Annotated in this window: 53 protein-coding genes, 1 tRNA gene and 1 other RNA gene (1 of these 55 cut by a window edge); 24 read left to right on the top strand and 31 right to left on the bottom strand. The window is 76.3% G+C overall.

Annotation, left to right across the window (positions count from 1 at the left end):
* The 5 genes from AC3WUG_RS10915 to AC3WUG_RS10895 form a co-directional block, all read right to left on the bottom strand.
* Positions 1-562: the beginning of a hemolysin family protein gene (locus tag AC3WUG_RS10915; protein ID WP_492327679.1), read on the bottom strand. It extends 842 nt beyond the left edge of the window; only the first 562 of its 1,404 coding nucleotides appear in the window; it begins with the start codon at positions 560-562; the stop codon falls past the left edge of the window.
* Positions 563-725: 163 nt separating this feature from the next.
* Positions 726-1,709: a glycosyltransferase family 2 protein gene (locus AC3WUG_RS10910; protein WP_492327678.1), complete on the bottom strand. Its 984-nt coding sequence runs from the start codon at positions 1,707-1,709 to the stop codon at positions 726-728.
* Between the two features lie 81 nt (positions 1,710-1,790).
* The gene (locus tag AC3WUG_RS10905; protein ID WP_492327677.1) at positions 1,791-4,400 is read right to left on the bottom strand and encodes a SpoIIE family protein phosphatase; all 2,610 of its coding nucleotides are present in this window, start codon (positions 4,398-4,400) and stop codon (positions 1,791-1,793) included.
* An 85-nt stretch (positions 4,401-4,485) separates the two neighbouring features.
* Complete coding sequence (locus tag AC3WUG_RS10900; RefSeq protein WP_492327676.1) at positions 4,486-5,823, bottom strand: oligosaccharide MFS transporter; 1,338 nt, start codon at positions 5,821-5,823, stop codon at positions 4,486-4,488.
* Complete coding sequence (locus AC3WUG_RS10895) at positions 5,820-6,893, bottom strand: glycoside hydrolase family 43 protein (RefSeq protein ID WP_492327675.1); 1,074 nt, start codon at positions 6,891-6,893, stop codon at positions 5,820-5,822. Before AC3WUG_RS10895 ends, AC3WUG_RS10900 begins: the two co-directional genes overlap by 4 nt.
* A gap of 142 nt (positions 6,894-7,035) precedes the next feature.
* Here AC3WUG_RS10895 and AC3WUG_RS10890 point away from each other — a divergent pair, with 142 nt between their 5' ends.
* Positions 7,036-8,238 carry an AI-2E family transporter gene (locus AC3WUG_RS10890; RefSeq protein ID WP_492327674.1) on the top strand — a complete coding sequence of 401 codons (1,203 nt, stop codon included), beginning with the start codon at positions 7,036-7,038 and terminating at the stop codon, positions 8,236-8,238.
* A gap of 52 nt (positions 8,239-8,290) precedes the next feature.
* A complete protein-coding gene (locus AC3WUG_RS10885) occupies positions 8,291-8,476 on the top strand; it encodes a hypothetical protein (RefSeq protein ID WP_492327673.1) in 186 nt (61 codons plus the stop codon).
* Positions 8,477-8,480: 4 nt separating this feature from the next.
* On the opposite strand, the gene AC3WUG_RS10880 is transcribed toward AC3WUG_RS10885, so the two are convergent.
* Both AC3WUG_RS10880 and AC3WUG_RS10875 read right to left on the bottom strand, forming a co-directional pair.
* Positions 8,481-11,597 carry a bifunctional [glutamine synthetase] adenylyltransferase/[glutamine synthetase]-adenylyl-L-tyrosine phosphorylase gene (locus tag AC3WUG_RS10880; RefSeq protein ID WP_492327672.1) on the bottom strand — a complete coding sequence of 1,039 codons (3,117 nt, stop codon included), beginning with the start codon at positions 11,595-11,597 and terminating at the stop codon, positions 8,481-8,483.
* Between the two features lie 155 nt (positions 11,598-11,752).
* On the bottom strand, positions 11,753-13,090 hold the full coding sequence (locus AC3WUG_RS10875) for a glutamine synthetase family protein (RefSeq protein ID WP_166940874.1): 1,338 nt from the start codon (positions 13,088-13,090) through the stop codon (positions 11,753-11,755).
* Between the two features lie 95 nt (positions 13,091-13,185).
* Here AC3WUG_RS10875 and AC3WUG_RS10870 point away from each other — a divergent pair, with 95 nt between their 5' ends.
* The 4 genes from AC3WUG_RS10870 (at position 13,186) to AC3WUG_RS10855 (ending at position 17,844) form a co-directional block, all read left to right on the top strand.
* On the top strand, positions 13,186-14,922 hold the full coding sequence (locus AC3WUG_RS10870) for an NAD+ synthase (RefSeq protein ID WP_492327671.1): 1,737 nt from the start codon (positions 13,186-13,188) through the stop codon (positions 14,920-14,922).
* On the top strand, positions 14,922-15,779 hold the full coding sequence (gene panB, locus AC3WUG_RS10865) for a 3-methyl-2-oxobutanoate hydroxymethyltransferase (RefSeq protein ID WP_492327670.1): 858 nt from the start codon (positions 14,922-14,924) through the stop codon (positions 15,777-15,779). The genes AC3WUG_RS10870 and panB overlap by 1 nt, the downstream gene beginning before the upstream one ends.
* A 53-nt stretch (positions 15,780-15,832) precedes the next feature.
* Positions 15,833-16,894, top strand: coding sequence for an endonuclease/exonuclease/phosphatase family protein (locus tag AC3WUG_RS10860; RefSeq protein WP_492327669.1), 1,062 nt, complete (start codon positions 15,833-15,835; stop codon positions 16,892-16,894).
* A gap of 170 nt (positions 16,895-17,064) precedes the next feature.
* Positions 17,065-17,844 (top strand): M15 family metallopeptidase, encoded by a 780-nt coding sequence (locus AC3WUG_RS10855; RefSeq protein ID WP_492327668.1) that lies wholly within the window; start codon positions 17,065-17,067, stop codon positions 17,842-17,844.
* Positions 17,845-17,889: 45 nt separating this feature from the next.
* Here the strand turns inward: AC3WUG_RS10855 and AC3WUG_RS10850 are convergent, their stop codons facing one another.
* Positions 17,890-18,099: an SPOR domain-containing protein gene (locus tag AC3WUG_RS10850; protein ID WP_492327667.1), complete on the bottom strand. Its 210-nt coding sequence runs from the start codon at positions 18,097-18,099 to the stop codon at positions 17,890-17,892.
* Between the two features lie 33 nt (positions 18,100-18,132).
* On the opposite strand from AC3WUG_RS10850, the gene map reads away from it, so the two are divergent.
* The 4 genes from map to AC3WUG_RS10830 all read left to right on the top strand — a co-directional run bounded on the left by map (position 18,133) and on the right by AC3WUG_RS10830 (position 20,533).
* Entirely contained in the window at positions 18,133-19,005 is an 873-nt protein-coding gene (gene map / locus AC3WUG_RS10845; RefSeq protein ID WP_492327666.1) for a type I methionyl aminopeptidase, read from the top strand.
* The gene (gene ppgK, locus AC3WUG_RS10840) at positions 19,002-19,799 is read left to right on the top strand and encodes a polyphosphate--glucose phosphotransferase (RefSeq protein ID WP_492327665.1); all 798 of its coding nucleotides are present in this window, start codon (positions 19,002-19,004) and stop codon (positions 19,797-19,799) included. Before map ends, ppgK begins: the two co-directional genes overlap by 4 nt.
* A 31-nt stretch (positions 19,800-19,830) precedes the next feature.
* Positions 19,831-20,256 (top strand): VOC family protein, encoded by a 426-nt coding sequence (locus AC3WUG_RS10835; protein WP_492327664.1) that lies wholly within the window; start codon positions 19,831-19,833, stop codon positions 20,254-20,256.
* A gap of 103 nt (positions 20,257-20,359) precedes the next feature.
* Entirely contained in the window at positions 20,360-20,533 is a 174-nt protein-coding gene (locus AC3WUG_RS10830; protein ID WP_492327663.1) for a CsbD family protein, read from the top strand.
* 68 nt (positions 20,534-20,601) lie between these two features.
* Here AC3WUG_RS10830 and AC3WUG_RS10825 read toward each other — a convergent pair whose 3' ends face one another.
* Both AC3WUG_RS10825 and AC3WUG_RS10820 read right to left on the bottom strand, forming a co-directional pair.
* Complete coding sequence (locus AC3WUG_RS10825) at positions 20,602-20,922, bottom strand: hypothetical protein (protein WP_492327662.1); 321 nt, start codon at positions 20,920-20,922, stop codon at positions 20,602-20,604.
* A gap of 113 nt (positions 20,923-21,035) precedes the next feature.
* Entirely contained in the window at positions 21,036-21,572 is a 537-nt protein-coding gene (locus tag AC3WUG_RS10820; RefSeq protein WP_492327661.1) for a GNAT family N-acetyltransferase, read from the bottom strand.
* Between the two features lie 79 nt (positions 21,573-21,651).
* On the opposite strand from AC3WUG_RS10820, the gene AC3WUG_RS10815 reads away from it, so the two are divergent.
* Entirely contained in the window at positions 21,652-21,930 is a 279-nt protein-coding gene (locus tag AC3WUG_RS10815) for a hypothetical protein (protein WP_492327660.1), read from the top strand.
* A 45-nt stretch (positions 21,931-21,975) separates the two neighbouring features.
* On the opposite strand, the gene AC3WUG_RS10810 is transcribed toward AC3WUG_RS10815, so the two are convergent.
* Positions 21,976-22,203, bottom strand: coding sequence for a hypothetical protein (locus AC3WUG_RS10810; RefSeq protein ID WP_492327659.1), 228 nt, complete (start codon positions 22,201-22,203; stop codon positions 21,976-21,978).
* Between the two features lie 295 nt (positions 22,204-22,498).
* On the opposite strand from AC3WUG_RS10810, the gene AC3WUG_RS10805 reads away from it, so the two are divergent.
* Positions 22,499-23,008: a CAP domain-containing protein gene (locus AC3WUG_RS10805; RefSeq protein WP_492327658.1), complete on the top strand. Its 510-nt coding sequence runs from the start codon at positions 22,499-22,501 to the stop codon at positions 23,006-23,008.
* A gap of 66 nt (positions 23,009-23,074) precedes the next feature.
* On the opposite strand, the gene rnpB is transcribed toward AC3WUG_RS10805, so the two are convergent.
* Both rnpB and AC3WUG_RS10795 read right to left on the bottom strand, forming a co-directional pair.
* An RNA gene (gene rnpB / locus AC3WUG_RS10800) (RNase P RNA component class A) lies at positions 23,075-23,461 on the bottom strand.
* An 18-nt stretch (positions 23,462-23,479) separates the two neighbouring features.
* A complete protein-coding gene (locus AC3WUG_RS10795; RefSeq protein ID WP_492327657.1) occupies positions 23,480-24,361 on the bottom strand; it encodes a hypothetical protein in 882 nt (293 codons plus the stop codon).
* A 127-nt stretch (positions 24,362-24,488) separates the two neighbouring features.
* Between AC3WUG_RS10795 and AC3WUG_RS10790 the strand changes: the two genes are divergently transcribed.
* The gene (locus AC3WUG_RS10790) at positions 24,489-25,274 is read left to right on the top strand and encodes a YaaA family protein (RefSeq protein WP_492327656.1); all 786 of its coding nucleotides are present in this window, start codon (positions 24,489-24,491) and stop codon (positions 25,272-25,274) included.
* A 169-nt stretch (positions 25,275-25,443) separates the two neighbouring features.
* A complete protein-coding gene (locus AC3WUG_RS10785; protein WP_492327655.1) occupies positions 25,444-27,396 on the top strand; it encodes a threonine/serine exporter family protein in 1,953 nt (650 codons plus the stop codon).
* Positions 27,397-27,417: 21 nt separating this feature from the next.
* Here AC3WUG_RS10785 and AC3WUG_RS10780 read toward each other — a convergent pair whose 3' ends face one another.
* The 4 genes from AC3WUG_RS10780 to AC3WUG_RS10765 are packed head-to-tail and all read right to left on the bottom strand — an operon-like array spanning position 27,418 to position 31,264.
* The gene (locus AC3WUG_RS10780) at positions 27,418-28,188 is read right to left on the bottom strand and encodes a histidine phosphatase family protein (RefSeq protein WP_492327654.1); all 771 of its coding nucleotides are present in this window, start codon (positions 28,186-28,188) and stop codon (positions 27,418-27,420) included.
* Positions 28,188-28,928 (bottom strand): zinc ribbon domain-containing protein, encoded by a 741-nt coding sequence (locus tag AC3WUG_RS10775; RefSeq protein ID WP_492327653.1) that lies wholly within the window; start codon positions 28,926-28,928, stop codon positions 28,188-28,190. The genes AC3WUG_RS10780 and AC3WUG_RS10775 overlap by 1 nt, the downstream gene beginning before the upstream one ends.
* The gene (locus AC3WUG_RS10770) at positions 28,925-30,166 is read right to left on the bottom strand and encodes a Nif3-like dinuclear metal center hexameric protein (RefSeq protein ID WP_492327652.1); all 1,242 of its coding nucleotides are present in this window, start codon (positions 30,164-30,166) and stop codon (positions 28,925-28,927) included. The genes AC3WUG_RS10775 and AC3WUG_RS10770 overlap by 4 nt, the downstream gene beginning before the upstream one ends.
* Before the next feature lie 48 nt (positions 30,167-30,214).
* On the bottom strand, positions 30,215-31,264 hold the full coding sequence (locus AC3WUG_RS10765; RefSeq protein ID WP_492327651.1) for a zinc-dependent alcohol dehydrogenase family protein: 1,050 nt from the start codon (positions 31,262-31,264) through the stop codon (positions 30,215-30,217).
* Positions 31,265-31,326: 62 nt separating this feature from the next.
* Between AC3WUG_RS10765 and AC3WUG_RS10760 the strand changes: the two genes are divergently transcribed.
* Both AC3WUG_RS10760 and AC3WUG_RS10755 read left to right on the top strand, forming a co-directional pair.
* Positions 31,327-33,075 (top strand): HNH endonuclease signature motif containing protein, encoded by a 1,749-nt coding sequence (locus tag AC3WUG_RS10760; protein WP_492327650.1) that lies wholly within the window; start codon positions 31,327-31,329, stop codon positions 33,073-33,075.
* Positions 33,076-33,192: 117 nt separating this feature from the next.
* A complete protein-coding gene (locus tag AC3WUG_RS10755; RefSeq protein ID WP_492327649.1) occupies positions 33,193-33,906 on the top strand; it encodes an SOS response-associated peptidase in 714 nt (237 codons plus the stop codon).
* A 146-nt stretch (positions 33,907-34,052) separates the two neighbouring features.
* On the opposite strand, the gene AC3WUG_RS10750 is transcribed toward AC3WUG_RS10755, so the two are convergent.
* A complete protein-coding gene (locus AC3WUG_RS10750; RefSeq protein WP_492327648.1) occupies positions 34,053-34,901 on the bottom strand; it encodes a siderophore-interacting protein in 849 nt (282 codons plus the stop codon).
* Between the two features lie 162 nt (positions 34,902-35,063).
* Between AC3WUG_RS10750 and AC3WUG_RS10745 the strand changes: the two genes are divergently transcribed.
* The gene (locus tag AC3WUG_RS10745) at positions 35,064-35,741 is read left to right on the top strand and encodes a hypothetical protein (protein ID WP_492327647.1); all 678 of its coding nucleotides are present in this window, start codon (positions 35,064-35,066) and stop codon (positions 35,739-35,741) included.
* Positions 35,742-35,750: 9 nt separating this feature from the next.
* Here AC3WUG_RS10745 and AC3WUG_RS10740 read toward each other — a convergent pair whose 3' ends face one another.
* The 4 genes from AC3WUG_RS10740 to AC3WUG_RS10725 form a co-directional block, all read right to left on the bottom strand.
* Complete coding sequence (locus AC3WUG_RS10740; protein ID WP_492327646.1) at positions 35,751-36,296, bottom strand: NUDIX domain-containing protein; 546 nt, start codon at positions 36,294-36,296, stop codon at positions 35,751-35,753.
* A 64-nt stretch (positions 36,297-36,360) separates the two neighbouring features.
* Positions 36,361-37,470 (bottom strand): hypothetical protein, encoded by a 1,110-nt coding sequence (locus tag AC3WUG_RS10735; protein ID WP_492327645.1) that lies wholly within the window; start codon positions 37,468-37,470, stop codon positions 36,361-36,363.
* A gap of 139 nt (positions 37,471-37,609) precedes the next feature.
* Positions 37,610-38,272, bottom strand: a complete 663-nt coding sequence (locus tag AC3WUG_RS10730) for a response regulator (protein WP_492327644.1) — start codon at positions 38,270-38,272, stop codon at positions 37,610-37,612.
* Positions 38,269-39,420 carry a sensor histidine kinase gene (locus AC3WUG_RS10725; RefSeq protein WP_492327643.1) on the bottom strand — a complete coding sequence of 384 codons (1,152 nt, stop codon included), beginning with the start codon at positions 39,418-39,420 and terminating at the stop codon, positions 38,269-38,271. The genes AC3WUG_RS10730 and AC3WUG_RS10725 overlap by 4 nt, the downstream gene beginning before the upstream one ends.
* Before the next feature lie 206 nt (positions 39,421-39,626).
* Between AC3WUG_RS10725 and AC3WUG_RS10720 the strand changes: the two genes are divergently transcribed.
* Positions 39,627-40,124, top strand: a complete 498-nt coding sequence (locus AC3WUG_RS10720) for a DUF1269 domain-containing protein (RefSeq protein WP_492327642.1) — start codon at positions 39,627-39,629, stop codon at positions 40,122-40,124.
* Between the two features lie 57 nt (positions 40,125-40,181).
* Complete coding sequence (locus tag AC3WUG_RS10715) at positions 40,182-40,619, top strand: DUF7144 family membrane protein (RefSeq protein ID WP_492327641.1); 438 nt, start codon at positions 40,182-40,184, stop codon at positions 40,617-40,619.
* Positions 40,620-40,646: 27 nt separating this feature from the next.
* Here the strand turns inward: AC3WUG_RS10715 and AC3WUG_RS10710 are convergent, their stop codons facing one another.
* Positions 40,647-43,280: a winged helix-turn-helix domain-containing protein gene (locus AC3WUG_RS10710; protein ID WP_492327640.1), complete on the bottom strand. Its 2,634-nt coding sequence runs from the start codon at positions 43,278-43,280 to the stop codon at positions 40,647-40,649.
* Between the two features lie 266 nt (positions 43,281-43,546).
* Between AC3WUG_RS10710 and AC3WUG_RS10705 the strand changes: the two genes are divergently transcribed.
* Positions 43,547-44,851, top strand: coding sequence for a DUF1254 domain-containing protein (locus tag AC3WUG_RS10705; protein WP_492327639.1), 1,305 nt, complete (start codon positions 43,547-43,549; stop codon positions 44,849-44,851).
* A gap of 9 nt (positions 44,852-44,860) precedes the next feature.
* On the opposite strand, the gene AC3WUG_RS10700 is transcribed toward AC3WUG_RS10705, so the two are convergent.
* The 3 genes from AC3WUG_RS10700 to AC3WUG_RS10690 all read right to left on the bottom strand — a co-directional run bounded on the left by AC3WUG_RS10700 (position 44,861) and on the right by AC3WUG_RS10690 (position 48,419).
* Positions 44,861-45,067: a DUF8691 family protein gene (locus AC3WUG_RS10700; RefSeq protein ID WP_492327638.1), complete on the bottom strand. Its 207-nt coding sequence runs from the start codon at positions 45,065-45,067 to the stop codon at positions 44,861-44,863.
* Between the two features lie 111 nt (positions 45,068-45,178).
* Positions 45,179-45,757 carry a hypothetical protein gene (locus AC3WUG_RS10695; RefSeq protein ID WP_492327637.1) on the bottom strand — a complete coding sequence of 193 codons (579 nt, stop codon included), beginning with the start codon at positions 45,755-45,757 and terminating at the stop codon, positions 45,179-45,181.
* Positions 45,758-45,899: 142 nt separating this feature from the next.
* Entirely contained in the window at positions 45,900-48,419 is a 2,520-nt protein-coding gene (locus AC3WUG_RS10690; RefSeq protein WP_492327636.1) for a hypothetical protein, read from the bottom strand.
* A gap of 512 nt (positions 48,420-48,931) precedes the next feature.
* Between AC3WUG_RS10690 and AC3WUG_RS10685 the strand changes: the two genes are divergently transcribed.
* Both AC3WUG_RS10685 and AC3WUG_RS10680 read left to right on the top strand, forming a co-directional pair.
* Entirely contained in the window at positions 48,932-49,324 is a 393-nt protein-coding gene (locus tag AC3WUG_RS10685; RefSeq protein WP_492327635.1) for a hypothetical protein, read from the top strand.
* Positions 49,325-49,370: 46 nt separating this feature from the next.
* Positions 49,371-49,724 carry a DUF6221 family protein gene (locus AC3WUG_RS10680; RefSeq protein WP_492327634.1) on the top strand — a complete coding sequence of 118 codons (354 nt, stop codon included), beginning with the start codon at positions 49,371-49,373 and terminating at the stop codon, positions 49,722-49,724.
* Positions 49,725-49,903: 179 nt separating this feature from the next.
* Here the strand turns inward: AC3WUG_RS10680 and AC3WUG_RS10675 are convergent, their stop codons facing one another.
* Positions 49,904-50,341, bottom strand: a complete 438-nt coding sequence (locus tag AC3WUG_RS10675; protein WP_492327633.1) for an RNA-binding protein — start codon at positions 50,339-50,341, stop codon at positions 49,904-49,906.
* Positions 50,338-50,523 (bottom strand): lipopolysaccharide assembly protein LapA domain-containing protein, encoded by a 186-nt coding sequence (locus tag AC3WUG_RS10670; protein ID WP_492327632.1) that lies wholly within the window; start codon positions 50,521-50,523, stop codon positions 50,338-50,340. Before AC3WUG_RS10670 ends, AC3WUG_RS10675 begins: the two co-directional genes overlap by 4 nt.
* Positions 50,524-50,885: 362 nt before the next feature.
* On the opposite strand from AC3WUG_RS10670, the gene AC3WUG_RS10665 reads away from it, so the two are divergent.
* On the top strand, positions 50,886-51,158 hold the full coding sequence (locus AC3WUG_RS10665; RefSeq protein WP_492327631.1) for a DUF1905 domain-containing protein: 273 nt from the start codon (positions 50,886-50,888) through the stop codon (positions 51,156-51,158).
* A gap of 113 nt (positions 51,159-51,271) precedes the next feature.
* Here the strand turns inward: AC3WUG_RS10665 and AC3WUG_RS10660 are convergent.
* From AC3WUG_RS10660 to AC3WUG_RS10650, 3 genes are all read right to left on the bottom strand, one after another.
* A tRNA-Val gene (locus AC3WUG_RS10660) sits at positions 51,272-51,345 on the bottom strand.
* Positions 51,346-51,395: 50 nt separating this feature from the next.
* A complete protein-coding gene (locus tag AC3WUG_RS10655) occupies positions 51,396-51,860 on the bottom strand; it encodes a redoxin domain-containing protein (RefSeq protein ID WP_492327630.1) in 465 nt (154 codons plus the stop codon).
* A gap of 10 nt (positions 51,861-51,870) precedes the next feature.
* Positions 51,871-52,290, bottom strand: a complete 420-nt coding sequence (locus tag AC3WUG_RS10650; protein WP_147796321.1) for a DUF3052 domain-containing protein — start codon at positions 52,288-52,290, stop codon at positions 51,871-51,873.
* Between the two features lie 475 nt (positions 52,291-52,765).
* Between AC3WUG_RS10650 and aceE the strand changes: the two genes are divergently transcribed.
* Positions 52,766-55,516, top strand: a complete 2,751-nt coding sequence (aceE, locus tag AC3WUG_RS10645; RefSeq protein WP_492327629.1) for a pyruvate dehydrogenase (acetyl-transferring), homodimeric type — start codon at positions 52,766-52,768, stop codon at positions 55,514-55,516.
* The last annotated feature ends 60 nt before the right edge of the window (positions 55,517-55,576 follow it).

The raw sequence follows: 55,576 nt of genomic DNA, 5'->3' as shown, positions 1-55,576 counted from the left end.
GGTCGCGCGCGGTCGCGGAGTGCTCCACGTCGTGCACGGGCTCGATGCGCAGCAGCCGCAGCAGGGCGTTCGACGCGGAGTCGAACACCCGGATCAGCCAGCCGAACACGGTGAGGTACGCGGTGGTCGACCCGGCCAGCCGCACCGCGACGGGCTCGGGGCGGGCGATCGCCAGGTTCTTCGGGAACAGCTCGCCGAACAGCATCTGCACCAACGTCGACAGCAGCAGCGCGAACACGGTGCCCACGGCCACGCCGACCGCCGTGGGCACGCCGACGCCGCCCAGGGCCTCGCCCAGCGCGTCGCCGATCAGCGGCTCCGCCACGTACCCGACCAGGAGGCCGGTCACGGTGATGCCGAGCTGGGCGCCCGACAGCATGAAGGAGGTGCGCCGGGTCACCGACAGCGCGCGGCGCGCGCCGGCGTCGCCGTCGGCGGCCCGGGCGTTCAGCCGCGACCGGTCGACGGCCATGTACGCGAACTCCTGCGCGACGAAGTACCCGGTCGCGGCGGTGATCGCCAGCACGACCAGCACGCCCAGGAGCAGGGACAGCACCCACATCAGATCTCACCCCCCGTCGCCGTCTCGCACGGGCGCAGGGGGTCGGTACTACTGTCGCCGTCCATCTCTCTCCAGGTCGGGGGCACGATCGACAGCCTCAACGCGCCGGGTGCCGCCCGGGTTCCCACCGTCCGCGAGGAATGTTCCCGTGGCGCGACCGGCGTCAGACCCAGTACCCCGACGACGCCGAGTAGGCCCCCTGGTACTGCCCGCGCCGGAGCCGGATGGCGTTCCGCTTGACGTCGTACGCCAGCAGCCGCCACTGCGGCACGGTCCAGCGCCGGGCCACCGAGGCGAGCGCCCGCGCGCGGTCGACGAGCGGCAGCGGCGCCGCGAGCGGCTCGGCCATCATCCGGTAGGCCAGGTACCACTGCGGGAACGCCACCGGCCGCCGGAACGCCGGGTCGTAGCTGCGCACCTGCACGATCGGGTCCGCGCCGACCGCCTTGCTGTTCTGGTTGTCGTGCCGCCGGCACCGGAACAGCGGCTCCGGCACCACGACCCACTCGGCCCGCAGCGCCGACCGGATGCCGAGCACGATGTCCCCGCCGAAGAACCGCGGGTGCCCGCCCATCGCCCGCAGCGCGTCGGTGCGGAGCACGCCGCCCCAGGCGATCGCCTGCCAGGACTGGCGGCGGAGCAGCTGGTCGACCCGCTCGGCGGGGGCCAGGCCGAGGTACTGCAGGTCCTCGTCGTCCATGGAGCCGACGACGTCGCCCGCGGCGTCCACGAGCGTCACCCGCGGGAACGCGATCTCGGCCTCGGGGTGGGCGAGAAGCGCCTCCCGGCAGCGCACCAGGTGCTGCGGCTCCACCACGTCGTCGGCGGCGTTCCAGAGGAACAGCGGGGCGCGGGCCAGGTCGAGGACCCGGTTGAAGTTCCACGGCACGCCCCGGTTCTGCTCCGAGCGCACGTACCGGAACCGCGGGTCGGCCTCGGCGAAGGCGCGGGCGATCTTGCCGGTCTCGTCGGTCGAGCCGTTGTCCGAGACGATCACCTCGATGTCGCGCAGGTCCTGGTCGCGCAGGGCGGTCAGGGCCTCCTCGAGGTAGAGGTCGCCGTTGTAGACCGGGACGCCGACGCTCACGAGGGGCGCGGGGCGGTCGTCGGCCGGCCGCGGGGGCGCGGCGTCGTCGGGCAGCTGCACGGGCGGGCCTCCTCTGACGCACCCGGGCCGACGGCGCTGCCTGCCCGATATGTGACGATTGTCCGGGATGCTACGCCGGATTCACCCGTTCGCGCGCCCGTCCGGGCGAACCGGGTCGCCCCCGTCCTCGTCCTGCAGGCCCAGGTGCACGACCAGCAGCGCGATGTCGTCGTCCGGCGCGTCCCCGGCGGCGCCGCGCGCGAGCACCGCGTCCGCGAGGAACCCGGCGTCGATGGTCGCGGACCCGGTCGCGCGGGCCTGCGCCTCGGGCGCCAGCTCGGCGACGAGCTCGGCCAGGGCGTCGATCCCCTCCTGCAGGTGCGCCCCGCGCCGCTCGACCAGCCCGTCGGTGTAGAGCAGCACCGTCGAGCCGCGCGGCAGCTCGACCTCCGAGTCCGTGCGGGGGCTGCCCGGCGAGACCCCCAGCACCAGCTCCGGCCGGGGCGCGCGCAGCTCGCGCACGGTGCCGTCCGGCGTGACCAGCAGCGGCGGCAGGTGGCCCGCGTTGGTCCACCGGAACCGGGTCGTCCCGGCGGCGCGCTCCTCCGCGGTCTGCTCCAGGCGACCGACGACCGCGGTCGCCATCGCGTCCACCCGCAGCGTGTCGAGCGCCGCGTCGAGGGCGCGCAGCACCGCCGCGGGGCTGTCGCCGGTGGTCGCCGCGATGCCACGGAGCAGGGTGCGGACCTGGCTCATCACGGCCGCCGCGTGCCGGTCGTGGCCCATGACGTCGCCGATGACGACCACCGTCGAGCCGGACGGCTGCAGGAACGCGTCGTACCAGTCGCCGCCGACCTGGGCGGCCCGGGCCGCCGGGACGTACCGGACGGCGACCTCCAGGTCGTCGGGCTGGGCCGGCGCGGACAGCAGCGCGCGCTGCAGGGTCTCGGCCATCCGGCGCTGACCCTCGTACAGCCGCGCGTTGTCGAGCGCGAGCCCGGCCCGGTCGGCCACCTGCACCAGCAGCGCGAGGTCGTCGTCGGTGAGGTCGGGGTGCCCGTCGTCGAGGAACAGCGAGATCGCACCGACCGTCCGCCCCCGGGCGCGCATCGGCACCGCGTACCCCGTGCGCGGCGCGAGCGCGGCGAAGACCTCCCGCGCCTCGCCCGTGAGCAGCGGCAGCACCGCCCCGGTCGCGTCGGGGATGGCCACGGGCTCCCCCGACCGCAGCGCGCGGTGCAGGAACGAGCTCGGCGACAGCGAGCCGAGCCGGAGCTGCGCGTAGCGCGCGACCGCCCGCCGGCGCGCGGGGTCCGCGTGGTAGCCGGCGATGTCCCGCAGGTGCCGGTCCTCGTCCCACAGCGTCACGAGCGCCCAGGAGCCGAAGTGCCGCACCACGTGCCGCGCGAGCCGGCCGACCGCGTACTCGGTGTCCAGCGTGGCGCTCAGGTCCTCGCTGACGGTCGCGAGCAGCGCCAGCCGGCCGGTCGCCGCGTCGGCCGCCGCGAGCGCCGCGGCGCGCTGCTCCTCGAGCCGGCGGCGCGCGGTGATGTCGTGGAAGTACACCGACAGCCCGTCGGGCCCCGGGTGGGCCCGGACCTCGTACCAGCCGTCGAGCGGCGGCGGGTAGTAGGCCTCGAACGACCGCGCCGTCCCCGACTCGGCCGCGCCGCGGTAGTGCTCCTCGAACGCCGAGCCGACCGACAGCGGGAACAGGTCCCAGATCACCCCGCCGAGGAGCTCGCCGCGGGTGCGGCCGAGCACGCGCTCCGCCTCGGCGTTGACGTAGGAGAACCGCCACGCGTCGTCCAGCAGGAAGAACGCGGTCTGCATCGTCTCGAGGACCCGCGCGATCCGCGTGTCGGCCTCGCGCTCGGTGGTCGTGTCGTACGCCGCGCCGAGCACCCGGACCGCGGTCCCGTCCGGGCCGGGCAGCGCCATGCCCTTCGCCTTGACCCACCGGACGGCGCCGGACGGGTGCACCACGCGGTACTCGGCCGTGTACTGCGCGACGCGGTCGATCGCGTCCTGCAGCGCCGCCGCGACGCGCGCGCGGTCGTCGGGGTGCACGCAGGCCTCGAACGCCTCGATGGTGCCGCCGAACGCACCCGGCTCCATGCCGAAGACCGCGTGCAGCCCCTCGTCCCACGCGAGCGTGCCCGTGGCCAGGTCCCAGTCGAAGCTGCCCACCTCGCCCGCGGTCACCGCGAGGTGCCAGCGGACCCGGTCGGCCTCGTACTCGACGGCCAGCGCCGACAGCTCCAGCTCCGCGACGGCCGAGGCGGCCAGGTCCGTGAGCACCAGGACGTCGTCCGTCGACCACGCGCGCACCTGGGCGTCGTACACGCAGAGCGCGCCGACGACGTGGCCGTCCTTGCCGACCAGCGGGACGCCCAGGTACGCGCGCACCCGGCCGTCGGCGACGGCGTCCAGGTCGCGCAGCCGGTGGTCCGCGCGCGCGTCCCCGACCACGAGCGGCTCACCGAGCGAGGCGGTCACCGCGCACACCTGGTCCTGGAGCGGGCTCCGCAGGCCGGTCGCGCCGACCACCGGGCCGGCGTCCGCGGCGGCGCCGGCCCCGGCGGTCGGGACGTCGGCGAGCAGCGAGACCTGGGACGACGGGGCGGCGAGCAGCCGGGAGGCGAGCTGGGCGAGCCGCTCCAGCGCGGGGTTGCCGACCGAGGCCAGCAGCCGCTGCACCGCGGCCCGCGACGACGGCGCCGCCGGGCTCCCCTCGGGATGGTCGGGCACGGGTCCCTCCATCTGTCGCGGCCTGCGTGCAGCATAGGCGAGCGAGGCGGTCCCGCAGCCAGGTCCGGCCGCGGGACCGCCCGGCTCAGGAGGACGCGAGGACGTGCGTCGGCGCGCCGCCGTCCGCCCGGTCCGCCGGCTCCCCCGGCGCCACCCGGTCCCGGTCGTCGGCCATGAGGAACCGCGCCACGAGGGTGACCGCCAGGATCACGCCCGCCATGATCAGGTACGAGTGCGCGAACCCGATCGCCGCGTACGAGGCGCCGAACACCGACGCGAAGATCGCGATGCCGATCTGCTTGGCGAAGTTGAACCCGAGCATGTAGGCCGTCGCGGAGATCCGGACGTCGAACATCCGGGTGATGTACTTCATCACCGACACGAGCAGGAACGGCATCTCGATCGCGGCCAGCAGGCGCCAGGCGATCAGCAGCCACTCGTGCGTGAAGAACGCGGAGCCGAGGACGCGCACGAGCAGGATCGCCGCGAACACCATGAGGCCCTTGCGGGCGCCGATCTTGTTCACGATGAACGGCGCGGCGACCATGAACGCGGCCTCGGCGAAGATCTGCACCGCCACGACCCGGGAGAACAGCACCTCGGGGTCGCCGCTGACGACGAAGGTGGCGAAGTAGTTCGGGAACTGCTGGTCGAACACGTCGTACAGCGCGGCGGTGCCGAACATCAGCACGACGAAGCCGAGGAAGTTCCGGTCGCGGAGCAGCGCGAGCACGGTCTCCTTCGAGACCTTCGTGCCGCCCGACTCGGCGTCCGCCTCGGCGCCGGCGGCCGCGGCTGCCCCGTCGCCCTGCGGCACCCGCGCGACGAACAGCAGCGTGCCCAGCACGATCGCCGACACCGAGCCGGCCCACCAGATGCTGTCCGGGTTCGCGGCCCAGATGAACCCGCCGACCAGCGCCGCGGTGCCGCCGGCGAGCGAGCCGAACAGCCGGGCGTGGCCGTACTCGTAGCCGTTGGCGCGGCTGGCCCGCTCGCTGAACGCCTCCACGACGCCGACGCCCGAGTTCAGGCACAGGCTGAGGAACACGCCGCCGACGACGGCCGCGAGGTACTCGTTCACGCCGATCAGCGGCTGGAACACGAACACGAAGAACGGGCCCATGAACGCCGCGCACAGCACGACGAACGCGAACAGGTACTTCTTGAAGCCGAGCCGGTCCTGCAGGAACCCGTACACCGGCTGGAGCGCCAGCGCGGTGATCGCGGAGACGGTGCTGACGACGCCGATCGCCCCGGTGCCCATGCCCTCGCGGGCGAGCCACAGCGGCAGGAACGTGAACGCGAGCTGCCAGATGGCGAAGTAGAAGAAGAACAGCCCGCCGTAGTTCCAGAACACGCCCCTCTTGAGCGACTCCAGGGCGCTCGGGCGCTGCTCGGCGGCGGGGGTGGTGCTCGTGGTCACTGCGGGTCTCCGGCGGGGCTGAGGACCTCGGTCGAGGTCGGGGTGGGGCGGGTGTCGGGCACGGGCGTGCCCCACACCGGGTTGCCGTCGGCGTCGAACGGCAGGACCTGGGCACGGGCGTGCCGGTTGGGGTCCCGGAGCGGGTCGCCGACGATCTCGGTGTAGGTCCGGGCGTGGTAGACGAGCACCGGGGTGCCGTCGGGCAGCTCGGTGAACGAGTTGTGGCCCGGCCCGTACTGGCCCGCGGCGGGGTCCGAGACGAACACCGGGGTCTCGCTCTTGGTCCAGGACGCCGGGTCCAGCAGGTCGCTGCCCAGGTCCGCGGTGAGCACGCCCATCGCGTAGTCGATGCCGGTCGCGGCGCCCGAGTAGGTGAGGAAGACGCGGCCGCCGCGGACCAGGACCGAGGGGCCCTCGTTGACCCAGAACCCCTTGACCTCCCAGTCGAACTCCGGGCGGGACAGCTCGACCGCCGGCCCGGCCAGCGTCCAGGGGTTCGCCATCGGGGCGATGTACAGGTTGGAGTGGCCGCGCACGTCGAACGCCTGCTGGGCCCAGACCAGGTACTGGGTGCCGTCGATCACCGCGCTGGTCGCGTCGAGGGCGAACGACTCCCACCCGGTGTCGACCTGGCCCCGCTCGACCCACTCCCCCTCGAACGGGTCGGCGGCGGTGTTCTCCAGCACGTAGACCCGGTGGTTGAACGTCTCGGCGGTCCCGGGCACGTCGACCGTCCCGTGCTCGTCCGGGGCCGCGGCGTAGTAGACGTACCAGGCGTCGCCGACGCGGTGGATCTCCGGCGCCCAGATCAGGTGCGACTGCGGGCCGGCGGCGTGCCGCTCCCAGATCGTCACCTCCTCGGCGGCCTGCAGGTCCTCCAGGCGCTCCGCGCGCCGGAGCACGATCCGGTCGTACAGCGGGTGCGACCCCGTGAAGTAGTACTGCCCTCCGTGCCGCAGCACGCAGGGGTCCGCCCGCTGCAGCACGATCGGGTTCACGCCCACGCCGGCGTCCGTCACTGTCGTCTCCTCGTCGAGAGCGCCGGGCTCGTCCCCGGCGGACTTCTCCATCGTTGTATGTTAACGCTCACACAGGCTACGCCCCGCTGTCCAGCCGACCGCCGGGACGCTGGTCCCGGGCGCGTCCCGGACCGGGGCACCGGCCGCCGGTAGCCTGTCCGGCGCACCGTCCGCCGACCACCCGGAGCCCCGCATGCCCGCGCCCGACGACCTCGCCCCGCGCCCGGCGCCCGCCGGCGGCGCCCGGTTCAGCCCGGGTGCCCGCGACTCGCGGATCCCGCCGCGGTGGCTGCCCCGCGCGCTCGCGATGGCCGTGGCCGCGACGTTCGCCGGCATCCTGATCTGGCGTGCCGCGTCGATGCTGGGCAACGTCATCACGATCATCGTGATCTCCTGGTTCGTCGCCCTGGCGATGGAGCCGATGATCCTCTGGCTCGGCCGGCGCGGCGTGAAGCGCCCGCTCGCCACGGGCCTCACGATGATCGGCGCGCTGGTGCTCGGCATCGCGGTGCTCGGCCTGCTGGGCGGGCTGTTCGTCAACCAGCTGGTCGACCTCGTCCAGTCGATCCCCGGCTACTACGCGGACCTGCGGTCGATGGCCGCCGACCGGTTCGACATCGAGCTGCCCCGCACCGACGAGCTGCTCAGCAACGCCGGCGACTACGTCGGCAGCATCGCGCCCGGCGTCATCGGCGTCGGCACCTCCATCGCCGGCGGGCTGTTCACCGCCACCGCCGTGCTGCTGGTCGTCTACTACATGGCCAGCGCCGGCCCGAAGTTCCGCGCCGCCGTGTGCCGCTACCTCGCCCCGCACCGGCAGCGCGAGGTGCTGCGGCTCTGGGAGGTGTCCCAGGACAAGGTCGCCGGGTTCATCAACTCCCGGCTCGTGCTCGCGGCCATCTCCACGGTCGCGACCTGGGCGTTCCTCGCGCTGATCCAGATCCCGTACGCGCTGCCGCTCGCCGTGTTCACCGGCCTGGTGTCGCAGTTCATCCCGACCGTCGGCACCTACATCGGCGGCGCCCTGCCGGTGCTGGTGGCGCTCACCGTGTCGCCCCTGCGGGCCCTGGCGGTGCTGGCGTTCATCATCGGGTACCAGCAGATCGAGAACCTGGTGCTCACGCCGAAGGTGTCCCAGCGGTCGCTGGCGCTGAACCCGGCCGTCGCGTTCCTGTCGGTGATCGCCGCCGGCGCCGTGTTCGGCGCCCTGGGCGCGTTCCTGGCGCTGCCGGTCGTGGCGACCATCCAGGCCGTGCTGTCGACGTACCTGCGCCGGCACGAGCTCGTCGACCCGTCGCTGCTCCAGGAGGAGAACGTCGGCCGGCGCAAGGACGGGGACGACCCCGGCGAGGGCGAGCTCCGGCCCCCGGTCGCGGCCCCGGCCGACCCGGCCTAGCGTCGGGCGCACCGGCGCCACCAGGGCGCCGGCCCCGACCCGAGGAGGACGCGTGACCGACTCGACCGACGACTGGATCCCCGACACCCCCGGCGAGGACCCCGACGCGCCGGACGCCGAGCCCGAGCGGGACCTCGGCGGCGTGGACCGCGGCGACGACGTCGCCCAGGACCTCGAGGAGAACCTCGAGGACGGCGCGATGACGGCGAGCCCGGACCCCCTCGACCCCCCGGACTGACCCCTCAGGCGTAGAAGACGTCCTCGACCGCCTGGCGGGAGCGGCGCGCCGCGCGCAGCCACGCGTCCTCCAGGTCCTGGCCCGAGCCGGACGGGTACCCCAGCACCGCGGCGAGCCCGGTCAGGACCTGGCGGTCGTGCGGCAGGACGTCCGCCGTGCCGCCGGTCCGGCCGGTCCACAGCACCAGCGCGTCCCGGAGCCGCGACGCCAGGTCCCACGCCTCGGCCAGCACCGCCGCGTCGTCCTCGGACAGCAGCCCGGCCTCCCGGGCGGCGGCCAGCGCGTCCAGGGTGGACGTCGTGCGCAGGCCCGGCACCGCGTGCGCGTGCCGGAGCTGCAGCAGCTGGGCGGTCCACTCGACGTCGGCGATCCCGCCGCGGCCGAGCTTGAGGTGCCGCGTGGGGTCGACGCCGCGCGGCAGCCGCTCGGACTCCACCCGGGCCTTGATCCGCCGGACCTCGCGCACGCCGGCGGCGTCCAGCCCGCCCGCGGGGTACCGCAGCGGGTCCGCCAGCGCGACGAACCGCTCCCCCAGCGCCGCGTCGCCCGCCACGGGCCGGGCCCGGAGCAGCGCCTGGCTCTCCCAGACCAGCGACCAGCGGGCGTAGTACTCGGCGTACGCGTCGAACGAGCGCACCAGCGGGCCGTTGCGGCCCTCCGGGCGCAGGTCGGCGTCCACCTCGAGGGCGGGTTCCGGGCCGACCGCGCCGAGCAGCGCGCGCAGCCGGGTCGCGACGCCGGTGGCGAACTCCTGCGCCAGCACCCCGTCTCCCCCCGGCACCGGGTCGTGCACGAACAGCACGTCGGCGTCCGAGGTGTAGCCCATCTCCCGGCCGCCCAGCCGGCCCATCGCGACCACCAGCAGCGCCGTCGGGTCGGCGTCGAGCCCGCGCGCCGCGCGCTCCTCCCACGCCGCCACCCGCAGCGCGCCGGCCAGCAGCACGTCGGCGGTCGCGGTCAGGCTGCGGGACGCCCGGGTGCCGGTGACGACGCCCAGCACGTCGGCGACCGCCGTGCGGGCCAGCTCGCGCCGCCGCAGGGCGCGCAGGGCGGTCGCGGCGGGCACGGGCTCGGTCGCCCGGGTGAGGATCGCGTCCGCCTCGGCGGCGAGCCGGTCCTGGCTGCGCGGCTCCAGCTCGGCGTCGTCGTCCAGCCACGCGACCGACTCGGGCGACCGGGCCAGCGCGTCCGCGACGTACCGGGACGTCGACAGCGCGCGCGCCAGCCGCTCGGCGGCCGTGCCGGAGTCGCGGAGCATCTTGAGGTACCAGTGCGTCCCGCCGAGCGTCTCGGACAGCCGGCGGAACGCGAGCAGCCCGCCGTCGGGATCCGGCCCGTCCGCGAACCAGCCGATCATCACCGGCAGCAGCTGCCGCTGGATCGCCGACCGCCGGGTCACGCCCTCGGTCAGCGCCGCGATGTGCCGGACGGCGCCGGCCGGGTCGCGGTAGCCGACCGCCGCGAGCCGCTCCCGGGCCGCCTCGGGCGCGAGGCTGACCTCCTCGGTGGACAGCTGCGCGGTCGCCGGCAGCAGCGGCCGGTAGAACAGCGCCTCGTGCAGGTCGCGGACCTCGCGCCGCACCTGGCGCCAGCGCTCCAGCAGCCCCTCGGCGCCCTCGGCGCGCATCCCGAGCGACCGGGCGAGCCGGCGCAGGTCGGCCTCGGCGGTCGGCATCAGGTGGGTGCGCCGCAGCCGGTGCAGCTGGATGCGGTGCTCGATCGCCCGCAGGAACCGGTAGCAGACCGCGAGCTGCCCGGCGTGCTCCCGCCCCACGTACCCCGCGGCCGACAGCGCGGCCAGCGCGGTGAGGGTGTTGCCGCTGCGGATCTCCGGGTCGGCCCGGCCGTGCACGAGCTGCAGCAGCTGGACGGTGAACTCCACGTCGCGCAGCCCGCCGACGCCGAGCTTGATCTGCCGGTCCGCCTCCGCGGCGGGCACGTTCCGCTCGACCCGGCGGCGCATCGCCTGCGAGTCGGCGACGAAGTTCTCCCGCCGGACCGCCTGCCAGACCATCGGGTTGGTCGCCTCGACGTACGCCCGGCCGAGCTCCGGGTCGCCGGCGAGCGGCCGGGCCTTGAGCAGCGCCTGGAACTCCCAGGTCTTCGCCCAGCGCTCGTAGTACGACCGGTGCGAGTCGAGCGTGCGGACCAGCGGGCCGTCCTTGCCCTCCGGGCGCAGCGCGGCGTCGACCGGCCACAGCGCGGGCTCGCCGGACGGCGCGGCGCACGCCCGGGCCAGCGCGGTCGCGAGCCGGGTCCCGGCGGCCAGCGCCTCGGCCTCGTCGGCGCCCTCGACCGGCTCGGCGACGTAGACCACGTCCACGTCGCTCACGTAGTTGAGCTCGCGGCCGCCGGTCTTGCCCATGCCGATGACGGCGAGCCGCACCGAGGCGCCGTGGTCGTCGAGCTCGGCGCGGGCCAGGGCCAGCGAGGCCTCCAGCGCGGCGGCGGCCAGGTCGGCGAGGGCGGCGGCGACGCCCGGCAGCCGGGTCAGCGGCTCCCCGGACGTGAGGTCGGTGGCGGCGATCCGCAGCAGCCGGCGCCGGTACGCGCGGCGCATCGCGTCGACGCCGTCCGGCCCGGCCAGGCTCGCCACGGGGACCGCCGCGGCGGGGTCCGCGCCGACCGCCGCGAGCAGCTCGGCCCGCACCTCGCCGACCGGGACGCCCGTGCCCGGGGCGTCGTCCAGCACCACGTCCAGGTGCTCGGGGTGGGCGCTCAGGTCGTCGCCCAGGGCGACGGACGCGCCGACGACCGCGAGCAGCCGGTCCCGCGCCGGGCCGTCCTCCGCGAGCGCGGCGGCGAGCCGGTCGCGGCGCGCGGCGTCGGGCTCCACGGCGCCCGCGATCTTCGCGAGCGACAGCAGGGCCTGGTCGGGGTCGGCGGACTCGGCGAGCGCGGGGACGAGCGCCTCGGACGCGAGCCGCGCGGTGCCCGGGAGCCCGTCCGGCCCGGTCGCGGGGCGCGGCGGGCCGTCGTCCGGGGCGGCGTCCTCGCCGCCCACGAGCCGCAGCAGCGCGGCGTCGGCCAGCAGCCGCTCCGCGCGCGCGACGTCCGCGAACCCCGCGCGGGTCAGCCGACCCGCGAGCGTGCTGCCCCGACCGACCGACGTGCTGCTCACGCGCCCACGCTACCGACCCCGGCGCCCCCGCCGCCCCACGCGCTCCCCACCCCCGCCCTCCAGGACGCCGAGCATGCAGAAGATGCGGGGTTCCCGGCCCGGGAACCCCGCATCTTCTGCGATCTCGACGCGACGGCGACGGTGTCGGCGACGGGTCAGAGCATCGGGAGGAAGCGGCGCAGCTCGTAGGGCGTGACCTGCGAGCGGTACTCCTCCCACTCGCGCTTCTTGTTCTTCAGCACGAAGTCGAACACGTGCTCGCCCAGCGTCTCCGCGACGAGCTCGGACCGCTCCATGACCGCGATGGCGTTCTCCAGCGTGGCCGGCAGCGGCTCGATGCCCAGCGCGCGGCGCTCGGCGTCGGTCAGCTCCCACACGTCGTCGTCGGCGCCCTCGGGCAGCTCGTAGCCCTCCTCGACGCCCTTGAGGCCCGCGGCCAGCAGCACCGCGAACGCCAGGTACGGGTTGGTGGCCGAGTCGACCGCGCGGTACTCGATGCGCGCCGAGTTGGACTTGCCGGGCTTGTACATCGGCACCCGGACGAGCGCGGACCGGTTGTTGTGGCCCCAGCAGATGTACGACGGCGCCTCGGAGCCGCCCCACAGCCGCTTGTAGGAGTTGGTGAACTGGTTCGTCACCGCGGTGATCTCGGCGGCGTGCCTGAGCAGGCCGGCGATGAACGAGCGCGCGGTCTTCGACAGCTCCAGGTGGCCGCCCGGCTCGTGGAAGGCGTTCCGGTCGCCCTCGAACAGCGACAGGTGCGTGTGCATCCCGGAGCCCGGCTGGTCGGCCAGCGGCTTCGGCATGAAGGACGCGAACACGCCCTGCTCCAGCGCGACCTCCTTCACCACGGTGCGGAACGTCATGATGTTGTCCGCGGTGGTCAGGGCGTCGGCGTACCGGAGGTCGATCTCGTTCTGGCCCGGGCCGGCCTCGTGGTGGGAGAACTCCACCGAGATGCCCATGGACTCGAGCATGGTGATCGCGGCGCGCCGGAAGTCGTGCGCGGTGCCGCGCGGCACGTGGTCGAAGTAGCCGCCCTGGTCGACGGGGACCAGCGGCTGCGTCGGGTCGGCCGGGGCGTCGAACAGGTAGAACTCGACCTCGGGGTGCGTGTAGAAGGTGAAGCCCTTCTCGCTCGCCCGGGCCAGCGCGCGCTTGAGCACGTTGCGGCTGTCCGCCAGCGACGGCTCGCCCTCGGGGGTGAGGATGTCGCAGAACATCCGCGCGGTCCCGTGCCGCTCCCCGCGCCAGGGCAGCACCTGGAACGTCGTCGGGTCGGGCTTGGCGATCATGTCCGCCTCGTACACCCGGGTCAGGCCCTCGATCGAGGAGCCGTCGAACCCGATGCCCTCCGAGAAGGCCGCCTCGAGCTCCGCCGGCGCGACGGCGACGGACTTCAGCGTCCCCAGCACGTCGGTGAACCAGAGCCGGATGAAACGGATGTCGCGCTCCTCCACGGTGCGGAGGACGAACTCCTGCTGCCTGTCCATGGGGGACATCCTGCCTGATCCGTGTGTCGGCGAGGTGACGCACGCGCCGGGCCTCGTCGCGCCGGGGCCCTCCCGGCCGGAATAGGCTCACCGGTATGCCTGACCAGACCGGACTCCGCGTCGCCCTCGCCCAGATCGACACCTGCGTGGGCGACCTCGCCGGCAACGCCGACGCCGTCCTCACCTGGGCCCGGAAGGCCGCCGAGGCCGGCGCGCACGTGGTGGCGTTCCCCGAGATGACGATCACCGGCTACCCGATCGAGGACCTGGCGCTGCGCGCCTCGTTCCGCCGCGGCGCCGAGCGGGCCCTCGCCGACCTGGCCCGGGCCCTCGACGACGCCGGCCTGGGTGACCTCACCGTGGTCGTCGGGACCGTCGGCGAGCGGACGTCGCGCGAGCACGCCGACGCCCCGGCGCGGCCCACCAACCAGGCCGTGGTGCTGCGCGGCGGGACCGTGCACCAGCGGTACGACAAGCACCACCTGCCCAACTACGGCGTGTTCGACGAGTTCCGCATCTTCACCCCGGGCGGCGAGCCCACCGTCGTCGACGTCGCGGGGCGCCGGGTCGGGCTGCTCATCTGCGAGGACATCTGGCAGGACGGCCCGGTCGCCGAGCTCTCCGACGACGACATCGACCTGCTGCTCGTCATCAACGGCTCGCCGTTCGAGGAGGGCAAGGGCCACATCCGCACCGACCTGGCCGCGCGCCGGGCCGCCGAGGTCGCCGCGCCGCTCGCCTACGTGAACATGGTCGGCGGCCAGGACGACCTGGTGTTCGACGGCGGCTCGTTCGTCATCGGGCCGGACGGGACGCTGCTCGCGTCGGCGCCGCAGTTCGTCGAGCACCTGCTGGTCTGGGACCTGCCGTCCCGCGGGGCGGCCCTCGAGCGCGGCACGACCGCCCAGCCGCTCGACCCGGACGAGGAGATCTACCGCGCGCTCGTCACCGGCCTGGCCGGCTACGTCCGCAAGAACGGCTTCCGGTCCGTCGTCCTCGGCATGTCCGGCGGCATCGACTCCGCGCTGGTGGCCGCGATCGCGGCGGACGCGATCGGCGGCGACAAGGTGGTGGGCGTGTCGATGCCGTCCCGCTGGTCGTCCGACCACTCGAAGGACGACGCGGCCGACCTCGCGAAGCGGGTCGGCGCCGACTACCGGGTGCAGGCCATCAAGCCGATGGTCGACGCGTTCGAGGGCGAGATGGCGCTCGACGGCGTCGCCGCGGAGAACCTGCAGGCGCGCGTGCGCGGCGTGATCCTCATGGCGCTGTCCAACGCCGAGGGCCACCTGGTGCTCGCGACCGGCAACAAGACCGAGCTCGCGGTCGGCTACTCGACCATCTACGGCGACGCCGTCGGCGGGTACGCCCCGCTCAAGGACGTCGACAAGTCGCGGGTGTGGGCGCTGGCGCGCTGGCGGAACGACCACGCCCTCGACGCCGGCCAGATCCGGCCGATCCCGGAGAACTCGATCACCAAGCCCCCGTCGGCGGAGCTCCGCCCGGGCCAGGTCGACCAGGACTCCCTGCCGCCCTACGACCTGCTCGACCAGGTGCTGGACGCGTACGTCGAGCACGCCGAGGGCCGCGCCGAGCTGCTGGCCCGCGGCTTCGACCCGGAGATCGTCGACCGGGTGCTGCAGCTCGTCGACCGCGCCGAGTGGAAGCGGCGGCAGTACCCGCTGGGTCCCAAGGTCACGGCGCTGGCGTTCGGCCGGGACCGTAGGCTGCCGATCACCACGCGCTGGCGCGAGCCCGTGGACACCGCCGCCTCGGCGGGGACCACCGCGCGTGCGACCGGCACGACCACCGACACCGTGGAGCAGCACTGATGTCCGAGCAGCCGACCCCGGCAGCCACCCCCGGCACCCCCGCCCCGACCGCGGCCCCGCGGCGCGTCCGGGTGCACCACCTCGCCGAGGCGAAGGCCCGCGGCGAGAAGCTGACGATGCTCACCGCGTACGACTTCGCGACGGCGCGCATCTTCGACGAGGCGGGCATCGACCTGCTGCTCGTCGGCGACTCCATCGGCAACACCATGCTCGGCCACGCCTCGCCGATCCCGGTCACGGTCGACGAGATGATCCCGCCGACCCGCGCCGTCGTGCGCGCCGCCCGCCGGGCGCTGGTCGTCGCCGACCTGCCGTTCGGCTCCTACGAGACCGGCCCGGCGCAGGCCCTCGCCACCGCGGTGCGGTACCTCAAGGAGGCCGGCGCGCACGCCGTGAAGTTCGAGGGCGGCATGCGGGTGGCCCCGCAGATCCGCGCGCTCACCGACGCCGGCATCCCGGTCGTCGGCCACCTCGGCTTCACCCCGCAGTCCGAGAACACCCTCGGCGGGCACCGGGTGCAGGGCCGCGGCGACGAGGCGGCCGAGCGGCTCGCCGAGGACGCCCTCGCCGTGCAGGAGGCGGGCGCGGTCGCGGTCGTCCTCGAGATGGTGCCGGCGCCGGTCGCCGCGCGGGTCACCGAGATCCTGCGCATCCCGACGATCGGCATCGGTGCCGGCGCCGAGTGCGACGGCCAGGTGCTGGTCTGGACCGACATGGCCGGCATGGGCGCGTGGTCGCCGCGGTTCGCCAAGGCGTTCGCGCCGGTCGGCCAGCTGCTCGGCGAGGCCGCCCGCGCGTACGCCGCCGAGGTGCGCGGCGGGCAGTGGCCCGACGCCGAGCACTCGTTCCTCAGCTGACCGCGTCGCCGACGGCCGGCGGCGGCCGCACGCGGGGGTCCCGGGTCCGGGCGGTGCTCGCCGTCGGCGTCCTGGTGCTCGCCGCGGCGGCCGTCGTCGTCCTGGTCGCCCCCGACCGCCTGGGTCTGGCGGACCGGACGCCGGTCGCCCAGCTCGTCGCGCTGCGCGGGCTCGTCGCGTGCCTGCTGGTCGGCGGGGGCCTGCTGCTGGTGGGTGCCGTCGAGGCCTGGCGCCGCGTCGCCGGCCGCGCGGGGCTGCGCCGGCCCGGCCGGCGGCTGCCGCTGGCCCTGGCCGCCGTCCTGGCGCTGGGCGCCGCCGCGCAGGCCGCGGTGCTCGTCGGTCGCGGCGTGGACGGCTCGGGCCCGGGCCCCGCCGCCCAGGACGAGCTCGTGGTGCTCTCGTTCAACACCTTCGGCGTCGTCCGCCCCGACGACCTCACCGCGCTCGTCCAGCAGCAGGACGCCGACCTCGTGGTCCTCGCCGAGACCTCCGGGTCGACCGCCCGCGCCGTGGCCCGCGCGCTGACCGCCGCCGGCCGCCCGACCACCGCCCTCGCCGCCGACTCCGAGAGCAGCCGCGTCGACGGCGTGGCCCTCCTGGTCCGGGACGCGCTCGGCGGGTACGCGCAGTCGTCGGCGGGCCTGCCCGCCACCGAGCTGGGCACCTTCGCCGCCGTGCGCGCCGGCGACGCGCCCGCCGCGGACGCCGGGGTCGAGGCGGACGGGCGCCCGGCGACGGCACCCGCGCCCGACGTCGTGGTCGCGGCCCACACCCGCGCGCCCTCCGCGGAGTCGTCGATGCCCGACTGGCGGGCGCACGCGGCGGGGATCGCGGAGGTCTGCCGGAGCACGCCCGGCGCGATCGTCGCCGGCGACCTGAACGCCACCCTCGACCACCCCGGCCTGGACGACCTGGGCCCGTGCGTCGACGCGGCGGCCGAGACCGGTGCGGCCGGCCTGGGGACGTGGCCGGCGGACGTCCCGCGCGTGCTCGCGGCGCCCATCGACCACGTGCTGGTCGACGGGCGCGCGTGGCGGGTGACGGCGTTCGGCGTGCTGGACCGCGTCGGCGCGAGCGACCACCGCCCGGTGGTCGCGCACCTCGCGCGCCGCTGACCTGGCCGCCCGGGCACCGCCGGGCCGCGCCGCGCCACCCCACGCGGTCCCGCTCCGGCCACACGGTCCCGCTCCGGCCCACACGGTCCCGCTCCGCCGACGCCGCCGCGCGCCCTCCGGCGTCGCGCGTGCTGCACCCCGTCGGCCTCCCGGACCCCTACCCTCGTGGCATGCGCCGCGACCCCGCCGTCCAGCAGCCGGCCGCGGCGCGCTCCACGTCCCCGTCGGCGTCCGCCGCCCCACGGTCGTCGGCACCCCGGTCGGCGACGCCCCGCGGGCCGCGCCCGCCCGCACGGCGGTCCCGGCTGCGCCTGACCCGGCGCGGCGTGGTGGTGCTCGGCGTCGGCGCGGCGCTCGTGCTGGCCCTCGTCGTGACGCTGGTCGTCGCCGTCGTCCGGCTCCTGGGCGGACCGGCGTCCGCCGCCGGACCGGACCCGGTGCCGGTCGCCGTGGTCGACGCCTCGTGCGTCCCCGACGCCACGACCTCGCAGAACTGCTGGCCCGCGTTCGACGACGGCGCCGACCCGCAGCTCGAGATCTCGCCGTGGGTCACCGGCCGGCTCCGCGGCGGGGACGTCCGGTTCCTGCTCGAGCATGTGGCGGCGCGGTTCGACGCCGAGGTCGAACCGGTCGACCCCGCCAGCTCGTGGGGCTGGGGCTACCGCACGGTGCGCGGCGAGGAGGACGAGGCCGGCGACGGGCTGTCCAACCACGCCTCCGGCACCTCGATCGACCTCAACGCGACCGAGCACCCGCTCGGCGCGCGGGACACGTTCGACGACGACCAGGTCGCGGCGATCCGCGCGATCCTCGCCGAGGTGCACCCCGCGGTCGCGTGGGGCGGCGACTTCGACGGGCGCCGCGACGAGATGCACTTCGAGATCGTCGGCTCCCCCGAGGTCGTCGCCGAGGTGGCCGCCCGCCTGCGCGGCGAGGCGCCGGCGGGCTGACCGCGGCGGCGGACCGGCCAGGCCCGGCCAGGTCCCCGGCGGACCTCAGCGGTCCCGGCGGTCCTCCTCGTCCCACGCCTCGGTGCGGGAGCGGGCCTTCTCCAGCGCGTGCTGCGCCGCCTCGCGCGTCGGGTACGGGCCCAGCAGGTGCGACCAGGTCGACTGCTTGCCCTGCTCGACCTGCCCGGTCTCGGTGTTGTAGTAGAACTCGTCGGCCACGGGTCCGTCCTCCTCGTCCTGGGCCGTCCGGCTCACCCGGCACGACCGCTTCTTCGTAGACTGCCAGGCATGACGTCCGTGCACGCGCCGAGGCCGGCGCTGGTCCCGGGCACCGTGAGCCCCCGGCGACCGGTCCCCGCCTCGATCCCCCGCCCCGAGTACGTCGACCGGCCCGCGCCGACCCCGTACACCGGCAGCGACGTCGTCGCCCCCGAGGTCGTCGAGCGGATCCGCGTGTCCGCGCGGATCGCGGCGCAGGCGCTGCAGGAGGTCGGCCGGCACGTCGCCCCCGGCGTCACGACGGACGAGCTCGACCGCATCGGCCACGAGTTCCTGCTCGACCACCACGCGTACCCGTCGACGCTCGGCTACCGGGGCTTCCCGAAGTCGGTCTGCACCTCGGTGAACGAGGTCGTCTGCCACGGCATCCCCGACTCGACGGTGCTCGAGGACGGCGACATCGTCAACCTCGACATCACCGCCTACGTCGACGGCGTGCACGGCGACAACAACGCCACGTTCCTGTGCGGCGACGTCGACGAGGAGTCCCGGCTGCTCGTCGAGCGGACCGAGGAGGCGCTGGCGCGCGCCATCAAGGCGGTGCGGCCCGGCCGCGAGGTCAACGTCATCGGGCGCGTGATCGAGAAGTACGCCGCCCGGTTCGGGTACGGCGTGGTGCGGGACTACACCGGCCACGGCGTCGGCGAGGCGTTCCACACCGGGCTGGTCATCCCGCACTACGACGCGGCCCCGCTGTACGACCGGGTCATCGAGCCCGGGATGGTGTTCACGATCGAGCCGATGCTCAACCTGGGCACCGCCGACTGGACGACGTGGGACGACGGGTGGACCGTGGTCACCGCGGACCTGCGCCGCAGCGCGCAGTTCGAGCACACCCTGCTGGTCACCGACACCGGAGCGGAGATCCTCACACTCCCATGAGCAACCACCACGGCAAGAACGCGACGACGGCGTTCGGCATCGACATCGGCGGGTCCGGCATCAAGGGCGCGCCGGTCGACCTGGCGACGGGCGAGTTCGCGGCCGAGCGCGTCCGCATCCCCACCCCCCAGCCGGCCACCCCCGCCGCGGTCGCGGAGACGGTCGTCGAGCTGGTCAAGCGGTTCGACCTGCCCGAGGACGCCGCCATCGGCGTGACGTTCCCCGCGGTCGTCCAGCACGGCGTCGCGCGGTCCGCCGCGAACGTCGACGGCTCGTGGATCGGCACCAACATCGAGCACGTCCTGGGCGACGCGCTCGGCCGGCCGGTGCTCGCGGTCAACGACGCCGACGCCGCCGGGTACGCCGAGACCCTGTACGGCGCCGCGCGGTCGACCTCCGGCGTCACCTTCATCTGCACGCTCGGCACCGGCATCGGCACCGCGATCGTCGCCGACGGCGTCCTGGTGCCGAACCTCGAGCTCGGGCACCTGGAGATCGACGGCCACGACGCCGAGTCGCGCGCCGCCGACTCGGCGCGCGAGCGCGAGGACCTCGACTTCCCGCAGTGGGCCGAGCGGCTCCAGCGGTACTTCGGCGTCATCGAGGACCTGTTCTGGCCGGACCTCATCGTCGTCGGCGGCGGCGTGTCGAAGCACCACGAGAAGTTCCTCCCGCTGCTGCACCTGCGCGCGCCGATCGTGCCCGCGCAGCTGCGGAACGCGGCCGGCATCGTCGGCGCCGCGGCGCTGGCCGCTCGGGCCGGCACCCCCGTCGCGGGGGTCAAGGGCGACTGACGACGGGGCCCGGGGGACCTACCGTCACGCCATGGGACTCGCCGTGGCGCAGCTGTGCGTCGACTCGCACGACCCCACGTCGCTCGCCCGCTGGTGGGCCGACGTGCTGGGCTGGCGCGTCGTCGAGGAGGACGACGACGAGGTCGACCTGGAGCCACCGCCCGGCGTCGCCGCGTCGCCCTGGCTGTTCCTGCGGGTGCCCGACGCCAAGCGCGTGAAGAACCGGCTGCACGTCGACGTGCGCCCGCCGGACGGCTCCGACCAGGCCACCGAGCTCGAGCGGCTGCTCGCCCTCGGCGCGGTGCAGGTGGACGTGGGGCAGGGCCCCGACGCGACCTGGCACGTGCTCGCCGACCCCGAGGGCAACGAGTTCTGCCTGCTCCGGTCGACCCCGTCCGAGCTCGCGGCGCTGCTCGCGGCGGAGGCGGGCGGGACCGCGGAGGTCCCCGCACCCTGACCTGGGGGTTCGCCCTCCGCCGATCGGGTCGTTCCGGATGCGGCGGTGCGCGGCCGGGCTTAGCGTCGGGAGCACGACGTACCGGTCCGAAGAAGGAGGACGTATGGGACTCGACGACAAGATCGCCAACGCCGCTGAGAAGGCTGCCGGCAAGGCCAAGGAGGCCACCGGGCGCGCCTCGGACGACGAGCGCCTCGAGGCCGAGGGTCGCGCCGACCAGTCGAAGGCGGACCTCAAGGGCGCCGGCGAGAAGGTCAAGGACGCGTTCAAGCACTGAGCCGCCGGCTCGCGCGCCCCGTCCCGGCCACCGGGGCGGGGCGCGCTGCTGCGCGGGGGCCGGGCCGGCTAGGCGGGCGGCGGTGTGGGCCGGACGGTCGCACGGAACCGCGCGCCGCCGCCGCGGGTGGTGACCGGCTCCCACTCCCCCGAGCGTGCGAGCCCGACGACGTCCAGGTGCACCTGCGCGATGTCGGCCAGCGGCAGGGGGAAGTCCGGCGACGTGGTCCGGCTCTCCGCGAGGGGCACGCCGCCGTCGTCCAGCAGCGTGAGCGTCCAGGTGAGCGCGTCCGTCCCCGCGGGCACGGGCGAGTGCACGTCGACGTACCGCGCGAGCGCGGCCTCCGGGCCGCTGAGCGCGGCGATCCGGGGCAGGCGTCGACGTGTCATCCAGGCCCCCTGCGTCGTGCGCGGGGCCGTCGTCCCCGGCCCCGTGGCCAGCCTGGGGCCTCAACCTGCTTTTGACCAGGACCTCCGTCCCTGGTGCCGCCGCCGTCCGGGTGTCAGAAGCGCCGCTCCAGCAGCACGACGTCGCGCCACTCCCCGGCGAGCGGACCGTGCGTCATCCGGGCGATCCGCTCCCGCCGGCCCACCACCCGGAACCCCGCCGCGGCGTGCAGGGCCAGGCTGCCGGCGTTCTCCGGGAACACGGTCGACTGGACCGTCCACACCCCGCCGGCCTCGGCCGACGCGAGCAGGGCGTCCATGAGCGCACGCCCGACCCCGCGGCCGCGGGCGGCGGCACCGACGTACAGCGACGCCTCGACGACGCCGGCGTACACCGCCCGCCGGGACACCGGGGAGGCGGCGACCCAGCCGAGGACGGGGGCGTCGGGGCCGGGGGGTGCGTCGGGGGCGGCGTCCAGCGCGACGAAGCGGTGCCCCGGCAGGTGGGACGCGTCGAAGTCCGCCCACGCCGGGGCGGCGCTCTCGAACGTCGCGTGCCCGGTCGCGATCCCCTCGGCGAACACCGCCAGCACCCCCTCGGCGTGCGCGGCGGTCATCGGGCGGACGGTCACGGCGGGCTGCACGCCGGCCATTCTCGCCCCGCGCGGGCGGTGGGTGACATCACCCACGACCACCCGCGCGTCGGCGAGGGCGACGGCGCACACTGCCGTGGTGAACCTCGCGCAGACGGTCCCGGGCGGCCTGTCCCGGCTGCGCGCCGCCGTCCCCCTGCTGAACGCGCGGCCGGTGCCGCCCGGCGTGCACCACGACGTCGACCGCCCGATCCCCGTCACCGTGACCCTCCGGTGGGAGTCCGGCACCGAGCCGCTCGACACCGTGGCCGTCGAGTGGACCGCGACGCTGGTACGGGTGCGCATCGTCGACCTGCGGGTGATGACCGGGGCGGTCTGGGTCCCGGCCGCGGACGTGCGCCGGCGGGCGTGCGGGTAGCCGGGTCGGGACCGACGGGCCGGCCCCGACCGGGCGGCGAGCGCCTCAGGCCAGGCGCTCGACCCTGACCGCGGCGTGGTGCTCGCGCGGTGAGCCCGGGCGGGCGCCCCACGACACGACGCCCTGCGCGACGGCGCCGACCTCGGACGGCACCGCGCCCATGTAGTGCGCCCTCGGGTCGTGGGTGAGCCGCTCCGCGAGCTCGGTGAGGCTGCGGCTGTCGGCGGCCTCGTCGGCCGCGAGCCGGGTCATCCTGAAGCGTGCGTCGGTCATGACGGGCCCCCTCGCCGGTCTGGTCCTCCCAGGGTACGAGCGGGGTCGCGCACGCGCGGCGGCCGGGAGCGCGAACGGCGCATACCGGGCCAATCGCGACATAGGCCATGTTGTGTCAGGCATCATGCACGGACTTTCACGGTCGCCTCGGACCGGGCGGCCACCTGCGCCGACGGCTTCCGCGCGGGGGTCGGCGCCGCGCCCCGGCGCGACTCCCCGGGCCGTCCGTGCCTACGGTCGAGGCGATCGGAAGCACCCGGATCGACGCACCCACGAGGAGTCCAGGAGGAGTCCCATGACCCAGCGCCTGTGGATCACCAGCACCGTCACGGCCGGCCTGCTGCTCGGCGGCACCGCGCCCGCGCTGGCCGCCGACGCACCCGCCACCGCCGGCACCACGACGACGCCCACCGCGGCGGTCGTGCCGCTCGCGGCCGCGGACGTCGCGGCGGCCGAGCAGGCGATCCTCGACCGCACGAACGCGCTGCGGGCGAGCGAGGGCAGGCCGTCGCTCGTGCGCAACGCCCAGATCGACGCCGTCGCGGCGGCCTGGGCCGAGCACATGGCGACGACCGGCCAGCTCCAGCACAACCCGGACTTCTTCGGGCAGATCCCGCCGGGCTGGCGCACCGCCGGGGAGAACATCGCGATGAACTCGTACGACCCGGTCGCGCTGGTGACGCAGTGGGAGAGCTCGCCGCCGCACCGCGCCAACCTGGTGAACCCGGCGTTCGACCAGATCGGCATCGGCGTGGTCGAGCGGGGCGGGCTGTACTACGGGGTCCAGGTGTTCGGCGGGTACTGATCCCGCTCTCGCGCTGACCCGAGCACGCGACGGAGCCCCGGCCGGACCGGCCGGGGCTCTCTCGTGCGGATGAGCTGGCCGGTACGCCGGGTTCTGTCCCCGCGCGCGGTTACCCCCGCGCGGGTGGCGACCATCCATCTACGACGCACGTTGCCGTACGCCTCCAGCGGCCTACCCGGGAGCTCGGACGAGCAGCCCTCGAACGCTCCCTGTCTGGCCTTGCTCCGGGTGGGGTTTACCGAGCCGTGCCGGTCGCCCGGCACGCTGGTGGTCTCTTACACCACCGTTTCACCCTTACCACCGTCCGGCCCGAGGGCCGTGCGGTGGCGGTCTGCTTTCTGTGGCACTGTCCCGCGGGTCACCCCGGGTGGGCGTTACCCACCACCCTGCCCTGTGGAGCCCGGACGTTCCTCGGCGAGCCCGGGGGCTCGACGCGGTCGCCTGGCCAGCTCATCCGCGCCGGCCAGCCTACTACGCCCCCGCGCGCCGCCCGCGCTCCCCCGCCTCGCCGACCGGCTCCGTCAACCGGTAGTGCAGCCGCAGCACCGGGAGGACGCCGAGGCGCAGGTCGTGGTCGGTGCGCAGCACCCCCTCGTCGTCGAGGAGGACGTGGAACCGCTCGTGCACCGGGACGCGCCGCGCCCAGCACCCGCCGGGCCGGTCGACGACGAGGTACGCGCCGGGGTCGCCCCAGCCGCCGGCGCCCGACGTCAGCACGAGGCCGCCGCGCGCCGTGGCCGTCGGCCGGAGGAGCACGACCAAGCGCCCGCGCGGCAGCGGGAACGTGACGCGGACGGCGGGCTCGCCGGAGCCGGGCAGCCGCACGACGCCGTACAGGCCGCTGAACACGATCCGGCCGGTCGCTCGCAGTCGGCGGAGCCAAAGCGCGCCGACCTGGGCGCCGTCCCGGACCAGGGGCGTGACCGCGCTCGACATGCCGTGCGCGAGGTCGAGCGACCGCGTGGGCAGGGCGAGCTGGTCCAGCCGCCGGGCGAACAGCGCCGCGACCGCCCAGCCGAACGGCCACGCCCACGGCGCCCACCCGACCCAGGCGTCCAGCCGCCAGGCCGAGGTGCGCTCGTAGAACCGGCGCACCGGGGCGGCGAGCGCGTCGGCGGCGAAGTCCGCGCGGTCGAGGTCCGCCATCGACCCGAGCAGGCCGCTCGCGCCCGCGCCCCCGATCGCGCCCACCGCCGCGCCCAGCCGCGCCGCCTCGTCCGGCAGCCACGCGTCGCCGACCCGGTCGACGTCCCCGACCGGTCCCTGGAGCCACGGCGTCGCCGCCAGGTCGACCCGCCGCCCGGTCGCCCGCACCCAGAGCCGCGTCGCCCCGTCCATCCCCCGCGTCAGCACCCGGCGATGGTCGCACCCCGCCGGCCACCCGCGCGGGAGATCCGGGCCGGGACCCCGGCGGCCACGTGGCGCACCGCACGCCCGTCCCACCCCTGCTCGGCGCCCTGCGCCGCCTACAGTTCAGCGCGTGCTCATCCTGCTCCCCCCGTCCGAGGGCAAGACCGCGCCGGTCCGCGGCGTCGCCCTCGACCTGACCGCCCTGTCCGCCCCGGCTCTGACGCCGACCCGCGAGCGGGTGCTGGACGCCCTCGTCACGGCGAGCGCCCGCCCGGACGCCGTCGAGGTGCTGGGCGTGGGTGCGGGCATCGCCGACGAGGTGGCCCGCAACGTCGACCTGCGGCACGCGCCCGCCGCCGAGGCGCGCGCCGTCTACACGGGCGTGCTCTACGGGGCGGCGGGGCTCGACCGGCTGACGACGGCCCAGCGCCGCCGGGCGACGGAGAGCGTGCGCGTCGTGTCCGGGCTGTGGGGCCTGGTCGCGCCCGAGGACCGCATCCCGGCGTACCGGCTGTCGATGGGCGTCGACCTGCCGGGCGTCGGGCCGCTGGCGGCCGCGTGGCGGGAGCCGCTGCGCGCCGAGCTCGACCCCCGGGCCGAGGCCGGCGAGCTGGTCGTCGACTGCCGGTCGGCGACGTACCTCGCCGCCTGGAAGCCGCCGCGCGCCACCCACGGGTCGTGGGTGCAGGTGCGGGTGCTCCGCGAGGTCGACGGGAAGCGCTCCGTGGTCTCGCACCACGCGAAGCACACCCGCGGCGTGCTGACCCGGCACCTCGTCACCCGGCGGGGCGCGGCGCCCACGACGCCGGAGCACCTCGCCCGGGCGGCGCGCGAGCTGGTGGGCAGCGAGCTGCTCGCGGTCGAGCTGGACGCCCCCGCGGGCCGCGCGGCCACGCTGTCGCTCGTCGTCGCCTGAACCCGGCGGGCCCGCGGTGCGGCCCGCGCACCCCTGCACCGGCCCTTCACCCCGCACCCACCCGCCGCCCACCGCCGCGCCACGCCCCGGGCGACCGCTCGGGCTAGCGTGGTGCGAGTCCGGGCGGCCGCCCGACGACAGCGACCAGCAGGACGGGGACGGCAGCAGCATGCGACGCACGGCCACCGCGCGGGTCGCGGCGCTGCTGCTGGTGCTCGCCCTGGCGCTGGTCGGGGTCGTCGCGGCCGCGGGCGGACCGGCGGGCGCGACGACCTCCGACAACGGGTCGTCCGCCGGGCGCGGCGGGTCGACGGTCCCGGGGACGACCACCGGCGACGTCCAGGACGCCGGCACCGGGACCGACGCCGGCGACGCCGCCGTCCCCGCACCGTCGCCCACCGTGTCGCCCGCGCAGCCCGCCCCCACCTCGACCCCGGTGCCGACCCCGACGCCGACCCGGCAGGTCCCCGTCCCCGTGCCGACGACGGAGCCGCAGCCGACGTCCACGCCGACACCGACGCCCGAGCCCACGTCGACGGGCACCCCCTCCCCGACCCCCACCCCGACGCCGACGGAGGCGGGGACCGGCGGCCCGCGACAGTTCAGCCGCCCGCCGGCCGTCACCACGTCCTCGACGCCGTGGGCCCAGCTGCTCACCGCCCTGGTGGTCGTGGTCGCCGGCGCGGTCGCGGTCGTCGCGATCTCCGCCCGGCGCGCCCGGCTGACCGCCGAGGCCGCCGCCGGCGGCGAGCCCGGCGCGACGCCCCTGCCGTCGAGCGCGGCAGCCGCGGACGGGGCCGACGACACGGTCGGGCTGCGCCCACCCCCGACGCCCGCCGAGGTGCTCCGCCTCATGGTCGTCGCGGGCGAGGCGATGGTCGACGCCGGCCACACGGTGTCCTCGGTCGCCGACACCCTCGACGAGCTCGCGGCCGTGCACGGGCTCCCGGGCACGGAGACCGTCGTGCTGCCGACGGCGCTGCTCGTCTCCGTCCCCGACGGCGACGGCGTCGCGACCGCGGCCGTGTCGACCGGGCGGCGGCCGCTGATGCTGCACCAGGTCGACGAGCTCACCGACGTGCTCCGCGACGCCTCCGCGCCGGACGCCGACGTCGCCGGTCTGACCGCCCGCATCACGCTGCTGCGGACCACGCCGCCGCCGTTCGGCATGCTCGCGCGGCTCGGCGGCTACCTGCTGCTGTCCGTCGGCCTCGCGGCGCTGCTCGGCGGCTCCTGGGTGGACCTGCTGGTCGCCGCCGGGCTCGGGCTGGCGGTCGGCGCGGTGCAGCTGGTCGTCGGCCGGATGCCGAGCGGGGTCGAGGTGCTGGTCACCGTGGCGTCCGCGTTCGTCGTGGCGGCGGCCGTGCTGCTGGCCGCGCGCGTGGTCCCGGACCTCGGCGTACTGCCGTCGCTGATCGCGCCGCTGGTGCTGTTCCTGCCCGGCGGCCTGCTGACCACGGGCGTCATCGAGCTCGCGACCGGGCAGATGCTGTCCGGCGCCGGGCGGATCGCCGCGGGCGCGATGCAGCTCGTGATGCTGGCGGGCGGCATCGTCGCGGCCGCCGCGCTGGTCGGCGTCCCCGCCGTCGACCTGGCGTCCGGCGGGCACCCGCTCGGGCCCCTGGCGCCGTGGCTCGGGGTCGCGGTGTTCGGCGTCGGGACGGTGGTCTACCGGTGCGGCCGGCCGCGGACGATCGGCTGGGTGATCCTCGTGCTCGCCGTCGCGTACGGGGCGCAGGTGCTCGGCGACGCCCTGCTCGGCGGGGCGCTGTCGGCGTTCGTCGGCGCGCTGGCGATGACGCCGGTGGCGCTGGCCGTGGCCCGGTTCCCGTCCGGCCCGTCGCCGCTCGTGTCGTTCCTGCCCGCGTTCTGGCTGCTGGTCCCCGGGGCGCTCGGCCTGGTCGGGGTGACCAGCCTGCTCGACGGCGACAGCAACGGGGTGTCCACGCTGGTCACGACCGGCGGGACGATGGTCGCGATCGCGCTCGGCGTGCTCGTGGGGCTGTCGGCCGCGCGGGGCCTGCCGGGGCGGCAGGCGCGGTGGTCGCTGGGCGGCGTGCCGGGTCTGATGCCGGCGGCCCGGCCCTGGCCGCGGCGCGGCCGCACGGACCCGCCGGTCTGAGACCGGGGCGCGTCGCGCGGGTCAGCCGCGCGCCGGCCAGCCCTCGCTCGGCGCCCCGGCGACCGCGACCTCGTCGCGCTTGTCCGCGAACAGCCGCACGATGCTCACCGACGCCGGCGCCACCCGCAGCTGGCTCCACGACCCGGGCTGCGCGCCCATCGTCCGGCCCAGCGCGGCCCGGATCGACACGGCGTGCGACACGACGACCACGGTGCGGTCGGTCCCCGCGGCGAGCAGCCCGTCGAGCGCCGCGCCGATCCGCTCCCCCACGTCGGCGATCGACTCGCCGCCCTCGGGTCGCAGGTCGGCGCGGGTGTGCCAGGGCTCGAGCTGCCCGGGCCAGCGCTGCTCGATCTCCTCGGCGGTGAGCCCCTGCCAGGCGCCGAAGTCGGCCTCCTGGAACGCGGCGTCCACGCGCGGGGTGAGCCCGAGGCGCGCGCCGATGATCGCCGCGGTCTCCTGCGTCCGGACCATCGGCGACGCGATCAGCTCGGTCGGGTACGGGACGTCGCCCCACAGGTCGTCGCCCACCCGGCGGACCAGCTCGCCCGCGGCGGCGGCCTGCTCCCGGCCGCGCTCCGTGAGCGACGGGCCGGGCTCGGAGGAGCCCGAGTAGCCGCGCGAGACCGTCATCTCGGTCTCGCCGTGCCGCACCAGGATGACGGTCACCGGCTGGGCGTCGTCGAACCGGACCGCCGCGCCCGACGGCCGGCCGCGGCGCGCGGGCGGCGCCGGGGTCCCGGCGTCCGGCTCCAGCGGCTGCGCGCTGCCCTGCGGGCCGTCGGCGGCCATCAGTACGCGTCCTCGCCGCGGACCAGGATCCGGCCGGAGTCCTCGCAGTAGACGATCTCGTCCTCGGGCGTCGCCTTGATCTTGGCGAGCTCGGTGGCCGGGACAGGGAGGCCGCTGCCCTCGGACCGCCCGTGCCGCAGCGCCGCGACGGCCACGCCGCCGAGCCGCCCACGCAGCCGCTCGTAGAGCTGGATCAGCGGCTCGGCCAGCGGGGCGGCCAGCGCGTCGCGCTGGGTCCGCACCTCGCCGGCCTGCTTCTCGATGATCGCCAGCTCGGCGTCCCGCTCGGCGACGACGGCCGCGCGGTCGTTGAGCAGCGCCGCGTGCGCGGTGGTGAGCTCCCCGAGGGTGCCCTCGTGCGCCTCCAGCCGCTCCATCGCCTCGAGCTCGACCTCCTCGAGGTCGCCCTGCCGGCGGGCCAGCGAGACGAGCTCGCTCTGCAGCGCCTGCAGGTCCTTCGCGGAGCCCTGGCCGGAGTCGAGCCGCGTCTGGTCGCGCGCGGCGCGGTCCCGGACCTGCTGCACGTCGGACTCGGCCTTGCTGACCTCGCGCTGGATGTCGCCGACCGCGGTGCGGGAGGCGGCGATGGCGGTGTCCAGGTCCTTCAGCTGCGCGTCCAGCTCCGCGATCCGCTTGTGCTGCGGGAGCGCGGTGCGCTTGTGGGCCAGCTGGTCGAGCCTGGTGTCGAGCCCCTGGAGGTCGAGCAGCCGCTTCTGGTCCTGCGGGGAGGCCTTGGTCACGGGTGGTGTCCTTCCGACGGTGCGGTGGTGCTGGAGGGCGCCGGGACGCGGCCGGTCCACGGGTCGGTGCGCAGGGTGCTCACGCGGGTCTCCACCGTAGTGCCGCGCGCGGCCAGGTCGGCGCGCAGGTCGCGCTCCGCGCCCCGCAGCCAGGGCCACTCGGAGGCGAAGTGCGCGGCGTCGACCAGGTACGGCGGGCTGGCGGCCGCCCCGCGGGCCTCGAACTCCGCACGCTCGCGCAGCTCGGACGCGGGGTGGTGCCGCAGGTCGGCGGTGAGGTACGCGTCGGCGCCGGAGGACCGGACGTCGTCGAACAGCGAGTCGCCCGACCCCCCGACGACGGCCACCGTCCGCACGGTCGCGTCCGGCGGGCCGGCGTACCGGATGCCCTGCGCCGTCGCGGGCAGCGCGGCGGCGACCCGCTCGGCGAACGCGTGCAGGCTCAGCGGCTCCGCCAGGTGCCCGACGCGGCCGGTGCCGGTCGGGCCGTCCCAGGTCGCCAGCTCCAGGACGTCGAACGCCGGCTCCTCGTAGGGGTGGGCGGCACGCGTCGCGGCGACGACCGCCGCGCGGAGCCGGCGCGGCGCGACCATCTCGACGCGGGCCTCGACGACGCGGGCGGCCTCGCCGGCACGACCGATCGCCGGGGTGGCCGCGTCGGACGGCGTGAACGTGCCCTCGCCGGTGCTGGTCCAGGCGCAGCGGCTGTACTCGCCGATCGCGCCGGCGCCGGCCGCGGCCAGGGCGTCGACCAGGCGCTCCGCGTCGCCCGCCGGGACGAACACGACGTGCTTGTCCAGCGGCTCGGCGGGCGCGGGGACCAGGGGGCGCAGGTCCTCGAGCCCGACCAGCCGGGCGAGCTCGTCCGCGACCCCGCCCGCCGCCGCGTCCGCGTTGGTGTGCGCGGTGTACAGGGCGACGCCGCCGCGGATCAGCCGGTGCAGCAGCGCGCCCTTGGCGCTGGTCGCGGCGACCGAGTGGATCCCGCGGAGCAGCAGCGGGTGGTGCACGACCACCAGGTCCGCGCCCCAGTCCAGCGCCTCGTCGACGACGGCGGCCAACGGGTCGACGGCGAACAGAACCCGGCGGACCGGCTGGGCCGGGTCGCCCGTCACCAGGCCGACGCGGTCCCACGACTCGGCGGTGCGCGGCGGGTAGCGGCGCTCCAGCACGCCGACGACGTCGGCGAGGGTGGCGTGCGCGGACGAGGGGGTGGGCGGCGGGGTGGGCTGGCTCACGCGGTCGAACCTACCCGGGCCGGTCACCCCGGCGCCGCCCCGCGCGCGTCAGGGCAGCAGCATCGACTTGATCGCGCGGCGCTCGTCCATCGCGGCGTACGCCTCGGCGACCTCGTCGAGCGGGAGCACCAGGTCGAACACCTTGCCCGGCTGGATCGCGCCCGACCACACCTCGGCGGCGAGCTCCTCGATGTACGCGCGCACCGGCGCGATCCCGCCGCGGACGCCGACGTTGCTGCCGAACATCTGCTGCACCGGCAGCTCGGGCCCGCCCGCGGGGACGCCGACGAAGCCGACCTGCCCGCCCGGCCGCGCGGTGTCGAGCGCCTGCTGCATCGACTCCTTGGTGCCGACGCACTCCAGCACCTGGTCTGGGCCGATCCCGCCCAGGAGGTCGCGCACCGCCGCGGCGCCCTCGTCGCCGCGCTCGGCCACGACATCGGTCGCGCCGAACTCGCGCGCCAGCGCCTGGCGGGACGCGTGCCGGGACATGGCGATCACGCGCTCGGCGCCGAGCCGCTTCGCCGCGAGCACCGCGCAGAGGCCGACCGCGCCGTCGCCGACGACGGCCACCGTCGAGCCCGGTCCGACGCCCGCCGACAGCGCGGCGTGGTGCCCGGTGCCCATGACGTCGGTCAGCGTGAGGACGTGCGGCAGCAGGTCGGCGTCGGGGGTGTCGGGCATCGCGACGAGGGTGCCGTCGGCCAGCGGGACCCGGACGTACTCCCCCTGCCCGGCGTCGGTGAACACGCCCTCGGCGTCGTCGCCGCCCCAGCCGCTGCTGTGCACGCAGGACGTGTGCACGCCGTTGCGGCAGTGCACGCAGGTGCCGTCCGAGACGGTGAACGGCGCGACGACGAACTGCCCCGGCCGCAGCGTCCGGACGTCCGACCCGACCTCCTCCACCACGCCGACGAACTCGTGCCCGATCCGGCGCGGCTGCCTCGTCGGCCGCACGCCGCGGTAGGGCCACAGGTCGGAGCCGCACACGCACGACGCGACGACCCGCACGAGGGCGTCGGTGGGGCGCTGGACCGTGGGGTCCGGGACCTGCTCGAGGCGGACGTCGTGGGGGCCGTGGATGAGGGTCGCTCGCACGGGGGCAGCCTACGACGGGGGCGTTCGGCGGGCGTGTCAGTGGTGGTCGGTAGCGTTGTTCCATGGCACCTGACCTGCAGGAACACCCCGACGGCGACCCGGTCGCCGCCGCGGTGCTGCCGGTCTACGCACCCGACGGGACGTGCCTGACCGACTTCGCCCCGGACCCCGTCGTCGCCGCCGGCGGGGCACCGCGCACGGGCGAGCAGCGGCAGATCGAGGCGATCGCGGCGTGCCCGCCCGGGCCCGAGCTCGACGCCTGGCTGCGAGGGCTGGACCTGCGGGTGCTGTCCTCGATGGTGCTGGTCGAGGTGATCGCCGCGCAGGACCGGGTCGAGAGTCACCAGCACGCCCGCAAGCTGGCCATGGTCGCCGAGCTCGCCTCCCGGGACGAGATGAGCCCGGAATGGTCCCCGCTGGCCGGTGCGCCCCCGACGCAGGCGTGCGTGGCCGGCGACGAGCTGGCGATGCGGCTGGGCTGGCCGCGGGTCACCGCGACGAAGACCGTGCACCGCGCGCTGGTGCTCGACGGGATGCTCGGCGCGACCCGCGAGGCCCTGGAGGTCGGTCACCTCGATCCCGCGAAGGCCCAGGTCCTGACGTCGGGGTTGGCGGACCTGTCCTTCCAGGTCGCCCACGCCGTGGAGGACGCGGTGCTGCCCGAGGCCGACCAGTGCTCCGTCGCCGAACTGCGGCAGCGGGTGGCGCGGGAGATCCGCCTGGTCGACCCCGAGGGCGCCGCCGCCCGCCGCGAACGCGCCCGGTGCACCCGCAAGGTCTCCCACCCCCGCCCCCAGCCGGACGGCATGGCCTCGATGTGGCTGGTCCTGGACGCCGCGGACGCGCTGCGGGTCGACGGGGTCCTGACCCATGCCGCCAAGACCGCCAAGGCCCTCGGCGACGACCGGACCCTGGACCAGCTACGCGCCGACGGACTGCGGGACCTGGTCGTCGGGGACGTGCCGGAGTCCGACGGGCCGGCGTTCGAGGTCCACCTGGCCCCGGGGCTGCCGGTCCCTTCGGAGCCGCGACGGTCGTGGAACGGGGCGACCTTCACCGACCGGGACGGTGTGGTGCTCACCCGCCCGGTCGAGCCGATCCCGGTCGCCATGCTCACCCCGCTCGACGACACCACCGCAGACGCAGTGCCGGACGGGGACCAGCCCGTCTCGTCAACCGACGCGCTACCGACGCCGACCTGGACCGCCCTCGCCCCCAGCACCACACCCACGCCCGCGCGTCGCGGCTGCACCCGCTGCTCAGGCCGTCCGGGCGCCGAGGTCCGCATCACCATCCCCGCCTCCACCCTGCTCGGGCTAGACGACCAACCCGCCCACCTCGACGGCCACGGGCCCATCGACGCCGTGCAAGCCCGGGCCCTGGCGATCGGCGGGGTCTGGCAGCGCGTCGTCACCGACCCCCTCACCGACCGGGTCCTGGACGTCGGACGCGAACGCTACCGACCACCCGCCGCCCTCGCCGCCCTCGTCCGCACCCGCGACAAGACCTGCGCCGCACCCGGGTGCACCGTCCCGGCCCGCTCGTGCGACCTCGACCACACCACGGAGTTCCACCCCCGACCGGGTGGCGACCCCGACGCGCCCGTGGGCGGCACCGACGCCGACAACCTCGGACCGCTGTGCCACCGGCACCACCGCCTCAAGACCGACGGCGGGTTCCGGCTGCGCCAGATCAGCCCCGGGCTGTTCGAGTGGATCACCCCCACCGGGCACCGGTACCTCACCCGGCCGGGCACCGGGCAGTCCCACGAAGCCACCGCCGACCCCTACGACGCACCACCCCCGTTCTAGCCGCTGAGATCCGAGCGACCGTCCCCGGCGCGTTCCCGATCACGCGGCCCCGAGCCCGACCCGCGCCAGGCACCACCCGCGTCGTGGATGTCGGTGGTGCGCGGCACACTGGGCCCCATGTGTGGCCGCTACGCGCAGACCCGTGCCGCCGACCAGCTCGAGCGCGACCTCGCGATCGACCGGATCCTCGGCGAGCACCCGGGACCGTCCTGGAACGTCGCCCCGACCCAGGACGTGCCGGTGGTGCTCGAGCGCGTCGAGGACGACGGTCCGCAGCGCCAGCTCCGGCAGGCCCGGTGGGGCCTGGTGCCGTCATGGGCCAAGGACGTGTCGATCGGGTCGCGCATGATCAACGCGCGCTCGGAGACCGTGCTCGACAAGCCGGCGTTCCGGAAGGCGGCGGCGAGGCGGCGCGCCCTGGTCCCGATGGACGGCTACTACGAGTGGCAGGCCAACGAGCGCGGTCCCAAGACGCCGTACTTCCTGCACGGGGCCGAGCCGCTGGCGGCGGCCGGGCTGTACGAGCTGTGGCGCGACCACGCCAAGGCCGACGACGACCCGACGCGCTGGCTGTGGACCGTCACGATCATCACGCGCCCCGCGACCGACAGCCTCGGGCACATCCACGACCGCTGCCCCGTGCTGCTGCCCGGCCACCTGTGGGACGGCTGGCTGGACCCGTCGATCACCGCCGCCGACGAGGTCGGCGCGATGCTGGTGAACGTGCCGGAGCCGCACCTGACGCCGCGCGAGGTCGGGCGGGCCGTGGGCAACGTGGCGAACGACGGCCCGGGGCTCGTCGAGGCGGTCGACCCGACCGCCGAGGGCTGAGCGCGCCGCCGAGCACCCGGCAGACCGCCCGGGCCGCCCGGGCCGCATCCGCCCCCGGGCCGCACCCGCCTCCCGGGCCTTGACGACCCCCGGGCCACGCCGGCCGCCGCGGGCTCACCGGTGCCGCGAGGGCGGACCGAGCGCTCTCAGGCCGCCACGCGCGCCCTCGCCGCCCGCCAGTAGCCGCAGAACGTGACGTCCTGCTTCGGCACGCCCGCCGCGACCCAGTACCGCCGGGCCGCGGCGACCAGCGACTGCTCCCCCACCACCCAGGCGGTCACGGGCTCGTCCGGCACCGGAAGCGCCTCGACCGCCGCGAGCGCCACCGGTCCCGCCACGCTGTGAGGGTCGTCGCGCACCACCCAGCGCACCTGCACGCCGGCCGGGCCGGCGAGGTCCTGGACGTCGTCGCCGTGCGGCACCTCGACGACGGCGACTCCGCGGGCGTCGGTGCCGAGCGACCCGAGGATGCCGGCGACCGCGGGCAGCCCGGTCTCGTCGGCGACGAGCAGCACCCGGTCGTGCGCGGTGGCCGCGGGGAACGTGATGCCCTCGTCGAGGATCGCGACGGCGTCACCGGGCGCGCAGGTCTGCGCCCAGGTCGCGGCGGGCCCGGAGGTGCCGTCCTCGGGGGTGCCGTGCAGCACGAAGTCGACGTCGAGCTCCGGGCCCTCGGGGCCGTCGGGCCGGTGCGCGCGGACGGTGTAGTTCCGCAGCACGGGGCGCTCGGTCCGGGCGATCGCGAGGTACTTGAGGTACGCGAGGGTGTCGAGCTTGTTCGGCAGCCGCGACAGCACCGCGTCGTCGGCGACGGGGATGAACAGCCGGAACCACTGGTCGTAGCCCATCGGCCGGAACCGCGCCGCGTCGCCGCCGCCCAGCGTGACCCGGACGAACCCGGTCGACACCCGCTCGGTGCGCAGGACGTGCAGCGTCAGCAGCTCGGTGACCTCGGGCTTGCGCCGGCCGGCGTTGATGTTGCTGCTGCGGGCCACGGGCGCGCTCCTGTCGTAGATGTTGGTTAGGCTTTCCTTACCGAGCGGCGACCGTAGCAGCCGCGGCCTCGGCACCGGAATCCCCCGTCCACGCCCGGCGGCACCCCGGCACGGGACGTCGGTCCGTGGCGGCGGGCGGGGCGCGGTGGCGGGATGGTGCGCATGACCCTCGCCGACTGGGACCACTGGCCGGACCCGGACGAACCCGCGCCCGGCGTCCTGCTCTGCTGGATCCCGCTCGGCGCCGGCGGGCCGCGGGTCGTGCGCGCGAGCGGTCGCGCCTACGAGGCCGTCGCCGCGCTCCGGGACCGCCGCCCGCGCCGGGCGCTCGTGCACGCCGCGCTGCTCGTCCGGTCGGCGGCGGGCCCGGAGACCGCGGTCGAGGTGGCCCCCGCCTGGGGGCAGCCGGCGGGCGACCGTGGCGTCGTCGCCACGGGCCCCGTCGGCGCGCGGGTCCTCGGCAGGTCCCGGCTGTTCCGCTACGAGGTGCGGTGCTGGGCGGGCGGCTCGGTGCCGGACCTGGCGTGGGCGGTCGCTCGGCGGCGTGCGACGACGGACCCGCGGGTGGCCGCGGCGCTGCTGGCGGCGGCACCGGGCGTGCCGGTGCGGACCTGGGGCGGTCGCGCGCGGGGCGACCGGGACATGTGGACGTCGAACTCGGTCGTCGCCTGGCTGCTCGGGGCCGCGGGGCTCGACCCCCTGCCCCTGGGACCGCCGCCGGGCTGCCGCGCGCCGGGCTGGGACGCGGGCGTGCGGGCCGCCCCGGGGCGCACCGCCGCCCAGCCTACGACTTCCGGCCCCGCCACCCACGACCCGCGGGGGCCGGGCCGGGCACCGTAGGCCGGGCGGTCAGGACACCCGGCCGAGCGCGATCGCCGCGTGCAGCAGCGCGCCCAGGGACTCGTTGTCCGTGATCGCGCCCGCGCGCACGAGGTCGAGCAGCTCGGGCCACGGCACCCGGCGCAGGCCGACGATCCCCTCCTCGTCCTGGGCGTGCGCCTCGTCGGCCGGCCGCAGCCCGCGCGCGAGCAGCACGTGCCCCGGCGCGTGCGCGACGCCGTTGAGCGAGAACACCGGCCCGAGGTGCGTCCAGTCGTCGGCGGCGAGCCCGGTCTCCTCGCGCAGCTCGCGCGCCGCCGCGACCAGCGGGTCCTCGCCGTCGGACCCGCCGGCCGGCACCTCGAGCGACACCGCGCCCGTGGTGTACCGCTCGACCTCGACCAGCACCACCTCGTCGTCGTCGGTGACCGGGACGACGAAGACGGCCGGGTTCCGGACCTCGACGACGCCGTAGACCCCCTCCCCGCCGTCGGGCCGGGTGACGGCGTCCTCGCGGACCCGGATCCACGGGTTCTCGTAGACGGTGCGGGAGTCGTGGGCGTGCCAGGCGGACATGCCCGCCATCGTGCCAGGGCCCCGGCCGTGGTCCGGCCCGGCGACCCGGGGCGGGGCACCGGACTCAGCGCCGCCGGCCACCCGGCCCGCGGGAGGCGTGCCGCGCGAGGTGCGCGGCGCCGAGCGCGACCAGCCCGAGCCCGACCGCGCCGACCGCGCCGGCGGCGAGGCCCGCGGCGTCCGATCCGGTCGCCGCCAGCACAGCCGACGACGTGGCCGCCGCGGGCGCGACCGGATCGGCCGGCAGCGCCGCCGCGACGGGCACCGCGTCCGGGTCGGCGGCCGCCACGCAGGAGGCCGCGGCGGGGTCGCCGGGCACCTCGTCGTGCACGGCCGGGTGCAGGACCGTCAGCCCGGGGTGGTCGACGGTCTCGGCGGGGTGCTCGACCGTCCGGGCGGGGTGCTCGACCGTCTCGGCCGGGTGCTGCACGGTCGTCGCGGGGTGCTCGACGGTCTCGGCCGGGTGCTCGACGGTGCCCCACTCGTCGGGGATCTCGACGGTCCGGGTGACCGCGGGGTGCTGCTCGACGTGCGTCACCGCCGGGTGCTCGACCGTCTCGGTCCACGCGGCGCGGTCGACGACGGTCTCGGTCCACGCAGGCGTCACGACGGTCTCCCGCTGGTCGACGACCCGCCAGCCGTTCCCGGGGAACGTGGACCGGTCCGCGGTCCACGCCGAGCCGTTCCCGTTCTTCTGCTCCATGAGCCACTCCGTCCGGGTGACGGCGGGGTGCTCGACGGTGCGCGTGACGGCGGGGTGGTCGATCGTCTCGGTCCATGCTGGCGCGTTCACGACCGTCTCCTCCCAGGCCTCCGTGACGACCTCCTCGAGGGTGTGCGCGGGCGCGACGAGCACCCGCTCGGACCACGCCTCGCGGACGGTCTCCGTCCACGCCGGGACCTCCTCGGTCCACGCGTCGCGCACCGTCTCGGTCCAGCCGGGCACCGTCTCGGTCCACGCCTCGCGGACGGTCTCGGTCCACCCGGGGACGGTCTCGGTCCACGCCGTGGTCCGCAGCACGGATCGCGGCGCCGCCGGCGCGGCCGCCGTGCACGCGATCCCGGGCCCGGCCGGCGCCGCCGCAGGGTCCGCGGACGACGCCGCGGGGGCGGCGGGGAAGACCAGCGTCGCGCCCGAGACGGAGGCGGCGAGGACGAGGGCGAGGGACGACATGGCGGGCTCCTGGTGGCTGTGCGGGGGCGGCCTGCCCGCCCCGTCGACACCCACCACGCTCCCGTCGCGGGCACCCCCGCGACCTCGTCCGACCGGCTCGTCCGACCCGGTCCGAACGGATGCTCCTGGGGATCCCGGGTCAGTCCGCGGAGGGCGGCACCAGCCCCGCGTCGTGCGCCACGATCGCCGCCTGGGTCCGGTTGTCGACGCCGAGCTTCGTCATCGCGTGCGTCAGGTGCGCCTTCACGGTCGGCTCCGCCAGGTACAGCCGCCGCGCCGCGTCCGCGTTCGACAGGCCCTCCGCCACGCAGGCGAGCACGTCGCGCTCCCGGGCGCTGAGCGGGGCGACCCGGTCCCGGGCGTCCTGCGCCACCCCCGACAGCGCGGGCCCCACGGCGTCGAGCAGCCGGCGCGTGACCGCCGGCGACAGCATCGCCTCCCCCGCCGCCGCGGCGCGGATGCCCCGGTGCAGCTCGTCGACCGTGCTGTCCTTCAGCAGGTAGCCGGCGGCGCCGAGCCGCAGCGCGGGGACGAGGTACCGGTCGGACAGGAAGCTGGTCAGGACGACCACCGCGGCGCCGGTGCCCGCCCGGAGGATCTCCCGGGCCGCGGTCAGGCCGTCCATCACCGGCATCTGCATGTCGAGCAGGACGACGTCGGGCCGGTGCGCGCGCACCTGCTCGACGGCGGCCCGCCCGTCGGCCGCCTCGCCGACGACCTCGAGGTCGGGCGCGGCGGCGACGAGGCGGGCGATGCCGTGCCGGAACAGCGCCTCGTCGTCGACGACCAGCACCCGGATCACGCCGGCGTCGCCCGCCTCGGCAGCCGGGCGTCGAGCAGGAACCCGCCCGCCGGCGTCGGGCCCGCGTCCAGCCGGCCGCCGACCAGCGCCACCCGCTCGCGCAGCCCGGCCAGGCCGGTGCCGCCCGTGGTGAGCCCGGTCGGCACCGACCGCGCCCCCGTCGTGAGCACCTGGACGTGCAGCTCGGGCCCCGCGTCCTCGACCAGCACCCGGGTGCCGGCGCCGGGCGCGTGCCGCACGGCGTTGGTCAGCCCCTCGCGGACGACCCGGACGGCGGTGCGCTCCGCGGGGTCGGGCGGGTCGCGGTGTGCGGCGGCGACCACCGCGGTGACGGGCTGGCCGACGTCCCGCGCGGCGGCGACCAGCCCGTCCACCTCGGGGAGCGCGTGCCGGGCCAGCCCGTCCTCGCCGGGGTCGCGCCGCAGCAGCCGCAGCACCTCACGCATCTCGTCCAGGGCCGCGCGCCCGGTGTCCCGGATCTCCGCCGCCGCGTCGTGCACGGCCGGGTCGTCGGAGGCGGCGTCCAGCAGGTTCGCGTGCAGCACGATGAGGCTGATCCGGTGCGCGACGACGTCGTGCAGCTCGCCCGCGAGCCGGGTGCGCTCGGCCCGCCGGACCGCGAGGGCGGCGGCCTCCGTGGCGGCGCGCTCCTGGGCGACCCGCAGCACCGCCGCGTCCGTCGCCGACCGCTGCCCGCGCCCGGCGAGCCACGGCACGAGCACGTCGAGCAGCAGCAGGAGCGGCACCGCCACCCCGGTCCGGAACGCGGTCACCTGCCACACCGGCCAGATCATGAGCAGCGAGGCGAGCAGGCCGAGCCAGGCCGCGCGCGGACCCGTCCACCGCGCGACGAGGTACAGGGCCACCGGGGTCGCGAGCACGGGCGACACCAGGCAGAGCGCGAGGCAGCCCGCGAGCGCCAGCACCTCCCGGCGCAGCAGCAGCGTCGCGGCGCCGGCCACCTGCGCGGCGGCCTCCCACCCGACCGGCTCGAGCGCGACGCCGGCGCGGGCCCGCGCGACGACGAGCGCCAGGCCACCCGCGGCGGCGACCGCGGCGAGTGCGAGGCGCGGGGCCCCCGGCGCGAGCACCGGCCCGGGCACGTCCCCCGCGCGGCCGGGAGCCGTCCCGGCACGGTCCTCGGGCATGGCGACTCCCCCCGGTCGTCGGTGCTCGCGACGAGCCTCGCGCCCCGGCGGCCGCCCGGCGTCGTCCGCCGCGGATGACCCGCCGCGACCCGCCGGGGTCACCCGGCCCGGGCGATGCGCGCGTCCGGGGGCGCCGGTGAGGCTGGCAGACGTCCCGGCCGGCGACCAGGCCGACGAGACCGACGACCCGACGAAGGAGCACGACGGTGGCCACTCTCAGCGTGTGGAAGTTCGAGACCCCCGGCGGCGCGGAGCAGGCCGAGCACGCGCTCGAGCAGCTCGCGAAGCAGGAGCTCATCCAGGTGCACGACGCCGCCACGGTGTCCTGGGACCCGGACAAGTCGAAGCCGAAGACCCGGCAGGCGCACAGCCTCGCCGCCGCGGGCGCCCTGGGCGGCACCTTCTGGGGCATGCTCTTCGGCCTGCTGTTCTTCATCCCGCTGATCGGCGCGGCGATCGGCGCCGCGGCCGGCGCGCTCGCCGGGTCGCTCACGGACGTCGGCATCGACGACGACTTCATCGAGTCGGTGCGCAGCAAGGTCACGCCGGGCACGTCGGCGCTGTTCCTGCTGTCGTCCGGCGCGGTGCCGGACAAGGTGTTCGGCGCGCTCAAGGAGCAGGGCATCCACCCCGAGCTCATCCAGACCAACCTGTCCGAGGACGAGGAGGCCCGGCTGCGCGAGGCGTTCGAGGAGAACGCCTGAGCGGTCGCCGGGCCGGAGCGGGGACCGGGCCACGTCCCGGTCGGGAGGGGGACGACCATGACGAAGGCCTACGCCGACCCGGGCACCCGGGTGCGGCCGCGCGAGACGGGCTGGGTCGGCTGGATCTGGTTCGGCGCGCTCATGATGATCCTCGTGGGCCTGTGGGGGATGTTCAGCGGCCTGGTCGCGGTGTTCTCGCCGCACACCATCGTCGCCTGGACGAGCTACGGGCTGGCCGCGGTGGACATCTCGACGTGGGGCTGGGTGCACCTCGTGGTGTCGGCCCTGGTGTTCGTGGTCGGCGTCTCGCTGCTGACCACGGCCGCCACCTGGGCCCGGGTCACCGCGGTGGTCCTGGTCGGCCTGGAGCTGCTGCTGCAGTTCGCCGCGCTGCCGGCGACGCCGTGGTGGTCCCTGGTCTCGATCGGGCTGTGCGTGACGGTGCTCTGGGCGCTCGTGGTGCACGGCGGCGAGCTGCGGCCCGTGTCGACCTGAGGCGCGCGGCGGGCGGCGGGCGGCGGGTCAGAGCAGGCCGCGCTGCACCGCCGTGCGCACGGCCGCCCGCCGCCCGTCGACGCCGAGCTTCCGGTAGATGGCCCGCATGTGGGTCTTGACCGTGTTGATCGACAGGAACAGCGAGCCGGCGATCTCCTCCGAGGTCAGCGACGACCGCAGGCAGGCCAGCACGTCGCGCTCCCGGGGCGTGAGGTCCCACGCGGAGGCCCGGGGCGTCGGGGCCTCGTGCTCGGCGACGAGCAGCCGCGTGACCAGCGGCTCGTGCGCGCTCCCCCACTCCAGGTGCTCCGACAGCAGCGGGTGCAGCGCCGCGGCGCGGTCCCGCAGCGGGCGGACCAGCCCGTGCGGCTCCGCGGCCGCGAGCGCCGCCTCGAGCGCCACGTGCGCCGCCCCCGCGTCCTCGTCGGCGTGCAGCGCCGCCGCGGCGGCCAGGTTCGCGACCCGCACCTGGGCGGGCGTCCCGCCGAGGACGGCCGCAGCCCCGGCCGCGGCGCGCTCGGCCGCCCGCAGCGCGCGCTCCGCGCCCTCGATGTCGCCGATGCGCAGCAGCTGGTCGCTCTGCCAGCCGAGGGCGAGCGGGTCCGCGAACGCGACCGACGACTCGTCGACGACCGCCAGCGCCTCCCGCGGCCGGTCCTCGGCGCCGAGCTGCACGGCGGTGAGGAAGTCGCGGAACGCCGTCAGGTGCTCCGGGGCGGCACCGTCCGGCCACGGGGCGTCGGTGATCTCGCGGGCCCGCGCGAGCCCTGGCGCGTCGCCCTGCGCCAGGCAGACGATCGCCAGCACGCCCGCGGCGTGCACCGCGACCTCGCGCCGGTTCCGGCCCGCGGCCTCGATCGCGGCGCGCAGGTGGCCGGCGGCGGCGCACAGCTCGTCGCGCCAGTACGACGCGACACCGCACGCGAGGTGGGCCGAGGCGACGATGCTCGTGCCCTGCCACTCGTGCAGCGCCGCGGCCGCGAGCACGGCCCGCGCCCCGTCCAGCGCGGCGCCGACGTCGCCGCGCAGCGAGGCCGCGAACGCCTCCTCCGCCCGGCAGCCGAGCTCGAGCGCGACCCAGCCCCGCTCGGCGGCGAGCGCGCCGCCGGCCGCGAGGTGGCCGAGCGCGGCCGGGTCCGGGCCGTACTGCTGCAGCTCGGTGCGGCCGACCAGGTACAGGGCGAGCGCCCGGACCGCGTCGTCGGGCACGCCGCCGTCGGGCACGCCGCCGTCGAGCAGCGCCCGGCCGCGGCGCACCGACTCCTCCAGCGACGGCCGACCCGGGCCGAGGAACGTCCGCACCAGCTCGCCGACCCACGCCGGCCCGCCGTCGTCGTCGCCGGCCCCGTCGGCCTCGTAGGCGTGCGCGGCCGCGAGCGCCAGCAGCACGTCCGGGTCGCTGCGGTACCGCGGGGGCAGCGCCGCGCGCAGCCCCCGCACCTGGCCGACGTCGCCGCGCACCACCAGATCCGGCCACCGCTCCCCGAGCACCCGCGCCGCGAGGTCCGGCGCGTGCCCGTCCAGGGCGTGCCGGATCGCCGCCGCCGGGTCGCGGGGCCCGAGGTGGGCGGCGACCACCCGGTGGGCCACCCGCGCCGCGAGCGGGTCCCGCCGGGTCAGGACGACCCGCGCGTGCGCGGCCACCAGCGCGTGCCACCGGTAGACCGGCCCGTCGCCGCCGTCGCCGACGTCCGTGAGGAACAGGCCCCGGCCGACGCACTCGTCGAGCAGCCGGGCCCCGCCCGGCACCAGGGCCTCGGCGAGCTCCGGGTCGACCTCGTCGGCGACGCTCGCCCGCAGCACGAAGTCCGCGAGGTCGTCCGGCAGCGACCCGACGACCTCCTCCACGAGGTAGCCGGTGATCGGCACGTCGCGGTCGCGCAGGTGCGCCAGCGGCTCGCCCGAGCCGCCGAGCACGTCGGCGGCGAGCGCCAGCCGCACCGCAACCGGCCAGCCGCGCGTGATCTCCCAGAGCGCCCGGACCGCCGCGGCGTCGCCCGGGACGCCCACCGCGCGCACGACGTCGGCGACCTCCTCCTCGGTGAACGCCAGCGTCCGCTCGCGCAGCTCGCCGACCTCCCCGGCCATCCGCATCCGGTTGACCGGCAGCGCCGCGTCGTACCGGCCCGCCAGCACGAACCGGGGACCGCCGTAGCGGAGCACCGGCCCGAGGACCTCGCGCGACGTGCGGGCCGAGAGCAGGTGCACGTCGTCGAGCACCACCACCGTCTCCGGCGGCAGGGCCTCCAGCGCCGTGACCAGGACGTCGACCCGGCGGGCGACGCTCGCCAGCACCCGGTCGCCCGCCGCGTCGTCGTCGGGGCGGGCCCCGGGGGCGATCCGGTCGAGCGCGTCGCCCAGGACGCGCACGAGGCGGCCCGGCTCGTCGTCGAGCGGGTCGAGCGAGACCCAGGCGACCCGCCCGGGTGCGCGCGCGGCCCACTGCGCGAGCAGCGTCGTCTTGCCGAAGCCCGCCGGCGCGCTGACGACCGTCAGCCGGTGCGCGGCCACCGTCGCGGCCAGCGCCTCGTCGCACCGCGACCGCACGACCAGGCCGCGTGGTGGTCGCGGGACCGTGAACTTGCCCTCCGGGGCCGCGCGACCGCGACCCGCCCCCGCGCGCACCCGGCGCACCGTCCCGCCGTCGTCCCCAGCGTCCATCTCCACGCCCCCCGACGCGTGCCCGACCTCACCGTAGACCGCCTGCTCGCGGGCTCCCGGCTCGCCCGCTCCACAGTGACAGGTCCGGGGTGATCGTGAGTCATGTTTTCCCCTGACTCCCTCACCCGCTCGGGGTGAGCCGCCCGGCGGGCGCGCACGTCGTCCTCCGCGGCCGCGAGGTTCACGCGCCGCGGGTGAGGCCCCGGGCGCCCCGCGCGGCTGTGCTGGTGGGCGTCGGTGCGGGACGGGCGCGAGGACGGTGGGCGATGCCGGAGACCCTGCCCGCACCGGTCCCGGTCCCGCACGACCCGGAGGTGGTGCGCGCCGCCGCCGAGGCCGCGGTCTGGGCGCACCCCGCGCTCCTGGGCTACCGCGAGCTCCGCACCGAGCTGCGCACCGGGGTCGCCGCGCTGGGGCTGCTCGACCACGACGACGGCCCGCCCGCGCCCGGCGACGGGACCCGGTACGGGGACCCGCATCTGCTGCGGTCGAGCGCCTGGCTGGACCTGCGCGCCGAGCCCGCCGTCGTCGGCCACGCCGACCTGCCCCCCGGGCTGTACTCCGGGGCGCAGGTCGTCGACCTGCTGAGCCGCACGGTCGCCCACGTCGGCGCCGCCCGGACCGGGACGGGTGCGGGCGACTGGCTCGTCGTCGGCCCCGACTGGGACGGCCCGGTCCCGCCCGGGCTGCGCGGGGTGCTGCGGTCGGCGTCGTCGCTCGTGCGGGTGCTCACGCGCACCACGGTGCCGCGGCCGGGCGACCTGCCGGCCGCGCGGGCCGTGCAGCGGGCGTACCGGGTGCGGCCCCTGCACGCGCTCGGCGGGGTCACGCCGCCCCGGCCGGCACCGTCGGTCGCCTGGCTGCCGTGGGACGAGGAGCGCGCCTGGGGGGCCGGGTTCGTCGACTACCTCGCCCTGCTGCTCCGGCTGACGCGGCCCACGGACCCGGCGGACCGCGAGCGCGTCGAGCGGTGGGTGCGGCTCGGCGTGCTGCCCGGAGCGCCGGCCGGGTGGGGGCGCCACGGCCCGGACGCCCGGACCCGGGTGCTGGTCGCGCGCGGGGCGGCGCTGGGGGCGGCGCAGCTCGAGGACGCGCTGCGCCGCGAGGGGCCGGGCGGCACGACGGCGAGCGCGGGTGGGGGCGGGTCGGCGGAGCTGCGCCGGGCCGTCGCCGCGGAGCACGAGCTGCACGCCCCCGAGCCCGACGAGGTCCGCACGCTGCGCTGGCGCGCCGTCGACGGCGAGCCCCTGGACGGGCACCGGCGGTACCGTCTGACGCTGCCCACGCCCGTCCCCGCCCGGCTCGCCTGGTCGCTCGCGGCGCACGCCGAGCCGTCCGGCGAGCTCGTCGCGAACCGGGCGCGCCGGTACGCCCTTGGGCCGGGGACGCCGGACCTGCCCCGTGGACGCGACGGCGCGCTGGTCGTGACGCTGCAGCACGACGCGCCGGTCGACGCCGCCGGAGCGGCCGGGTGGCTGCCCGTGCCACCCGGGCCGTTCAGCCTGCTGCTGCGGCTCTACGCACCCGAGCCGGGCGCGGCGTGGTCGCCGGCGCTCCGGGTCGTCGGGTGACCGCCGCCGTCACGCGCGGCGGGACACCGCCTGGAGCTCCGCAATGTCGACCCCCAGGTCGCAGAGCAGCGCCACCACCCCGGTCAGCCCCGAGGCGTCGGGCACCTCGCAGGACAGGATCGCCCCGTCCCCGGTCGGCGCCGCCACGATGTCGGCGTACTCCCCGAGCCCGCCGAGGTCGCGCTCGGGGCCGACGACCCGGATGTGGTAGAGCACCGCCGCACCCCCTCGCCGCGTCCTGACCGCACGCCGCCAGCGTGCCGCCCGGCGGGCGCCGCGTCGTCACGCGCCGGGGGTGAGCCGGGGTGGCCGGGGGTGTGCCGGGGGTCAGGACAGGACGACGGCGACGGCCGCCTGGGTCTCGGGGACGACCTCGTACGACCAGCCCGCCCCCAGCTCCTCCAGCGGCAGCACGGTCACCAGCGGGTCCACGTCCGGGTCGGCCCCGTTCGAGCAGGCCACGTCGGCCTCACCGACGACCTCGCCGCCGACCCTGACCGTGAGGTGGGCGCCACGGCCGCGCTCCGAGGCGCAGACGACGGTGAAGTCGTGCGCCCCGCGCTCCGGGGCCTCGGACGAGCTGCCGGTCATCGCCATGCCCGGGCCGCCCGTCCCCCCGACGGACCCGAACCCGTTCTCGGCCGTCATGATCCCGTGGGCGAGCTCCGACACCCGCGCCCCCGCCACGTCCGGGTCGAACGTGCCGCCGCCCGCGGCCCGCGCGCCGAGCACCGCCGCGACGGCGACCACCGGGACCGCGAGCGCCACGAGCGGGACCCAGCGGCGGGTGGGGCGGCGGGCCGCGGGCCGGCGGGGGTCCTCGGCCGGCGCGTCGTCCACGACGACGACCAGGTCGTCCCCGCGGGCGCCCGCGGCACGCGCGCGCCGGTTCTCGTCGGCAGCCATGCGCCGAGCCTCGCACGCGGACCGGCCCGGAGAGGGGCGTTCGCGCGGCTCGGGGGCATGGCTGCCGACCCGGTCACCCGCGCCCCTCCCCTCCGCACCTGGTGCCGACGGGTACCCGGCACGTCGAGCGAGCAGCCGCGGACTACCCGCTCGACGCGTGCGGTGCTCTCTCGGCGCACGCGGGCGGCGGTGTCCGGGCCGCGGGCGGCACGGCGGACGGCGCGGACGGCGTAGGCCCGGTCGACCGGGCGGTGCGTCCCAGCAGCCACGTCGCGCACGCGGCCACCAGCAGCGGCACCGCCAGCCCGACGCCGGTCGCCGGGACGACGACGCCGGAGTCGTTGATCGCGAACCCGAACCCCAGCGCCACCGCGAGCGCCGTGAGCCCGCCGACCAGGAGCGGGGCGTCGTTCGTGAGCGCGCGCAGCGGCGCGCCGCCCGACAACCACGCGTACGGACCGCCGTCGGCCGCCCGCAGCGCCGAGCGCGCGGGGCGTCCGAGGAGGATCACGACGAGCAGCAGGCCGCCGATCGCCAGCAGGGTCTGCTCACTGCCGAGCAGGATGCGCAGGTTGGTGCCGGCCTTCCGGAGCAGGACGCCACCCAGCCCGCCGTCCAGCACGGTCTCGACGAACCGGCCGAGGTGCGTCCGCTCGTCGGCCGGCCGCAGCCAGTCGAGGACCGACAGCACGACCGAGGCCGAGATCCCCGCGCCGACCACCAGCACCAGCCGGCGCCAGCCGAGCCGGGCCCCCGCCGTCACCACGACCAGGACCAGGAAGCCCGCGACGACCACCGGCGGCCCGCCGAAGTTCGCCCCGGTGGTCGGCGTCGTCGACACGATGCCGGACACCACCCCGAGGGTCAGCAGCCCGGTGAGCGCGACCACCGCGGTCGCCGCCCGGCGCCGGCCCCGGCGGACCAGGGCGTCGACGAGCGCGACCGAGCCGAGGATGGTCGCCGTGACGAACAGGGCGAGCGCCGGGTTGCCGAACCCGTAGAACCGTCCGGCCACCAGCGAACCCGGGCCCATCAGCGAGTCGAGCGACAGCCGCGCCCCGAGCGCGACGTCCAGGCCGAGGACCGTCGCCGTGATCGCAGCGACGACGCCGACCGGGCCGAGCGGGACGCGCCGCCACGCCGGGACCGCGCACGCCGCCGCCGACACCACGAGCGCGAACGCCGCCACGAGCGGGCCGAGGACCCACCCCGGCTCCCCCGAGCGCCACCACGGCACCAGGTTCGCCAGGAACGTCGCCACCGGGATCGACGCGACCGCGACCGCGGCGACGCGGAGCACCTCGAGCACCCCGCGGGCCTGGGCCTGCTCCTGGTCCGCCTGCGGCGCCTCCGTGGCAGCCCGGGACCGTCGGCGGACCCACGCCAGCAGGGACCGCCCGCGGCGGGTCAGCCCCACGGTCACCGCGGCGTACAGCGCGAGGTTCAGGCCGACCCACAGCACGTAGAACCCCGAGACGCGCGGCGCGACCGCCTGCGCGCGCCGGTTCTGGTCGACGAGTGCCGCGACGCGCTCGGCCCCCGTCCGGTCGTCCGCGGCGGCCCGCGCCGGCGCGCCCACGAGCGCGCCCGCGGCGGCGTGGTCCCGGATGCCGAGCGCGTCGAGGACGGTCGGCGCGACGTCGGTCGTCTGCAGCAGGCCGGGCTGCCGCGTCGAGGCGGACCCGAGCAGGCCACCGGGCTCGCCAGGGCCGGTCGCGGCGGCGACCTGCAGGTGCGCGCGGCGGCCGGAGTCGGCCACCGAGACCAGCAGGACCGTCGGGTCCGCGTCGGACGCGCGGGCGGCCTCGAGGACGGCACCGAGGCGGGCGTCGAGCGCCCGCACCTGCTCGGCGCGGTCCGGTTCGGCGACGACCTCGGGGCCGATCTCCTGGGCCGGGTCGGCCCGGGTCGCGTCCACCGGGGACGCGTCCGCCTCGTCGCCGGCGGGGTCGGCCGCGACGCGGTCCCGCGTCGCCCGGCCCGGGTCGCGCACCGAGCCCGCGTCCACGACCACCAGCGACGACCCGGCCAGCGCGGCCGCCGTCGCGTCGCGCAGGTCGTCGACGCCCCCGGGCGCGTCGACGTGCTCCCCCACCGCCCGGCCGTCCGCGCCGGCGAGCGCGATCGCCGCGCCCGGCCCGATGCCGGTCGCGGCGAGACCGGACGACGCGACGGCGTCGCCGAGCAGCCCGAGCCGGGAGTCGTACGCGGAGGCGCCCGTCGCCGCGACGTAGTCGTCCCAGCCCGGCACCCGGTCCGCCGCGTCGGGCTCGGTCAGGGTGCGGCAGCTCCCGTTCTCGACCCGGGTGTCGTCCGCGCGACCGCCCGCGCCGACGGCGAGCCAGCCGGCGCTCGGGCAGGTGGACGAGCGCACGCTCCGGACGACCGTGCTCCCGACGGCGCCCGTCGCGGCGAGCTCCGCGAGGGCCGGGGTGCCGACGGCGCTCAGGTCGTCCCAGCGCAGGCCGGTGACGCCGACGAGCAGCACGGCCGCGCGCGACGCCGCCTCGGCGCGGTCCGCGGCGGCCGCGCGGTCCGCCGCACCCGGCAGCTCGCCCGGCAGCGCGCCCGGCACCCCGGCCGACGCCGCGACCGGGGTCACGAGCACCGCCAGGAGCAGGGCGGTCAGGCTCGTGAGGGCACGGCAGAGCAGCAGGGGCACCGGTTCACCGTACGAGCCGCCGCACCCACGCACCGGCCACTCAGGCGGCGTGGCCGCGCCGCCGCCCGGGCCGTTCGCGGGACGCTCACGAGATCGTCACGAGACGCCGACGACGGCCCGCGGACCGGCACCGGGCGGCGCGGGCGCGTCGGTGCGGGTCGGTGCGCCCTCGCAGCTGTTCTGCGCACGGCGTGCTGTGGCCCGCGACGCCGCGTGGTGACACGGGCCCGGGCTGATCCGGAGCCGTTGCGTCCGGGACGGGTTCGCCGGGCGGTCCGAGGCGTAACCTGGGGAGCAGCCCGGCAGCGACCTCATCTCCCTCGGTGCGCCTCGTCCCGGATCGTTCGTTCGGAGGGCGTCATGCCCGTCCCGTCCGCATTTCCCGCCCATCCCGCGACCGTGGGCCGGCGCCGGGGGCTCACGCACGCCGCCGGCGCCGGACCCCTCGCTGACGCGATCGTGTTCTCGTGACCACGGTCTCATCGGGAGAGGACCGCCGACCTGGACGATCGGTGCCTGAGCAGGGCGGGCAGCTGCACGACCTGCTCCGCGCATGGGCACGCGGGATCGATGCGCTCGAGGCCGCCACGGAGCTGCTGATCCGAGCGGGCCTGGCCGGGCCGACGCACCCGTGGGTGTGCCGGGCGCCAGGACCCGCGGGCGGCCGGGCCGTCGCGTGGATCGACTTCGCGGCCGTCTCCGCCTACGTGGGTCCGATGTCGCCTTCCGAGCGGCGGGTGCTGCTGTTCGCCGCGTCGCTGTCCGACGTCGACGCGGCCCCGGCCGTGCGGCTGGGCGACGTGACCCGCGTGGGGCCGCGCCGACTGGAGCTGCTGCTCGCGGCGCTGCGGCACGCGGGCGGCCAGCGCGACGCCTGGCGGGAACGGGCACGCGCAGGAGGATGAGGGCGACCGGGTGCCGGAGGGATCCCGATCCGAGGACGGCCCTTCGATGACCCTCACGACGTTTCTCCTCGAGCGCATCGCCGAGAGCGAGGCTGCCGCCCGTCGTCAGCTGCCGGGCGGCGCCCACGGCGGACCGCGCGGTCAGGCGGCGCGAACGGACGACGCCACCTACCGCAGGGATCCCGCAGACCCGGTGCGCCTCCTGGCCGAGTGCCGCGTCCGGCGGGAGCTGATCGTCCTCGCGTACGAGGCGACGGGCCTCGACGAGACCGTGGACATGGAGCGAGAGGCCGGCTCGCGGCACGACAGCGGCGTGCTCTACGTCGGGGACCGGATCCTGCGCGCCATGGCGTCGCTGTACGACGGGCACCCCGACTTCGAGCCGGCGTGGCGGGCCTGAGCGGCGGGCGGTGCTCGCCCGGGCGTCGACGCGATGGGTGTGCCCGGCGCGCCAGCTCGTCCGCGGACCCCCTGCGCCCGCGGACGAACTGAAGGTGTGCGCCGCGGCGCGACCGCCGCACGCGCTGGCTCCCGGGATCGATCGGGCTCGACCCGGATCGCGTCGACGGCCGGCGGCGCCTACTCGAAGACGATGCGGTCCACGGACCGTTGCACGTCGACCGCGCGGTCTGCCTCCACGGACTGACGCGCGGTCGCTTCAGCCGCTCGCTCGTCGCGCTCCCGGGAGACGGCACGCCCGATGTCAGTCAGCATCAGCGCGATCTCGTGCGCGAGCCCGTCCTCGAGCTGCTCGAGGCTGGTGTGGCCGATGAGCAGGCGCCTGTCCGAGACCTGCAGCGTCACCTGCGGGTAGCCGCGTTCGGTGAGCCGACGGACGGTGTCCGGTCCTTCGATCGCGGTCTTCTCGGGCACGGACACCTGGCGCGAGAACACGGCCGGGACCGTGTACTGCGTCGGTGCCTGGCTCGTGCCGAGCAGCGCCGGGAGGGCGCTGGTCAAGATCGAGGCGAGCCGAAGCGGCTGCTCGCCGGTGGCGAGCTCGCCGTAGGCGGTCATCGTCGTGCTTCGGTGGGGCGACCGCCGGCGGCACGGCGACGGAGCTGGCCGATGCGCAGAGAGGCGAACACCAGGACCACGATGCCCACGCCGAGGCCGGCGATGAGCAGCGTCAGCGCCAGCGGCGCGGTCCCGCTCAGGCCGAGGAAGGAGACCGCGACGGGGCCGGTGTTCTGCAGCATGAACACGACGAGCGCGACCAGGACCAGGACGCCGACGCAGACACCGAACCATGCGGCGCTCGTGCGGGTTCCCGAGGCCCGGGTGGGTTCGGTGGGGCGAGGTGCCCGGACCGTCGGCTCGATGGGCTGCCGTCTGCGGACGGGCGTGGAGTGGGAAGCAGGCTGGACGGGCATGACGCCCTCCGATGCTGGATCCGGGTCGTCGCCTCGCTGAGAGGTCCTCGACACCGGGCTGATCACCAGTCTACGCCCGCAGACTCGGTACTGACCTGCCGGTTCCCAGCCCGTGTCTGGGGCTACGGCGTCGGGTCGGACGACGGGACGGCCCCGGAGGAGGCGCGACGGCGCATACGCTCGGTTGCGTGGGCGAGAAGCGACTGAGTTTTCAGACGACGATCGGTGTCGACATCAAGGGCGAAACCTGGAGCTGCGTCGAGATCCCCGGCTCTGCGGAGTTCTTCGGCACCGGCAGGTCCGTCAGAGTCGACGCCCGCGTGGATGACGTCGCGCTGGAGAACGTCGGGGCGATGGTGACAGGGACAGGAGCCCACATGGTGTCGCTCAGCGCGAAGGTCCGCAAGGCACTGGGCAAGGGCATCGGTGACACCGTCGACGTGACCATCGTCGAGCGCTGACACGGGGAGTCGAGGGAGCGCTGGACGAGGAGCTGCGGACCGAGCACGTGCGACGCCGGTGACCCCCAGGGGGCTGCTCGGGAGCTACGTGACCTGCATGTCTACTAGGGAGGTGGGCCCGGCCGGTCTCGAACCGACGACCTCCGCGGTGTAAGCGCGGCGCTCTGACCAACTGAGCTACAGGCCCCTGCTGCGGTGCGCAGCCTACCGGTGCGGGTACCCCGGCCGGCGCCCGGGTCAGAGCCCCGCGACCGCCTCGCGGTACGCCGCGAACGGCCGCGCGACCCCGGCGGCGGACTCGACCGACCACCGCAGCACACCGGCGCCGTCCAGCAGGAACGACCCCCGCCGCGCGTACCCGTCGACCTCGTCGAGCACCCCGTACGCCCGCGCCGCCGCGCCGTGCGGCCAGAAGTCCGACAGCAGCGGGAACGTGTACCCGTCCTGCTCGGCCCAGGCGCGCAGCGAGGGCCCGGCGTCGCAGGACACGGCGCGGACGTCGACGCCCGCGAGCTCCGGCAGGTGCGCCTGCAGCTCGGTGAGCTCCGCCGTGCACACCCGGGAGAACGCGAACGGCACGAACACGAGCAGCACCGGCGCGCCGGAAGGGCCGCCGACCGCCACCGGGGCGCCGTGCGCGTCCGGCAGCGTCAGCGCGGGCGCGGCGGCGCCGACGACCGGCGGCCCCGCCGCCCCGCTCACGACCAGGAGGTCAGCGCCCGCGGCCGCGGCTGCCGAGGCGCGTCGCGGACCAGTCGCCCGCGATCGAGAACGTGCTCGTCGCGTGCAGGCCGGCCGTCGTCGCGGCCTCCTCGATGTCGTCGTGCCCGACGTGGCCGTCGCGGCCCGGCTTCGGGGTGAGGACCCACATCTGGCCGCCGTCGTCCAGCACGGTCATCGCGTCCATGAGGGTGTCGGCCAGGTCGCCGTCCTCGTCGCGGAACCAGATGACCACGCCGTCCACGACGTCGTCGTAGTCCTCGTCGACGAGCTCCGTGCCGGTGATCTCCTCGACCCCGGACCGCAGGGCGTCGTCGACGTCGTCGTCGTAACCGAACTCCTGGACCACCTGGCCCGAGGTGAACCCGAGACGGCCCGCCCCCGAGGGAGCGTCGCCGGTGCTGGATGCCACGTCCTGACCTGTTCCTTCCGTCGGGCGTGCCGGGCCGGTCCCGAGCACCACCTGTCGATGATCACCGAACGGTAGCCCACCGCACCCCACGTCCGCGTGGCAAGCGGCGTCGTGGCGCCGGGATGTCGGCGCGACGCGGACCAGCGCGTCCGGCCCGCGGGACGCCGCGACCCGGCCGCGACCCGCGCCCGGTGCGGCACCCGGCGGCCCGCGCCGGCGGCCCGGGCCGCGCACGCGCCCCGGAAAGGGCCCGTGACGTGCCCGGACGTGACCGGGGACACCCTCCCCGGAGCCGATTGTCACGGACGTCACGCATCCCGACCGGTGGACTGGGAGACTTTCGGTGTCCGGACGGCGGACAATGGTCCTACTACCCGCCCGGCGGCGGCGCGCACCGAAACCGGCGCGCACGCCGGCGGGCCGAGATGCGCACCGGGGCCGACCGGCCCCCCGCGTGGAGAGGCGAGGAGCACTGGTGGCTTCGAAGGACGAGCGCGGACCGCTCATCAACGGCCTGCTGAGCCAGGTCCCGGACGTGGACCCCGAGGAGACCTCCGAGTGGGTCGAGTCCATCGACGGGCTCATCGACGACAAGGGCGGCCCCCGGGCCCGCTACGTGCTGCTGAGCATGCTCAAGCGGGCGCGTGAGCGGAACGTCGCGGTGCCGGCCGAGCTGAACACGCCGTACGTCAACACCATCGGCGTGCACGAGGAGCCGTACTTCCCGGGCGACGAGGTGCTGGAGCGCCGGTACCGCTCGTGGAACCGGTGGAACGCCGCGGTCATGGTGACCCGCGCGCAGCGCCCCGGCGTCGGCGTCGGCGGCCACATCTCGTCGTACGCGTCGGTGGCGACGCTGTACGAGGTGGGCCTCAACCACTTCTTCCGCGGCAAGGACCACCCCGGCGGCGGCGACCAGATCTACTTCCAGGGCCACGCCTCCCCCGGCGTCTACGCCCGCGCGTTCCTCGAGGGCCGGCTGGACGAGCACCAGCTCGACGGCTTCCGCCAGGAGGTCTCGCACCCGGGCGGCGGCCTGCCGTCCTACCCGCACCCGCGCCTGATGCCGGACTTCTGGGAGTTCCCGACGGTGTCGATGGGCCTCGGCCCGGCGTCGGCGATCTACCAGGCGTGGACCAACAAGTACCTGCACCTGCGCGGCATCAAGGACACCAGCCAGCAGGACGTCTGGGCGTTCCTCGGCGACGGCGAGATGGACGAGCCCGAGTCGCGCGGCATGCTGCAGCACGCCGCCCAGCAGGGCCTCGACAACCTGACCTTCGTGGTCAACTGCAACCTGCAGCGCCTCGACGGCCCGGTCCGCGGCAACGGCAAGATCATCCAGGAGCTCGAGGCGCAGTTCCGCGGCGCCGGCTGGAACGTCATCAAGGTCGTGTGGGGCCGCGAGTGGGACGCCCTGCTCAACGCCGACAAGGACCGCGCGCTCGTCCACCTCATGAACGAGACGCCCGACGGCGACTACCAGACGTACCGCGCGGAGAACGGCGCGTTCATCCGCGAGCACTTCTTCGGGCGCGACCCGCGCACCAAGCAGCTCGTCGAGAAGATGACCGACGACGAGATCTGGGCGCTCAAGCGCGGCGGCCACGACTACCGGAAGATCTACGCCGCCTACAAGGCCGCGCGCGAGCACACCGGGCAGCCGACCGTCATCCTGGCGCACACCGTCAAGGGCTACGGCCTGGGCTCCGGCTTCGCCGGCCGCAACGCCACGCACCAGATGAAGAAGCTCAAGGGCGCCGAGCTCAAGGCCCTCCGCGACTCGCTCTCCATCCCGATCACGGACGAGCAGATCGACGAGAACCCGTACCTGCCGCCGTACTACCACCCCGGCCAGGACGACCCGGCGATCCAGTACCTCCAGGAGCGCCGCCGCCAGCTCGGCGGGTACGTGCCCGAGCGCCGCTCGACGCACAAGCCGCTGACGCTGCCGGGCGACAAGGCCTACGAGCTGCTGAAGAAGGGCTCCGGCACGCAGGAGGTCGCCACGACGATGGCGCTCGTGCGGCTGTTCAAGGACCTCGTGAAGGACAAGGAGCTGGGCCGGCGCCTGGTCCCGATCATCCCCGACGAGGCCCGCACGTTCGGCCTGGACTCGATCTTCCCGAGCGCGAAGATCTTCAACACGAACGGCCAGAACTACCTCGCCGTCGACCGCGACCTCATGCTCTCCTACAAGGAGTCCGAGTCCGGTCAGATCATGCACACCGGCATCAACGAGGCCGGTTCCGCGGCCGCGTTCCAGTCGGTCGGCACGTCGTACGCCACGCACGGCGAGGCGCTCATCCCGTTCTACTTCTACTACTCGATGTTCGGGTTCCAGCGGACGGCCGACCAGTTCTGGGCGGCCGGCGACCAGATGACCCGCGGGTTCCTCATCGGCGCCACCGCCGGCCGCACCACGCTGACCGGCGAGGGCCTCCAGCACGCCGACGGCCACTCGCCGCTGCTGGCCGGCACCATGCCGCACGTCGTGCACTACGACCCGGCGTACGGCTACGAGATCCGGCACATCGTCCGCGACGGCATCCAGCGGATGTTCGGCAGTGCTGTCGGCGACACCCGCGACCCCGACGTCATCTACTACCTGACGGTCTACAACGAGCCGATCGTCCAGCCGGCCGAGCCGGAGGGCGTGGACGTCGAGGGCATCCTCAAGGGCATCTACCTGCTGTCCCCGGCGGAGGGCGACGGGCCGAAGGCCCAGATCCTCGCGTCCGGCGTGGCGGTGCCGTGGGCGCTCGAGGCGAAGCAGCTGCTCGCCGAGGACTGGGGCGTGCACGCCGCGGTCTGGTCCGTGACGTCCTGGAACGAGCTGCGCCGCGAGGCGCTCGCCGCCGACCAGCGCGCGTTCCTGAACCCGGGCGAGGAGGCGCAGGTCCCGTACCTGACCGCCAAGCTCCAGGGCGCCGAGGGCCCGTTCGTCGCCACCACCGACTACGACCACCTCGTGGCCGACCAGGTGCGCGAGTGGATCCCGGGCCGGTACGCCACGCTCGGTGCCGACGGGTTCGGGTTCTCCGACACCCGCGCCGCCGCGCGCCGGCACTTCAAGATCGACGGCCCGTCGACCGTGGTCCGCGTCCTGCAGCAGCTCGCCCGCGAGGGCAAGGTCGCGGCGGACGCCCCGGCGCAGGCCATCGAGCGGTACCGGCTGCACGACGTGACCGCCGGCACCTCCGGCAACGCGGGCGGCGAGTCCTGACCGGACGCGCCTGAGCCGCACGGCGACGGGCCCCGCACCCCTCCGAGGAGGGGTGCGGGT

Source organism: Cellulomonas sp. EB106-03-03-XG116, from assembly GCF_058792015.1.
This window is presented reverse-complemented; position numbering and strand designations above follow the sequence as displayed.

Bases quoted from the DNA above. Each gene is read 5' to 3' on its own strand.
- AC3WUG_RS10895 (WP_492327675.1), bottom strand. From the start codon at position 6,893: ATGGAGAAGTCCGCCGGGGACGAGCCCGGCGCTCTCGACGAGGAGACG.
- AC3WUG_RS10890 (WP_492327674.1), top strand. From the start codon at position 7,036: ATGCCCGCGCCCGACGACCTCGCCCCGCGCCCGGCGCCCGCCGGCGGC.
- AC3WUG_RS10875 (WP_166940874.1), bottom strand. From the start codon at position 13,090: ATGGACAGGCAGCAGGAGTTCGTCCTCCGCACCGTGGAGGAGCGCGAC.
- AC3WUG_RS10870 (WP_492327671.1), top strand. From the start codon at position 13,186: ATGCCTGACCAGACCGGACTCCGCGTCGCCCTCGCCCAGATCGACACC.
- panB (WP_492327670.1), top strand. From the start codon at position 14,922: ATGTCCGAGCAGCCGACCCCGGCAGCCACCCCCGGCACCCCCGCCCCG.
- AC3WUG_RS10855 (WP_492327668.1), top strand. From the start codon at position 17,065: ATGCGCCGCGACCCCGCCGTCCAGCAGCCGGCCGCGGCGCGCTCCACG.
- map (WP_492327666.1), top strand. From the start codon at position 18,133: ATGACGTCCGTGCACGCGCCGAGGCCGGCGCTGGTCCCGGGCACCGTG.
- ppgK (WP_492327665.1), top strand. From the start codon at position 19,002: ATGAGCAACCACCACGGCAAGAACGCGACGACGGCGTTCGGCATCGAC.
- AC3WUG_RS10835 (WP_492327664.1), top strand. From the start codon at position 19,831: ATGGGACTCGCCGTGGCGCAGCTGTGCGTCGACTCGCACGACCCCACG.
- AC3WUG_RS10830 (WP_492327663.1), top strand. From the start codon at position 20,360: ATGGGACTCGACGACAAGATCGCCAACGCCGCTGAGAAGGCTGCCGGC.
- AC3WUG_RS10825 (WP_492327662.1), bottom strand. From the start codon at position 20,922: ATGACACGTCGACGCCTGCCCCGGATCGCCGCGCTCAGCGGCCCGGAG.
- AC3WUG_RS10820 (WP_492327661.1), bottom strand. From the start codon at position 21,572: ATGGCCGGCGTGCAGCCCGCCGTGACCGTCCGCCCGATGACCGCCGCG.
- AC3WUG_RS10810 (WP_492327659.1), bottom strand. From the start codon at position 22,203: ATGACCGACGCACGCTTCAGGATGACCCGGCTCGCGGCCGACGAGGCC.
- AC3WUG_RS10805 (WP_492327658.1), top strand. From the start codon at position 22,499: ATGACCCAGCGCCTGTGGATCACCAGCACCGTCACGGCCGGCCTGCTG.
- AC3WUG_RS10785 (WP_492327655.1), top strand. From the start codon at position 25,444: ATGCGACGCACGGCCACCGCGCGGGTCGCGGCGCTGCTGCTGGTGCTC.
- AC3WUG_RS10780 (WP_492327654.1), bottom strand. From the start codon at position 28,188: ATGGCCGCCGACGGCCCGCAGGGCAGCGCGCAGCCGCTGGAGCCGGAC.
- AC3WUG_RS10760 (WP_492327650.1), top strand. From the start codon at position 31,327: ATGGCACCTGACCTGCAGGAACACCCCGACGGCGACCCGGTCGCCGCC.
- AC3WUG_RS10755 (WP_492327649.1), top strand. From the start codon at position 33,193: ATGTGTGGCCGCTACGCGCAGACCCGTGCCGCCGACCAGCTCGAGCGC.
- AC3WUG_RS10745 (WP_492327647.1), top strand. From the start codon at position 35,064: ATGACCCTCGCCGACTGGGACCACTGGCCGGACCCGGACGAACCCGCG.
- AC3WUG_RS10740 (WP_492327646.1), bottom strand. From the start codon at position 36,296: ATGTCCGCCTGGCACGCCCACGACTCCCGCACCGTCTACGAGAACCCG.
- AC3WUG_RS10735 (WP_492327645.1), bottom strand. From the start codon at position 37,470: ATGTCGTCCCTCGCCCTCGTCCTCGCCGCCTCCGTCTCGGGCGCGACG.
- AC3WUG_RS10725 (WP_492327643.1), bottom strand. From the start codon at position 39,420: ATGCCCGAGGACCGTGCCGGGACGGCTCCCGGCCGCGCGGGGGACGTG.
- AC3WUG_RS10715 (WP_492327641.1), top strand. From the start codon at position 40,182: ATGACGAAGGCCTACGCCGACCCGGGCACCCGGGTGCGGCCGCGCGAG.
- AC3WUG_RS10710 (WP_492327640.1), bottom strand. From the start codon at position 43,280: ATGGACGCTGGGGACGACGGCGGGACGGTGCGCCGGGTGCGCGCGGGG.
- AC3WUG_RS10705 (WP_492327639.1), top strand. From the start codon at position 43,547: ATGCCGGAGACCCTGCCCGCACCGGTCCCGGTCCCGCACGACCCGGAG.
- AC3WUG_RS10695 (WP_492327637.1), bottom strand. From the start codon at position 45,757: ATGGCTGCCGACGAGAACCGGCGCGCGCGTGCCGCGGGCGCCCGCGGG.
- AC3WUG_RS10680 (WP_492327634.1), top strand. From the start codon at position 49,371: ATGACCCTCACGACGTTTCTCCTCGAGCGCATCGCCGAGAGCGAGGCT.
- AC3WUG_RS10675 (WP_492327633.1), bottom strand. From the start codon at position 50,341: ATGACCGCCTACGGCGAGCTCGCCACCGGCGAGCAGCCGCTTCGGCTC.
- AC3WUG_RS10670 (WP_492327632.1), bottom strand. From the start codon at position 50,523: ATGCTGCAGAACACCGGCCCCGTCGCGGTCTCCTTCCTCGGCCTGAGC.